Origin of the sequence: Streptomyces sp. NPDC056128, from assembly GCF_042263835.1 — a bacterium.
Taxonomy (GTDB): domain Bacteria; phylum Actinomycetota; class Actinomycetes; order Streptomycetales; family Streptomycetaceae; genus Streptomyces.
Genome location: NZ_JBHJVQ010000006.1, coordinates 1 through 56,243, shown reverse-complemented (window position 1 = coordinate 56,243; position 56,243 = coordinate 1). Strand labels below are relative to the sequence as shown.

Genomic DNA, 56,243 nt, shown 5'->3' with positions numbered 1-56,243 from the left:
CGGGCCGGTCTGACGGAGCGCACCTTCTTCCGGCACTTCACCGACAAGCGGGAGGTCCTGTTCGCCGGCTCGGGCACGCTGGAGGAGCTGTGCGTGGGCGCCGTCGCGGCGGCTCCCGACGGCGCCTCCCCGATGGACGCGACGGCCGCGGCGCTCAGCACCGCGGCACGGGTCCTCGAGGAGTCCGGCGAGCGCGTCCGGCAGCGTCGGACCGTCATCGACGCCAACGCCGAGCTGCGGGAACGGGAACTGATCAAGCTCGCGTCGCTGTCCGGCGCGCTGGCGGAGGCGCTGCGCCGCCGCGACGTGGACGACCTGACCGCGGAGCTGACGGCCGAGACCGCGGTCGCCGTACTGAAGGTGGCCGTCGGGCGCTGGATGAACGGGCCCGTGGAACGGCCGGTGGGGGAACTCGTCGACGACTGCCTCGACGTGCTGCGCGCCCTGCTCGCCGGTCGCGGCGCCGGTTAGCCCCGGGGCCCGGTGCGCCGCCGGGTGGCGTGGAGGGTGCCGAGCAGGTCGAGGGCGCGGGCGCTCGGGCCGCCGGGTTCGGCGTGGTAGATGACGAGTTGCTGGCCGGGCGCGTCGCGTACGTCGAAGGCCTGGTAGGTGAGGGCGAGGGCGCCGACCTCGGGGTGGCGGAGGTTCTTGGCGTCCTGGGTCTTGCCGCGCACGGCGTGGGCGTTCCACAGGCGGGTGAAGTCCGCGCTGTGCTCGGTGAGGGTGCCGACCAGGCGGCGCAGCCGTGGGCTGTCCGGGTCGAACCCGGCCGCCTGGCGCAGGTTGGCGACGGTGGCCTGGGCCGCCCGCTCCCAGTCTTCGTAGAAGGCCCGGCCCGCGGGGTCGAGGAACACCATGCGGGCCAGGTTGTCGGCCGGGTCGAACGGCTCGAAGAGGGCTTCGGCCAGCGCGTTGGCGGCCAGGAGGTCCAGGGTGCGGCTCAGCACGAACGCCGGGGTGTGCGGACAGCCGTCCATCAACTGGCGCAGCGCGGGGCTGACTTCCTCCGCGGCGTGGGCGGAGGGTTCCTCCCCCGGTGCGCCGCCGGCGAGGCGGAACAGGTGTGCCCGGGCGTCGGTGTCCAGGCGCAGGGCGCGGGCGAGGGCGTCGAGGACCTGGGGGGAGGGGTTGCGTTCGCGGCCCTGTTCCAGGCGGGTGTAGTAGTCGCCGTTGACTCCGGCGAGGACCGCGACCTCCTCGCGGCGCAGCCCGGCGACCCTGCGGGTGCCGTGGCTGACCATGCCGACGTCCCGCGGCCGCAGTCCGGCCCGGCGTGCGCGCAGGAACTCGCCCAGGTGGTTCTCGTCCATGGCGTCCAGGCTAGGCGGCGGTCCTGGTCCCTGCCCGGGTGTGTCGCACCCAGGCAGGGGGCGTCCTGGCACATGGCCGCTGACCTGCACAGACTCGGTGGAGCAAGGCCGGATACCGAGAGGACGCACTGTCATGACACATATCGCCAAGGTCGTACTCGTCACCGGGGCGAGCAGCGGGATCGGTGAGGCCACGGCCCACCGCCTGGCCGCCGACGGCCACCGGGTGTTCCTGGGCGCCCGCCGCACCGACCGGCTGGAGAAGCTGGCCGGGCGGATCACCGCCGAGGGCGGCACCGCCGCCTTCCGACGTCTGGACGTCACCGACGCCGCCGACGTGCGGGCGTTCGTGTCGGCGGCCACCGAGCGCTGGGGCCGGGTGGACGTGCTGGTCAACAACGCCGGGGTGATGCCGCTCTCGCCGCTCGCGGCCCTGAAGGTCGATGAGTGGGACCGGATGATCGACGTGAACGTGCGCGGGGTGCTGCACGGCGTCGCGGCCGTGCTGCCGGTCATGCGGCGGCAGGGCGGCGGACACGTCGTGAACATCGCGTCGGTCGGCGCGTACGAGGTGGTGCCCACCGCCGCCGTGTACTGCGCGACCAAGTTCGCGGTGCGGGCCCTGTCCGAGGGGCTGCGCCAGGAGTCGGACGGGAGCATCCGGGTGAGCGTCGTCTCCCCCGGCGTCACCGAGTCGGAGCTGGCCGACTCCATCTCCGACCCGCGTGCGCGCGAGGACATGAAGACCTACCGTTCGGTGGCCCTCCCCGCCTCCGCCATCGCGGACGCGATCGCGTTCGCCGTCTCCCGGCCCGCCGGGGTCGACGTCAACGAGATCGTCGTACGCCCGGCGGGCAGCGCCCAGTAGCCGGACGGGCCCGACCCCCGGCGAGTCAGGTCCAGGCCCGCCGCTCCGCGCCGCGGGGGTCGTCGACCGGCGTCCACTCCGCGTCGATGCGCATCGTCGTCCGGCGCCGGGTGTCGTAGGCGTCCCAGCCCGGGTCGCCGGTGCTCGCGAACCTGATCCAGGCCGCGTGCGTGCGGGCGGCGAGGTCCGCCGGTGGCTCGTCGGGGCCGAGCAGGCCGCCGGGTCCGCGCAGCTCCGGCAGGCCGGTGCGGTCGAAGACGAAGGGCAGCTCCATGGTGTGGGTGGCGCCGAGCCGTCCGTCCAGGGCGTGCGAGCGCCAGGCGAACTCGTAGGCGTGGGTGGAGGAGGCCGGATGCGCGGCGTGCGCGTCGGCCAGGGCGCGGCTGCCGGCGCCGAAGAGGGCGTCGCCCATGATGGCGGAGCGGAGTTCGCCGGGGGTCGCTCCGGGGCGTGCCGTGCGGTACGTCCCGACGAGCCGCGCCGGGTCCGGGTGCGCATGCGCGGCCGTGGCGTCGACGTCGTGGGCGTCGGAGGTGGTGTACCGGTCGACGGGGACCAGGTAGAGGTTGCCCTCCTCGGTGTTGGTTCCGATGAGCAGGTCGACACCGGCGCCGGCGCCCGCGGCGACGGACCTCGCGGGCTGGGTGTCGAGGACCAGGCTGAAGGGGCTGAGGCCGAGCAGGGGGTCGCGGTGGGTCGGGGTCCGCAGGTCGAGCCCGGCCAGGCCGCCGACGGCGTCGACCAGGCGGTCGTCGGGGATCTCCGCGAAGGCGTCGGCCCGGGGTGCCACGCCGAGGGCGTCGGCCGCCGCCGCGGTGACGCGGGCGGCCTGCTCGGTGGTGAACGCGCCCAGGCCGCTGCCGCTCTGGACGATCGCCCGGCGCAGGAGCCCGGCGGCCCCGGGGTCGGCGAGGACGCCGCCCACGATCGTCGCCCCGGCCGACTGGCCGAAGAGGGTGACGCGGTGCGGGTCTCCGCCGAAGGCGGCGATGTTCTCGTGCACCCACCGCAGTGCGGCGACGACGTCCAGCAGGCCGCGGTTGGCGGGCGCTCCGGGGAGGTCGAGGAATCCGGCGATGCCCAGCCGGTAGTTGAGGGTGACGAGGACGACCCCGTCGCGGGCGAACGCGGACCCGTCGTACATCGGGGCCCGGGTCGATCCGGCGACGAATCCCCCGCCGTGGACGAACACCATGACGGGCAGGGCGCCGCTCGTGATGTCCGGCGTCCACACGTTGACGGTCAGATGGTCGTCGCCGGGGATCCGGCCGGGGCCGAAGTAGGCCGACATGTCGACACGGCCGAGTCTGCGCTCGGACTGCGGTGCGGTGGGCCCCGGCCGGGTGGCGTCGCGTACGCCGTCCCAGCTCTCGTGCGGCCGGGGCGGCTCGAAGCGGCCGGCGCCCCGGGGCGGTGCGGCGTAGGGGATGTTCAGGAAGGCGGCGGTACCGTCCCTGAGGGTTCCGCGTACGGCGCCCCGGTCCGTGGTCACGACGGGGTCGTGGTGGTTCACTTCGTGCCCTTCCGGTGGTCTCGGCGCTGCTCGGTGTACGGGTCGAAGGGCGCCCAGCCCTTGATGGCGAACTTGTCCGCGTCGCGCACCACTTCGGCGGCTCCGTGGCCTGCCAGGTGTGCCGGGAACAGGAGGGCGTGGTGGTCGGCGGCCCAGCCCAGGAGCCTGCGGCGGGTGGCGCGGGCGCCGGCGGGGTCCTCGCAGAAGCAGCTGTTGTGGTCCGGTTCGAGGATCTGGACCGGGGAGTGCAGCAGGTCCCCGACGAAGAGCGCGCGGTCCGTCCCGGAATCGAGGGTGAGCACGCTGGAGCCCGGGGTGTGACCGGGGGCCGGGTCCAGCCGCAGGTTGCCGTCGATCCGGTGGCCGCCCTCCCACAGCACGGTCTGTCCGGCCCGGTGCACCGGGGCCACGCTGTCCTCGAACACGTTCTGGTTGCCGCGGCCGAGCAGCGGCCGGTGACCGTTCTCGGGGTTCCAGAATTCGAAGTCGTCGCGCGGCATCAGGTACGTGGCGTTGGGGAAAGTGGGCACCCAGTTCCGCCCGTCCAGATACGTGTTCCAGCCGACGTGGTCGATGTGGAGATGTGTGTTGATCACGACGTCCACGTCCTCCGGTTCGACGCCGGCCCGTGCGAGGTTGGCGAGAAAATCGGTGTCGAGCCGGCTCCAGACCGGCGCGTAGGGGCGTTCCTTGTGGTTGCCCACACCGGTGTCGACGAGGATGTTCTTTCCCTCGCTGCGCAGCAGCCAGGTCTGGATCGCCGAGTTCACGATGTTGGTCCGGGAATCCAGGAAATGCGGTTCGAGCCAGTCCCGGCCGCGGTCCCACACGTCTTTCGGGACTTCCGGGAAGAACGTCTCGGGTGTCATTTCCACGGGCCCGAAGTATTCCCACACCCGGGTGACACTGACATTCCCGAGTTCGATCCGTTCCATGACGCTCCTTGGTGAGGCGAAGACATTGCTGGGCCCGCCCGAAAACCTACGGACGCTCCGGCGGGCGCGGTATCCGTCACCTGACTGCACCCGCGCGTCCGCGCCGCGCCGGGCATCCGACGCCGCTTGTAGCCTTGGCGGCGTGGACGAGCGCACAGGGAAGGCGGGTGCCGCCGCGGGCCCGGGGCCGGACACCGGGGAGCCGGTCGTGGGCCGGGACGCGGAGTGGGCACGCCTCCTTCGTGCGGCGGACCCGGCGTCGCCCGAGCGGGTGCTGCTGCTCCTGGGCGAGGCGGGCACGGGCAAGAGCACGCTGCTGGACGCCGTGGCGCGGCGGGCCGCGACAAGGGGTGCGCGCGTGCTGAGGGCCACCGGGAGCGAGTCGGAGTCGGACCTCGCGTTCTCCGCGCTGCACCAACTGCTGCGGCCGGTGCGCACCGAGGCGGAGGAACTGCCGGACGGACAGCGCGCGGCGCTGTCCGACGCCCTCGGCGCGGGGCGGGACGCGGCGCCGCCCGACCTCATGCTCGTCGGCGTCGCCGTCCTGAACCTGCTCTCCGCGCTGGGCGGGCCCTCCCCCGTGCTGGTGCTCCTCGACGACGCGCCGCTGTTCGACCGCGCCTCCCTCACCGTGCTGTCCTTCGTCGCCCGGCGGCTCGCGGGCGAGCCGGTGACGATGCTGGTCGGAGCCCGTACGGGCGGGCGCCTCCCGGGCTTCGACCGGCACGCGCCGGCCCTCCTCCTCGGACCGCTGGACGACGCCTCGGCCCACCGTCTGCTGGACCGCCGGCCGGACAGTCCCGTCGGCCGGGTCCGGGCGCGGATCCTCGACCAGGCCGGCGGCAACCCGCTGGCGCTGGTGGAACTGGCGAGGTCCGCCCGGGACCCGGGCCGGGAGCCGACGCCCGCCGGACCGCTGCCGCTCACCGACCACCTGGAGCGGGTCTTCGCCGCCCGTCTCGACGGCCTCCCCTCCCCCACCGCACGGGCCCTGCTGCTCCTGGCCGCCATGGACACCGGCGACTCCGCGCTCGCCGTACCGGCCGGGCTGCCCGGCGCCGGGGACGACGCGTGGCTGCCCGCCGAGGCGGGCGGGCTGATCGGGCGGACCGGCTCCGGTGTCCGGTTCCGCCACCCGCTGGTGCGGTCCGCCGTATATCACGCGGCGCCCTCCGAGGCCCGCCGTGCGGCGCACCTGGCGCTGGCCGACCTGCTGCGTGCCGAGCCGGACCGGCGCGCCTGGCACCGTGCCGCCGCCGCCCCGCACGCGGACGCGGACGTGTCGGCGGACCTGGTGCGGACGGCCGAGCGGGCCCGCCGCCGGGGCGGGCACGCGGCGGCGGCGAAGGCGCTGCAACGGGCCGCCGAACTCGCCCCGCGCCCCGAGGACGGCGCCCGGCTGCTGGTGGCGGCCGCCCGGGCGGCGGTGCTCACCGGGGAGCTGTCCTGGGTCGAGGATCTGGTCGCGGCCGTCCGTGCGCGTACGGACGACGTGGCGCTGCGGGCCGAGGCGGCCGTGCAGGCGGGGCGGCTCGCCGTGCTGACCGCGCGTCACTCCGCGGTCTTCGCCCGGCTGACCGACACCGCCGAGGGGCTGGCCCGCTCCCGGCCCGCCGCCGCGCTGGATCTGCTGACGGACGCCGCGGTGGTCCGCTTCTATTCCGGACGCGAGACCCAACTGCACCGGCTCGACGAGGTGTTGGCGATACTGCCGGAGGACATGCCGGACCCGTGGCCGGGCGTCTGGGTCAGGGCCGTGTCCGACCCGTTCGGGAGCCGGGCGTGGCTCGTCCCCCAACTGCCCCGGATGGCCGACGAGTCCGCGGACCGCCCCGAACGGCTCACCGCGGTGGGCGTCATGGCGTGGCTCATGGACGAGACACCGCTCGCCGTCCGCGCCTTCGACGAGGCCTTCGACCACTGGGAGTCGCTCGGGGCGCTCCCCGACGGCATGGGCGGCGCGGCGGCCTGGGCCTACCTGGAGCAGGGGCGTTGGGAACGGGCCCGCGAGGCCTGCGCCCGCGTCACCGCGGTCGGCTCGGCGCTGGGCCTGGACCACGCCGTGGCGTGCGCGGCCGCGGTGGACGCCATGCTGCTCGCCCTCCAGGGGGACAGTGAGGCGGCTCGCGCCCGGGCGGCGGACGCGCTCGCCCTCGTCGACCCGCTGGAGAGCCGCTCGGTCGCGGTCTATGCCCGGCGCGCGCTCGCGGCCGCCGCGACCGCCGACGGCGCCCACGAGACGGCGTACGACCAACTGCGCGCGGTCTTCACGGCGGACGGCTCCCCCGTGCACTACCACGCCTCCTACCCCGCGCTCGCGGACCTGGCCGCGGCCGCCGTGCGCGCGGGCCGGCGCGAGGAGGCCGCCGCGATCGTCGAGCGTGCCGCGCACGCACTCGCCGGGAACGCCTCGCCCCGCCTGCGCGCCCTGACCGAGCGGGCCCGCGGTCTCCTCGCGGACCCGGAGGACGCCGAACCCCGCTTCCGGGCGGCCCTCGCCGACCCGGACTCGGCGCACCGGCCCTTCGAGCGCGCGCAGGCCCTGCTGGACCTCGCCGAGTGGCTGCGCCGCCGGCGGAGGATCACCGAGGCGCGTGCGCCGCTCGCCGAGGCCCTGGAGACCTTCCGGCGGCTGGGCGCGCGCCCCTGGGCCGAACGGGCCCTGGCCGAGTCGCGGGCCGCCGGACTCGACGTCGCCGACGCGGACCCCGGCTCGCTGGCCGGGCTCTCTCCGCAACAGCGGCAGATCATCGGGCTCGCCGCCCGCGGGCTGACCAACCGCGAGATCGGCGAGCGGCTCTTCCTCTCCCCGCGCACGGTGGGCTCCCACCTGTACCGCAGCTTCCCCAAGCTGGGCATCACGGCCCGCTCGCAGCTCCGCGACCTCGTGGAGCGTGCCGGCGGCAACCGGTCGTGAGGCCGTCCGGGCTACCGCCGACGTTCGCGGTACGGGTCGCGCGGCCGGATTTCCGCGGAGCCCCCGGTTCCGCCCGGGCCGTGGGTGAACCGGTCTACAGGGAAAGGCCGTTGCCACGTAGGTTGTGGGAAAGCACCCACGCCTCGGCTGAAAGACGGACCGCCACCATGAACGACCCTGCGACGACGCCCGGTCACTCGGCACACCAGAAGATCGACACCTCGGTGCCGCACTCGGCCCGGATCTGGAACTACTGGCTGGGCGGCAAGGACAACTACCCGGTGGACGAGGAGGCGGGCGACGCGTACACCGCCGTCTTCCCGGGCATCGTCACCATCGCCCGCAGCAGCCGGGCCTTCCTGCGCCGCAACATCACCCATCTGGTCGCCGAGGCGGGCATCCGGCAGTTCCTCGACATCGGCACCGGTCTGCCGACCGCCGACAACACCCACGAGGTCGCCCAGCGCCTCGCGCCCGAGGCGCGCGTCGTCTACGTGGACAACGACCCGATGGTCCTCGCCCACGCCCGCGCGCTGCTGTACTCCACCCCGGAGGGCGCGACCGCCTACATCGACGCCGACGTGCTCGACCCGGACACCGTCCTGGCGGCCGCCGCCAAAACCCTGGACCTCGACCGGCCGGTCGCCCTCATCCTCAGCAACATCCTGGGCCACGTCGCCGACTACGACCGGGCGCGTTCCATCGCCACCCGGCTGATGGACGCCCTGCCGTCCGGCAGCCACCTCTCGGTCAACGACGGTTCGCGGGGCACAGACCCGGAGTTCGAGCGGGCGCAGGACGCCTACAACGAGAGCGGTGCCGCGCCGTACATCCTGCGCACCGTCGACCAGATCACGGCATACTTCGACGGCCTGGAGCTGGTGGAACCGGGCGTGGTCCCGGTGACCCTCTGGCGTCCGGAGGCCGGCGGCCCCGCCCCGGAGCCCATCGGCGAGCACGGCGGTCTCGCGCGCAAGCCGTGACGCCACGCGCGGCGTCCGGCGCCGGGCGCCCGATCGAGAGGAGCACCCCCGATGTCCGCATGGCAGCTGCCCGAGTCGTACCGCAGCGGCTCGGGCACCGTCCGATGGAACCGGCTGGGCGCCCCGGACGGGCGCCCGCTGGTCCTGCTGCACGGGACGCCGTTCTCCTCGTACGTCTGGCGCGCGGTGGCCCGTTCGCTGGCGCGTGACCACCAGGTGTTCGTGTGGGACATGCCCGGCTACGGGCTGTCGGAGAAGTTCCCGGGCCAGGACGTGTCACTGGCGGCGCAGGGCGGGGTCTTCACCGAGCTGCTGGACCACTGGGGCCTGGCGGAGCCCCTGGTGGTCGCGCACGACTTCGGGGGCGCCGTCGCGCTGCGGGGCCATCTGCTGCACGACGCCCGCTACCGGGCGCTGGCCCTGGTCGATCCGGTCGCGCTGGCGCCCTGGGGGTCGCCGTTCTTCCGGCTGGTCCGCGAGCACGCCGAGGTCTTCGAGCGGCTGCCCCCGGCGCTCCACGGGGCGCTGGTGCGCGAGTACGTGGGTTCCACGGGCGGTCCCGGACTGCACCCGGCGGTGCTGGACCAGCTCGTCCGGCCCTGGCTCGGCGAGTCGGGACAGCCTGCCTTCTACCGGCAGATCGCCCAGGCGGACCAGCGGTACACCGACGAGATCCAGGACCGGTACCCCCGGATCGGCGTACCGACGCTGATCTGCTGGGGTGAGGACGACGCCTGGATTCCCGTGGCGAAGGGGCGCGAACTCGCCGCCACCGTGCCCGGCGCGCGGTGGGAGCCGATCGCCCAAGCGGGTCATCTGGTCCAGGAGGACGCGCCCGCCGAGCTGACCGCCGCACTGCTCGGCTTCCTGCGCGACGTTCCCTGACGGCATGCCACAGGGCAGGGTGCCCGGAGACGCGAGGTCTCCGGCCACCCTGCCCTGTTCGGCAGTCTGCCGGTCAGGCGGGGGTGATGTTCTCCGCCTGCGGGCCCTTCTGGCCCTGGGTGATGTCGAAGGTGACGGCCTGGCCTTCCTGGAGCTCGCGGTAGCCCTGGGCGTTGATGTTGGAGTAGTGCGCGAAGACGTCGGGACCGCCGCCGTCCTGCGCGATGAAGCCGAAGCCCTTTTCAGAGTTGAACCACTTGACAGTTCCGCTGGCCATGCCTTTTGCCTTTCAGCCGTTATCGGATCCGCACCGCGCGAACCCGGAGGTGGTCGTCCTGGTCCTCCGGCATTGCACAGCAAACCGCCCGCACTCCGGGGCGGGCGGTCTGGGCGAACCACGACATCTGCTGCTGACGCTACACGGCATGTCCGAGCCCCACCAGTGAGTAAGGGGTGTGAGCGGGAACGATGTTGCGTACGGGGGCCCGGGACGGCCGCCGCGCGGGTCCCCTCTGCGCCATCCGGGGGAGACGGAGGGGCGAGCGGACGCCCCGGTTCCGTAAGTGGTCTAGCTATGAGTAGTCCACCCACGGAGTCGGAGATCGATATGACCGTCAGGAAAGCGCTGGCCCTGGTGATCGGCGCTGTCATGTGCACCGGCGTGCTGGGGACCGGCTGCGCCCGGCAGCAAGCGGACGCCTCCTTGCGGGACGCGCCCGGCAGTTCGGCGGCCCAGCCGGTGTCCCCCCGCCCCGGCCCCCCGCGCCACTTTCCCCGCCCGCTTCCCGGGGTCGGGCCGGTCATGCGGGACCTGCTCCCGGCCGGCACGCGGCAGGCCCTGGTGGTCACCGGTGAGTCGGAGACGTCGTCGCAGGCGCGGGTGGTGCTCTACGAGCGGTATCCCGCCCAGGGCTGGCGGGCGGTCGCGGGCCCCTGGTCGGCGCACAACGGCCTGCGTGGCTGGACCGACGAACACGAGGCGGGCGACCTGCACTCACCCATCGGTGTCTTCGGGCTCAGCGACGCGGGCGGCCGGCTGCCGGACCCGGGCAGCCTGCTCCCGTACGACCAGGATCCGGAGTTCGCCGTGTCGGGCACCGGGCATCTGGGCGAGCCGCTGGAGGGGTCCTTCGACTACGTGATCGCCATCGACTACAACCGGGTGCCCGGCACCACCCCGCTGGACCTGACCCGCCCCCAGGGGGAGGACAAGGGCGGCGGCGTCTGGATCCACGTGGACCACGACGGGCCGACCAACGCCTGCGTGTCCCTGAGCGAGGAGAACATGCGCGCGTTGCTGACCGCCGTGGACCCGGAGAAGGAGCCGGTGGTCGTCATGGGCCCGCGGGAGGTCCTGGCGCGGTAGCGCACGCCGCGCGCGTCCACCCCGCGTAGACGCCCGGTACGAGAGGGCGACGGAGCACGACGTCACCGGACCGGGCCGGACGGACCGGTTAGGACGGTGCGGTCTTGACGGGACGGAGCACGGTCGGCCTACTGGAGACCCAACTGGGCGTATGCGGGGGACTGGCCCCATGCCGACCCGTGGTCAGCCCCGGACGGGACTGAGGTCAGGAGTCCGACAGTGCGGCGTCGACGGGCAGCGGCGGCAGTACTGCTGGCGTGGGCGCTGCTGTATCTCCTCACCCCCCGGCCGCCGGTGCTCGCGGAGGCGTCCGCGGACCGTGCGGCGGTCACGGCCGCCGTGGTGGCCGACACCGCGGGGGAATCCGGCCCGTGCGAGGAGGACGCCCCGCGCCGTCACGTCGCCGTCCGCTCGGCGAGGGCCGCGGGCACGGCGGGCGCCGACGACGGGGACGCCGCCCGCGCCCCGGCACGTGCCCACGCCGCCCGGCAGGACGGGGCGGCCGCCGGCCTTCCGTGTCCCGCCCGCGGGAGGGTGACCGACGGGGGCGCCCGGAGCGTAGCCGCACTGCAGACGTTTCGCTGCTGAGCGAGGCGGTACCGACCAGGCCTGCGCCGCGCGGCCCGGGTGACCACCCGCCGCGACGCGGTGTCCAGCAGGCCGTCGTGTGTCCTCAGTTCCGACGACGCAGGAGGCAGGCGCGTGTCCGGTAAGCGCATCGACGTGATCGGGCCGGGGCGGCTCGGCGCGGACGACCACAAGATCTGGCGGGAGATCAGGGCCGCCTCCCGAGCACCGGCGAACCCGTTCCTGGACCCGGCGTTCACCGCGGCCGTGGGGCTGGTCAGGCCGCGGGCCGAGGTGGCGGTGCTGCGGGAGGACGGCGTCCCGGTGGGGTACTTCCCGTACGAGCGGGGCTTCGCGGGTCAGGGGCGGGCCATCGGGCTCGGGGTGTCGGACAGCCAGGGCGCCGTGCTGCGGGACGGCATGCGTCTCGACGCCGGCGCGCTGCTGCGGGCCTGTTCGCTGTCGTCCTGGGAGTTCGACAACCTGGAGTCGGACCAGGACATGTTCCTGCCGCACACGGCCGAGGCGCTGGCCTCGCCGGTCGTCGACCTGGGTGACGGCTTCGACCGGTACGCGCGGGCCCTGCGCGCCGGGTCGCCCGGCTTCCTGAAACAGACCCTCGCCAAGGAGCGAAGACTCGCCCGGCAGCTCGGCGAAGTCCGCTTCGTGTACGACGAACCGGACCCCGGGGCTCTGCGCACGCTCATGCGCTGGAAGTCCGCGCAGTACCGGCGCACGGGCCGGCGCGACCGGTTCGCGCAGCCCTGGATCACCGGGCTGGTGGAGCTGCTCGCCCGGAGCGAGGATCCCGGGTGCCGCGGCGTGCTGTCGGTGCTGCACGCCGGTGACCGGCCCGTGGCCGCCCACTTCGGGCTGCGCTCGCCCACGGTCCTGTCCTGGTGGTTCCCGGCGTACGACCGCGCGTACGCCAAGTACTCCCCCGGGCTTCTGCTGCTGTTGCGGATGCTGGAGGCGGCGGCCGCGGACGGGATCGAGACGGTGGACCTGGGCAGCGGGCCCGCCCGCTACAAGGAGACGTTCAAGACGCGGGACCTGCGGGTGTACGAGGGTGCGGTGGTGCGCCCCGGGCCGGGCGGCGCCGTCCACCGGATGCGTCGGGATCCGGTGCGGGCCGCCCGGCGTTTCGTGCGGGACCGGCCGCGGCTGGCGCGCACCGCGGCCCGGGCGCTGGAGGAGCTGGGCCGGGTGCGCGACCGCTGACGCGGGCCGGGGGCGAGCAGGCGGGTGCTCAGCGCACGGGCGGCATGTCGGTGGGCGTCGAGTCGAGGCCGGGCCTGCGCTCGCGCCAGGCACCCCGGGTGAAGTCGGGGATCTCGACCGGGCGGCCGCCCCGGGCCAGCGAGGTGACGCTCAGCGGAACCGGCGCGCACCAGGCGGCCGAGTCGTAGACGTCGATGTCCGGCACCAGCCCCACCCGCATGAGCTGGACCAGGCGCCACTGGAGGACGTAGTCCATGCCGCCGTGGCCGCCGTTGTTCGCGGCGTCGTCGCCGACCTTCTGCCACAGCCAGTGGTCGTACTCCTTGCGGTAGGCCTCGAAGTCCCGCCAGGTGTGGCCGCTGTGGTCCGGTTCGACGTAGATCCGGGCGCCGGTCGGGGCGGATCCGGCGTAGTCCTCGACGATGCCCCGGCTGCCGGCGAGGGTGTTGATGCGGCTGTACGGCCGGGGCGAACTCACGTCGTGCTCCGCCCGGATGGTGCGGCCCCTCGCCGTTTCGATCATGCAGGTGACCAGGTCACCGTTGATGTAGTTCTCCTTCCAGGAGGGGTGGTCCCGGGGGACGAAGCGCGCCCGGTAGTCGGCCAGGCCCTTCGGCGCGGTCGAGGTGGCGGTCAGGGTGGCCATGCGGTCACCGCGGTTGACGTCCATGGCCGCCGCGATGGGGGCCAGTCCGTGCATCGGGTAGAAGGAGGCGGTGCTGCGGGTGTGCCAGAGCCGGCGCCAGGAGTCGGTGTAGTAGGTGTCGGAGAAGAGGAGTTCACGCAGGTCGTGGAGGTAGCCTCCGTGGCCGTTGGTGACGTCTCCGAACAGGCCGTCGTGGGCCGCCTTCAGCATGGCCAGCTCGTTGCGGCCGTAGCTGCAGTTCTCGGACAGGAGCAGGTGCCTGCGGGTGCGCTCGGAGGTGTCCACGAGGTCCCACAGCTGGCGCAGTTCGGTCGCGACGGGGAGTTCCACCACGGCGTGCTTGCCGCTGAGCAGCGCCGCTCTCCCCTGCTCGTAGTGGAACTCCCAGGGCGTGGCGATGTACACGAGGTCGATGTCGTCGCGCCTGAGCATCCGGGCGTAGGAGTCGGCCGAGCCGCCGTACTCGGCGGGGCGCGGGTGGCCCTTGCTCGCCAGCCGGTCGGCGGCGCTCTTCGCGCGCTCGGCGCGGATGTCGCAGACGGCGGTCACCGTGCAGCCGGGCACGGCGGCCCAGCCGGTGATCATTCCGCCGCCCCGGTTGCCGAGGCCGATGACGCCGACCCGGACGGTTCTGTGGGCCTCGAAGGGCACGCCGATCATCGGCTTCTGGCCGGGGCGGCGGCGGGGCGGCGCCGGCTCGGCCGCCGACGCGGACGGGGCGGCCGCGGTCATCCCGGCGGCGGCCGCACCGGTGGCGACGGCGGAGCCCAGCAGCAGTCGGCGTGAGACAGCGGGCTTTTCGGACATGACGGCAACACTCCTCGTGGGCGGTCGGCTGCACGGTGGGGGCGCGGACGGGCGTTGTCGAGCTCTGTCGGGGCATGACTCTGCGGTGTCAGCCCTGACATGTCAATACGTGCTCGATACAAAGCCGTTCCGAGCATCTCCGCGCACCGGAGGGGCGCTCGTCCTCGCGTCTACATGCCGTCCTGGACCACTCCGCGGGTGGAGAGCGTGACGGGGTCCTTGGTGGTGAAGTCGCCGGGCGGGATGCCCGGATGGTGCCCCTGGCCCGGGGGCGGGGCCTGGTCGCGCGGGCCCAGGGTGAGGCGGGAGACGATGCGGTAGCGGTCGCCGCGGTAGAGCGAGTGCACGTACTCGACGGGGCGGCCCAGGGTGTCGGTGGTCAGGCGCTCGAAGAGCAGCGCCGGGGAGAGTTCGGGCACGTCGAGGAGGTCGGCCTCGGCCCGGGTGACCACGGTGGGCTCGATCGACTGCACGGCCTCGCTGACCCGGACGTCGTGCCGCTCGGCCAGGTGCGCGTACAGGTCGCCCTGCTCCAGTTCCTCACTGGTCAGGTCCGAGACCAGGTCGGCCGGTACGTGCAGGTACTCGATGGCCATGGGTGCCCCGTCGACCAGCCGCAGCCTGGCCACGTAGTGGATCCGCGCCGCCGGCGACATGCGCAGCTTGCGGCCCACCCGCGCGCCCGCAGGGAGGGTGCGGACCTCCAGGAGCCTGCTGGTCCAGGCGCCCGCGGCCTGCGGGAGGCTGAAGGCGCGCCGGTCCGAGACCAGTTCCTGGGTGATCTTCTCGGCGGCGACGAACATGCCCCGGCCGTGCTCGCGCACCAGCAGTCCGGCGACCACCAGTTCGTCGACCGCGGCACGCAACGTGGGCCGGGACACGCCGAGTTCGGCGCACAGGGTGCGCTCCGAGGGGATGGCGTCCCCCGGGCGCCGTTCCTCGATGAGTTCCAGGATCGCGTCGCGGACGCGCTCGCGCTTGAGCACCGCACCGGAGGCGGCGGCGTCGATCTCCATGCAGTACTCCCGTAACTGGTCTGCTGGTCAGCCGAGCTTACCTGTCCACCTCGCTCGTGATCCAGCCACCCGTAGGGCCTCCACGGCTGAAATCCCGTACATACGCGAGGGGTTGACGCCCACATTGGTCCATGCCACCTTCGACCAACGCCGACTGGTAAGCCCTGCGCCCCTTACTGGTCAAGTGCGGGTGCGTCGTCCCTTCCAGCTCTCCCAGATTCCAGCTCCCAGAGGTGAACCGTGAAGTACCGCTCCCTCGCCCTGTTCTCCACGCTGGTGCTCGGTGCCGGGCTCGCCGCCTGTTCCTCCGGCGACTCCTCGGACGGCGCCGGGACCGGCCGGACCGCCCTCGACGTGTGGCTCATGCGCGACAGCGTCTCGGCCGGCTTCCAGAAGGAGTTCGAGACGGGCTTCGAGAAGGCCCATCCCGGCATCGACCTGAAGATCCAGATCCAGGAGTGGGAGGGTATCGGCGAGAAGGTCACGGCCGCCCTGGCCAGCAACGACGCCCCGGACGTCATCGAGGTCGGCAACACCCAGGTCGCCCAGTACGCCCAGAGCGGCGGCCTCACCGACTTCTCGGACCGGGTGGACGAACTGGGCGGCGGCGACTGGCTGAAGGGGCTCGCGGAGCCGGGGTCGTACGACGGGAAGCAGTACGGCATCCCCTACTACGCCGCCAACCGGGTCGTCATCCACCGCACCGACCTGTTCGAGAAGGCGGGGGTGGACCCCGCCTCGATCAGGACCAGGGACCAGTGGATCGCCGCCACCCGCGAGCTCGACCAGGGCGGCACCCAGGGGATCTACCTGCCGGGACAGAACTGGTACGTCCTGTCCGGCTTCGTCTGGGACGAGGGCGGCGACCTGGCCGTGAAATCGGGCGGCGGATGGAAGGGCGGCCTGGACAGCCCCGAGGCGCTGCGGGCCATGGACTTCTACCAGCGCCTCCAAGCCCTCGGCAAGGGACCCAAGGACTCCGACGAGTCCCAGCCGCCGCAGGCGGAGGTGATGGCCAAGGGGCAGGTCGCCCAGATCATCGCCGTCCCCGGCGGCGCCAAGGTCATCGAGGAGAAGAACCCCGAACTCAAGGGAAAACTCGGCTTCTTCCCGATCCCCGGCAAGACCGCGGACCGGCCCGGCGCGGTCTTCACCGGCGGTTCCGACCTGGTCGTCCCGGCCGTCGCCGCGCACCAGGAGGAGGCGTTCACCTTCATCCGGGAACTGACGGGCGACGCCTGGCAGAAGAAGCTCGCGGTCGCCATGAGCTACGTACCGAACAAGACCACGCTGGCGGACGCCGTCTCCGGCGACCCGGGCACCGCGGCCATGGCGGCCGGTGCCGCGAACGGACACGCCACCCCCAACACCCCGCAGTGGGCGGCGGTCGAGGCCAAGAACCCGGTCAAGGAGTACATGACCGCCGTCCTCACCGGCGAGGACGCCGCGTCCGAGGCCGCGAAGGCGTCCCGGACCATCACCGACACCCTCAACAGCGGCTCCTGACCGCGACCCCGACGACCCGAGGGAACAGGAGGCGCCGTGTCGACCGTCCGTGAGCGGAGCGTGCCGCGCGAGGCAGCCCGTCGCCGTCCGCCCGCCCCGTCCGGGCCCGCGCGGGGACGCGGCGGGGCGGGCCGGGGCACGCTGTGGCCGTATCTGCTGATCGCGCCCGCCGTGCTGGGCATGCTCTACCTGCTGCTCTATCCGCTGGCCCGCGCGGTGCTCATCTCCGTGCAGGACTTCCGGCTGCGTCAACTCATCCTCGGAGACGCCGAGTTCGTGGGGCTGCGCAACTACCGGACGCTGCTCGGCGACCCGGAGTTCTGGGAGGTGGTGCGCCGCACCTTCGTCTTCATGGCGGTCTGCGTGGTCTCGATCATGGTCCTGTCCATCCTGGTCGCGCTGATGACCGAGCGGCTGGGCAGGGTGGCCAGGACCGTGGTCCTCAGCTCCCTGGTGCTGGTCTGGGCGGTCCCCGTGGTCGCGGCCACCACCGTGTTCCAGTGGCTGTTCCACTCCGAGTTCGGCATCGTCAACGAGACCCTGACCGGACTCGGCCTCGACTCGTACGAGGGGTACACGTGGTTCGCGCACGGCGGCACCGCGTTCGCCATCGTGGTGGTGCTGATCGTCTGGCAGTCCGTGCCGTTCGCGGCGATCACGCTCTACTCGGCGCTGGTCACCGTGCCGGCCGAGCTGTACGAGTCGGCGCGGATGGACGGCGCGGGCGGCACCCGCGTCTTCCGCTCCGTCACCTTCCCGCTGATCCGGCCGATCTTCATGCTCGTCCTGTCGCTCGAGGTCATCTGGACGTTCAAGGCGTTCGTGCAGATCTGGGTGATGACCCGGGGCGGCCCCGGCGAGGCCACCACCATCCTGCCCGTGTACGCCGTGCAGACCGCGCTGGCCGGGCAGCGCTACGACCTGGGGTCGGCCGCCTCGATGCTCACGGTGCTGCTGATGAGCGGCGTCCTCGTCCTGTACTTCCGTCAACTCTTCCGTCAGGAGGGCGAGCAGCTGTGAGCACCCCGCGCCCCTCGCCGCGCCGTGCGCTGCGCCGCCTCCCGCTCCACGCGGCGGCCCTGATCACCGTCGTGGTCTGCCTGTTCCCCGTGTACTGGATGGTGACGACGGCCCTCAAACCGTCCACGGACATCCAGTCGTACGACCCCCGGCTGATCCCCGGCGCGTGGACGCTCGACCACTTCCGACGGGCCGTCGGCGCCGACGGGTTCGCGCTGTTCTGGCGCAACAGCATCCTGGTCACCCTCAGCGCCGTGCTCCTCGCCCTGCTGGTCGCCCTCGGCGCCGCCTACGCCGTGGCCCGGATGCGCTGGCGCGGGCGCCGGCAGTTCATGCTGGCGGTGTTCATCGCGCAGATGGCGCCCTGGGAGTCGCTGATCATCCCGATCTACATCATCTCCCGCGACACCGGCATGCTCGACCGCCTGCCGACGCTGACGCTCGTCTACTTCATGATCACGCTGCCGTTCACGGTGGTGGTGCTGCGCGGTTTCATCGCGGGCATCCCGCCCGAACTGGAGGAGGCCGCGCAGGTCGACGGCTGCACCCGGGGCGCCGCCTTCCGCAAGGTCGCGTTCCCGCTGCTGGCGCCTGGTCTGATGGCCACCTCGCTGTTCGGTTTCATCACCGCCTGGAACGAGTTCACCTACGCCAACTTCCTCATCATCAAGCAGCAGGACAGCCGGACGCTGCCGGTCTGGCTCTCCTCGTTCCAGTCGACGTTCGGCACCGACTGGGGAGCCACCATGGCGGCCTCCACCCTCTTCGCCCTCCCCGCGCTGGTCGTCTTCCTGGCCCTGCAACGCCATGTGACGGCCGGGCTGGCCTCCGGAGGCGTCAAAGGCTGACCCCGCACGGCCTTCCCACCCTCCCCCACCCGCCGCCACCGCCGACCACCGGAGCCGTCCCGTGGACCTGCCACGCCCCGAACTGGCCCTCGTACCCCGCCCCCGACGCCTCTCCACCCGTGCCGGCCGCTTCCGCCTCGACGACACGACCCGGCTGCGGGTCACCCCGGGGGCCGGACCGGCCGCCGCCCTGCTGCGCACCCTCCTCGCCCCGGCCACCGGACTGCGCCTGGAGACGGCCGCCGACGGCGCCTTCGTCCTCGCCCTCGACCCCGCCCTGACCGGCCTCGGCGACGAGGGCTACGGCCTGACCGTCAGCCCGCAGGGCGTCCTCCTGCGCGCCGCCCGCCCGGCCGGACTCCTGCGCGGCGTGCAGACGGTGCGGCAACTCCTGCCGTACGAGGCCCTGTCCGGGCGGCCGGTGCGCGGGGTGCCGTGGGAGCTGCCCGCGGTGGAGATCACCGACGTGCCCCGGCACGCCTGGCGCGGCTCCATGCTCGACGTGGCCCGGCACTTCCAGCCGGTGTCCTATCTGCGGCGCTACGTCGACCTGATGGCCCTGCACAAGCTGAACGTGTTCCATCTCCACCTCACCGACGACCAGGGCTGGCGGATGCCGGTGGCCGCGTATCCGCGGCTCACCGAGGTCGGCGGAGCGCGGGCGGAGTCGATGGCAGGGCCCGCGGGCACCGACCGCTTCGACGGCGTGCCGCACGGCGGGTCCTACACCCGGACGGAGCTGCGGGACCTGGTGGCGTACGCGGCCGAGCGCGGTGTGAGCGTGGTCCCGGAGACCGGGGTGCCCGGGCATGTGCGCGCCGCGCTGGCCGCCCATCCCGAGCTGGGCACCGATCCCGGGCGGCGCCTGGACGTGTGGACGCACTGGGGGGTGTGCGAGAACGTCCTGGGCACCGACGACCACGTCCTGGACTTCTTCCGCACCGTCCTGGACGAGGTCATGGACGTCTTCCCCGCGCCGTACGTCCACATCGGGGGCGACGAGTGCCCCACCGTCGAGTGGGAGCGCAGTGCGGCGGCGCGGGCCCGGGCCGCTCGGGAAGGGCTGCCGGGTCCCCGCGCCCTGCACCCCTGGTTCATCGCCCGCATGTCCGAGCACCTGGTCGGCGCGGGCCGCCGGCCGGTCGTGTGGGCCGAGAACGGCGTCACCCTCCCCCTGGACTGCACGGTGATGAGCTGGCGCGAACCCGGCCACGCGCACGCGGCGGCGCGGCGGGGGCACGAGGTCGTGCACGCCGACCACCGTGCGACGTACTTCGACTACCCGCGCGGCCCCGGCCCCGGCGAGCCGCCCGGCCAGCCCGGCGGGATCGTCGACCTGCGCGCGGTGTACGACGTGGACCTCACCGCGCCCGCGCCGGAGGTCGCGTCCCGGGTGCTGGGCGCCCAGGGCCAGTTGTGGACGGAGTTCGTGCCCACCGGGGCGCACATCGAGTACCTCACCTACCCGCGGCTGTGCGCGCTCGCCGAGCGGGTCTGGGACGGCACGTCCGGCTGGCGGGACTTCACGTCCCGGCTGGCCGGGCACCGGGCCCGCCTGGACGCCCTGGACGTGTCGCACTCCGACCCGCCGGCCCGGGTGCCGGCACCCCCGTCCCCGAGCTTCACACCCCCCACGCTTCCGCACCCGCGGCAGCCCTGCCGAAAGGATTCCCGATGAGCAACCGACCCACCGGCCGACCCACCGGTCGATCCACCAGCCGAACCGGCCCCGGGCGCGCCCGACTCGCGCTCGCCCTGGCGGCTCTCCTGGGCGGCGGTGCCCTGACCGCCCTCCCCGCCCAGGCCGCCCCCGCGGCGGACGGCCTCAGCGTCCAGTACCGCACCAGCGCGGGCGGAGCCACGGCGGACCAGACGGAGCCCTGGCTCAAGGTCCGCAACACCGGCTCCTCCCCCGTGCAGCTCAGCCAGGTGAAGGTCCGCTACTACTTCAAGGCCGACTCACCCAGCGACTCCTACCGCTTCGCCTGCTCCTGGGCGGTGCGCGGCTGCTCGGTCGTCACCGGCACGTTCGGCACGCTGAGCAACCCGACGGCGACCGCCGACCGCTACCTGGAGATCGGCTTCACGCAGGCGGCCGGCACGCTGGCGCCCGGCGCGGACACCGGCGACCTCCAGCTCCGGTTCCACCGGACCAACTGGCAGACGGTCCGGCAGAGCGACGACTACTCCTTCAACGGCGCCCAAACGTCGTACGCGAACTGGGACAAGGTCACCGCCCAGCTCGCCGGTGCCACCGTGTGGGGCGCGGCCCCCGAGGGCAACGACCCGACCGACCCCACCGACCCCACGGACCCGCCCGGTGACGGGCAGGCGCTGTTCGACGACTTCGACTACAGCTCGCACACCGATCCCGCGATCTCCGCGCACGGCTGGAGCGTGCGCGCCAACTCCGGCGGTCCCGGCGTCCCCGGCGCCACCTGGGACCCGTCGAAGGTCACCTTCGTGTCGTCCGGGGGCAACTCGGTGATGAACCTGGAGACCTCCACGGCGGGCACCGGCGCGTCCACGACCCACACCGAGGTCCTCACCAGGGCCACGAAGTTCCGGAACGGCACCTACGCCGCGCGCGTGAAGTTCTCCGACGCGCCGAAGTCGGGGCCCGACGGGGACCACCTGGTGCAGACGTTCTTCACCATCAACGACCTCAAGGCGCCAATGGCCGACGACTACGCCGAGTACGACTTCGAGTACCTGCCCAACGGCGGGTGGGGCGAGCCGGCGAACATCCTCTACACGACCTCCTGGGAAACCTACAACCCCGACCCCTGGCAGGCCGTCAACCAGCACTCCGAGCAGCGCCGGAGCTACGCGGGCTGGCACGACCTGGTCGTCACGATCGACGACAGCGCCATCACGTACTACGTGGACGGGCAGCACTTCGGCACCCATGACGCGCGGTACCTGCCCGAGCGGCCGATGTCGATCAACTTCAACCAGTGGCTGATCGACCTGAACGGCCAGACGTCGACGACCCCGCGCGCCTACGACCAGCAGGTCGACTACGTCCTGCACGTCAAGGACCAGGTGCTCACCCCGGCCCAGGTGGCCGCGAAGGTCGCCGGGTACCGGGACGCCGGTACGGACTTCGTGGACGAGGTGCCCGCCGCCTGACCCCTGGCGGGGACGGTCAGAACAGCCGCTCCTGGGCGGGTGCGGGCCGTCCCCGCCGGGTGCGTGGCCGGGTGCCCGGTGCGGGCGCCTCCTCCCCGAACAGGGGGGCGGTGCCGTACTCGGCCGGCACGGTGGCGGGGCCGGTGCCCACGTTGAGGACCAGCGGGGCGTCCCGGTCGAAGTCGCCCGGTGTCATCGCCACCCACTCACGGTCCTGCCGCTCTCCCACGCACCGACACCTCTCTCGCGCCGCCCGCCGCGACCACGCGACGCTACCAGCCCCGCGGCCGCCCGGTGATCACGGCTCCGACCTGGCTCCCTCCCATCGTTCCCGGCGCTCCGTCGACCGACGCCTCATGATTGATTCTGCGCTGAATGAAGGTTCTTCGATCACCTTCGTGCATCGACTCTCTCATTTCGAACCCTTGACAGGGGCTGGATCCGGTCGATTTACTCCCGATCAACGCCGATGTCATGCGATCGGCGGCAGAGGTACGCCCAGCCGGTAGCTGGCTCGACGCCAGGAGCCCGGACTGAGTCGCCAGGACTGCCATGCGCGTCCGAGGCGGGGCCGTGCCCACCACTCTCCGGAGCTCGAACCATGAGCCGCACGCAGGTGCACACCTCGAAGAAGCCGGTTCTGGCGGGCATTTGCGCCGCCGCCGTGCTCGCCACCGCCGCCGCACTCGTCCCGGGCAGCACCCCGGCCGAGGCCGCGGTACCGGCCCCGCCCCCCGCGCACGCGGACTTCGACTACCAGATCGGCGGCGCCTACACCCCGCCGGCCGGCGTAGGGGTGGTCAGCCGCGACCACACGGCCTCCCCCGCGGCGGGCCTCTACAACATCTGCTACGTCAACGCCTTCCAGGCGCAGCGCGGCGCCGAGGACGAGTGGGACGACGACCTGCTGCTGCGCGACGCGGGCGGCGACATCGTCTACGACACCGAATGGAAGGAGGCGCTGCTCGACCTGCGCACCGCCGACAAGCGCGAGCGCGTCGCCGAGAAGATCGGCACCTGGATCGACAACTGCGGCGACAAGGGATTCCAGGCGGTCGAGCCGGACAACTACGACAGCTACACCCGCTCCAAGAAACTCCTCGACGCCGCCGACGCCCAGGCGTTCATCAAGCTGCTCGCGGAGCGCGCGCACGCCGACGGGCTGGCCATCGGACAGAAGAACACCGTCGAACTCGCCGGGAACCGCGTGGCGAACGGTCTGGACTTCGCGGTCGCCGAGGAGTGCGGCGAGTGGGACGAGTGCGGCGACTACACGGCCGAGTTCGGCGACCACGTGATCGTCATCGAGTACACCGCCGAGGGCCTGTCGAAGGCCTGCTCCGGGTTCGCGGACACGCTGAGCATCGTCCGGCGCGACCTGGACGTCTCGCCCGAGGGCAGCAGCTCGTACGTCCGTGAGACCTGCTGACTTCACCCGACGGCCAGTCCTTGGAGGTACAGATGGATGTGGTCCGACGTGCCGCCGGCCCCTCCCGCAGGAGGGTGTTGCGGTCGGCCGGAGGCGCGGTGCTCGCGACGGCCGCGGGCAGTGCGATGACCGGCTGCGGAGCCGGTAAGGACGACGGCGTCGGCGCCGACGGCACGGTCACCATCGAGATGTGGCACGGCCAGGCCGACACCGCGAAGAAGGTGCTGCAGGGCCTGGTGGCCGACTTCGAGCGCGGCCACCCGCGCATCAAGGTGTCGATGGGCGGCGGGGTGCTGTCGGACGTGATGCTCCAGAAGGTGACCGCCGCCCTCGCCGCCGGGTCCTACCCCGACATCGCCTACATCTTCGGCTCGGACCTGGCGCGGGTGGCCCGCAGCCCGCAGGTCGTCGATCTGACCGAGGAGGTCGAGTCCGGCCCCGTGCCGTGGAAGAACCACTGGGCGGCGGCCCGGGAGGCCGTGACGATCAACGGGCAGGTCAGGGCAGCTCCGGCACTGCTCGACTCGCTCGCCGTGGTCTGCAACAAGAAGCTGTTCCGCGAGGCCGGCCTGCCCCTTCCGGAGGCCGGCTGGAGCTGGCAGGACTTCGTCACCTGCGCGCGGCGCCTCACCGACAGCGGCCGCGGCCGGTTCGGCACCGGCTGGCCCGGCACGGGCGACGAGGACACCGTGTGGCGCCTGTGGCCGATGATCTGGGACCTCGGCGGCGACGTCATCGACGACAGCGGCAAGGGCATCGGCTTCGCCGACTCCGGCACCCGCGCGCTGGAGGTGGTGGCCGACCTGGTCCGCGACAAGAGCGTCTACATCGACCCCAAGCCCGGCAGCGAGCAGATGTACCAGGTGTTCCTGTCCGGCCGCATGGGCATGGTGGTCACCGGTCCGTGGCAGCTGCCCGACATCGAGCACGCGAAGATCGACTACCACGTCGTTCCGCTGCCGACCTTCAGCGGGCGCCCGGTGACCATCTCGGGGCCCGACACCTGGACCGTGTTCGACAACGGCGAGGCGCGGTCCCGCGCCGCCCGCACCTTCCTGGACTGGCTCTCGCGGCCCGAGCAGGACGTGCGCTGGGACATCGAGGCCGGCAGCCTCCCGCTCAGCCGCCGCACCGAGTCCCTGCCCGCCTGGCAGGACAAGGTCGCCCGTACCGAGGGCCTGGCCGTGTTCACCAAGGCCCTGGAGACGGCGCGCGTGCGCCCCGTCCACCCGGCGTACCCGGAGGTCTCGCAGGCGCTGGGGCAGGCGATCGTCGCCGTGCTCCTGGGGCGCGGCACTCCCGAGAAGGCGTTGCGCGCCTGCGCCGACGACGCCAACGCCGCCCTGCTCATACCGCGCTGAGGAGCACACCGCCATGCCGCGCCTCCCCCAACCCATCACCCTCGCGGGTCCGCCGCCGGAGCCACGCGCCCTGCGCCGCAAGCGCCGGCGCGAGACGGGCACCGCCTGGGCCTTCGTCTCACCGGCGGTCCTCATCGTCCTGGGCCTGAGCATCGTGCCCGTGATCTGGTCGCTGCTGCTGTCCTTCCAGGCCAGTGACCTGGTGACGCCGAGCCGCTGGGTCGGCCTCGACAACTACCGTGCCCTCGCCCAGGACCCCAACTTCAGTCAGGCGGTCCGCAACACCCTGCTCTACACGGTCCTGTACGTGCCGCTGAGCATGTTCTTCGGGCTGGCCCTCGCCCTGGTGCTGAACCGGCGCATCCGCCTGGTCGGCCTCTACCGCACCCTGATCTTCGTGCCGTTCGTCCTGTCGGCGACCGCGCAGGGCGTGCTGTTCTCCTTCATCCTGGACCCGGAGTTCGGCGCCGCCAACTCGGTGCTGCACCGCCTCGGCATCTCGTCGCAGGGCTTCCTCTCCGATCCGTCCCAGGCGCTGCTGGTGCTGGTGGCGATCACCCTGTGGAGCGGCACCGGGTTCTGTGTCGTCGTCTATCTCGCCGCCCTCCAGGACGTGCCGCAGTCCCTCGTCGAGGCGGCCCGCCTCGACGGCGCCGGCCGCCGGCATCTGCTGCGCCACGTCACGCTGCCCACCCTCACCCCGGTCACCGTCTTCCTGGTGGTGTGGCAGGCCATCCAGTCCCTCCAGGTGTTCGACCTCGTGTACGTCACCACCAAGGGCGGGCCGCTCGGTTCGACCACGGTGATCGTCTACTTCATCTGGGAGCAGGCGTTCAAGAACGCCACCGCCGGATACGGGGCCTCGGCCGCGTACGTCCTGGCCGTCGCCCTCGCCCTGGTCGCCGGGTCCGTCCGCATCGTCCGGCGTCGGGGACGCCACCGTCTCGAAGGGGCCCGATCATGACGGCGACCTCCACCCGGCCCGAAACCGTCCACGCCCTCGCGGCGCAGCCCGCCGCCACCGAACGGCGCCGACGGCGGCTCCCGTTCAGTCCGTGGCACCTGCTGCTCGCGCCGCTCGCCCTCACCTTCGCCGTGCCGCTGGTCTGGCTGCTGCTGAGTTCCGTGATGAGCAACGCGGAGATCAACCGCTTCCCGCCGGCCCTGTGGCCGTCCGGGATCGATCTCGGCGGCTACCGCTATGTGCTGGGCAACGCGATGTTCCCCCGCTGGTTCGCCAACTCGCTGATCGTCTCGGCGGTCACCGTCACCGCGAACCTCGTCTTCGGCTCGCTCGCCGGGTACGCCTTCGCCCGGATGCGGTTCGCGGGGTCCCGGGTGCTGCTGGGGCTGATGCTGGCCACCATGGCGGTGCCGTTCCAGCTGACGATGATCCCGACGTTCCTGGTCATGAAGAAGCTGGGGCTGATCGACACCCTGGGCGCGCTGATCGTGCCGTCGCTGGTCACCCCGTTCGCGGTCTTCCTGCTGCGGCAGTTCTTCCTCTCGCTGCCCAGGGAGCTGGAGGAGGCCGCCTGGATCGACGGCTGCTCCCGGCTGCGGGTGCTGTTCCGCATCGTGCTCCCGCTGTCGCGCCCGGCGCTGAGCACGGTGGCCGTGCTCACCTTCCTCACCACGTGGAACGACCTGACCTGGCCGCTCATCGCGATCAACCACGACACGCAGTACACGCTGCAACTGGGCCTCACCACCTTCCAGGGACAGCACCACACCCAGTGGGCCGCGGTGATGGCCGGCAACGTCATCACCGTGCTGCCGGTGCTGCTCGCCTTCCTCGGCGCGCAGAAGACCTTCATCCAGTCGATCACCTCCAGCGGTCTCAAGGGCTGACGTCCCGCCACGTCGCGGCCCTCCCGCACCGTCGTCACCTCCGTCATCCCAGGGAAGACCCATGCCGCACACCCTCGACCTGCTCGTCGTCGGCGACGCCAATCCCGACGTCGTCCTCGGGCCGCTCGACGCCCCGCTCGCCTTCGGGCAGCGCGAACAACTCGTGGCCGACGGCGCCCTCACCCTCGGCGGCTCCGCCGCGATCATGGCGTGCGGCGCGACCCGCCTCGGTCTGCGGGTGGCGTTCGCCGGACGCGTCGGCGACGACGACGCGGGCCGCTACATGCGCGACCGCCTCCGCTCGCACGGCGTCGACACCACCGCCCTGCACACCGATCCGCACCTGCCCACGCCGCTCACCGTCGTCCTGACCAGGGCCGAGGGGGACCGCGCCATCGTGACGGCGCCGGGCACCCTGCGGTCCACGTCGGCCGCCGACGTCCCGGCCGGCCTGCTGGCCGCGGCCCGCCACGTGCACGCCGCGTCGTACTTCCTGCTGCCCGGCCTCGCCGCCGGTCTGCCCGATTTGCTGCGCACCGCGCGCTCGAACGGCGCGACGACGTCCCTCGACACGAATGACGACCCCTCGGGGCGCTGGGACCCGCCCGGTCTCGACGCCGTACTCGCCCACACCGACTACCTGCTGCCCAACGCGGCCGAGGCCCGGCGGCTCGCCGGACTGGACACCACTGACCTCGGCGAGTCCGCCGCTGCCCTCGCGAAGCGAGGACCGGTGGTCGTCGTCAAGAACGGGGCCGAGGGCGCCCTGTGCCACGACGGCCGCACCCTGCTCACCACGCCGGGCATCCCGGCGCGGCCCGTCGACACGGTGGGCGCCGGTGACAGCTTCGACGCCGGGTTCGTCGCCGCCCTCCTCGCCGGGCTCGCCCTGCCCGACGCCCTCGAACTCGCCGCCGTCTGCGGCGCGCTGTCCACCCGCGCCCACGGCGGCACGACCGCCCAACCCACCTGGGACGAAGCGTTCGCCCAGGTCACCCGCAACGGAAAGAACCCCGCATGAGCACCGCCCAGCCGACCGCCCCCAAGATCACCTTCATCGGAGCCGGCAGCGTCGTCTTCACCCAGGGCCTGCTCGCCGACCTCTTCGCGTTCGACGAGCTGAAGTCCGCGCACATCGCGCTGCACGACATCGACGCGGAGCGCCTGTCCACCGCGCGGGCCGCGGCCGAGTACATCGCCGCCGAACGCGGCGCCCGTCCGCGTGTCACCGCGCACGCCGACCGCCGCGAGGCCCTCGCCGGCGCCGACTTCGTCATCAACATCGTCCAGGTCGGCATGCGGGAGGCGACCCGCACCGACTTCGAGATACCGGCCCGGTACGGGCTGCGCCAGACCATCGGCGACACCCTCGGCGTCGGCGGCGTCTTCCGCGCCCTGCGCACTTTCCCGCTGCTCAGGGAGCTGGGGCGGGACATCGCCGAGCTGTGCCCGGACGCCTGGCTGCTCAACTACACCAACCCGATGGCGATGAACGTCCAGTACCTCGCCGAGGCGACCGGCCTGACCCGGGTGGTGGGGCTGTGCCACTCCGTCTACTGGACCATCCAGAGCCTGTGCGACCTGCTCAAGGTCCCCTACGAGGAGGTCACCTACCGGGCCGCGGGCGTCAACCACCAGGCGTGGGTGCTCCGTCTGGAGCACGGCGGCAGCGACCTGTACCCGCGGCTCGACGCCTTGATCGCCGAGGACGAGCAGTTGCGCCGGCGGGTCCGCGTCGACATGTACCGGCGCCTGGGCGCCTACCCGACCGAGACCAGCGAGCACTCCTCCGAGTACGTCCCCTGGTACCTGCACCACGACAGCGAGATCGACCGGCTGCGGCTGCCCGTCGGCGCCTACCTGGACATCGTGGACGAGAACGTCGCCGAGTACGAGCGGACCCGGGACGCGCTGGCCTGCGGTGCGCCGCTCACCGTCGAGGGCACCATGGAGTACGCCCCGCAGATCATCCACAGCATCGTGACCGGCACGCCCCGCACGATCTACGGCAACGTGCCGAACCACGGCCTAATCGACAACCTCCCCGCCCACGGCGCCGTCGAAGTACCGTGCCTGGTCGACTCCTCGGGTATCCAGCCCACCCGGATCGGCGCGCTGCCGCCGCAGCTGGCGGCCCTCAACCGCACCTACCTGAGCACCACCGACCTGGTGGTGCGGGCCGCGACGGAGGACGACCCGCGGCACATCAGGCACGCCGCGATGACCGACCCGGCGACGGCGGCGACGCTGCGGGTCGAGCAGATCTGGGAGCTGTGCGACGACATGGTCCGCGCCCACGGTGACCTGCTCCAGCCGGGACTGCGCGCCGTGCTCGGCCGCTGAGCCGACGCGACTGACGCGACTGACGCGACCGACGCAACGAACACGATGAGGGAGGCAGGACGATGCCCCGAGTGACGCTGGCGCTGGTCGGTGCCGGTCTGCGCGGGCTGACGTACGCACGCCACGCCCAGGACACCGGCGCGGGCGAGGTGGTCGCGGTGGCCGAACCGGACCCCGTGCGGCGGGCCGCGGCCGGGCGGGAGTTCGGCGTGCCGGCGCACCGCCTGTACACCGGCTGGCAGGAGCTGGCGGGTCGGGAGCGGCTGGCGGACGCGGCGGTGGTCGCCACCCAGGACCGCCTGCACACGGCGCCCGCCGTCCGGCTGGCGGGGCTCGGCTACCACCTGCTGCTGGAGAAGCCGATGGCGACCGAGGAGCGGGAGGCGACGGCCATCGCCGAGGCCGCGGAGCGGGCCGGGATCATGCTCGCGGTCTGTCACGTCCTGCGGTACACGCCCTACACGCGGGCCCTCAAGTCCCTACTGGACAGCGGCCGGATCGGCAGGCTGACGAGTGTGGAGCACCTGGAGCCGGTCGGCTGGTGGCACCAGGCGCACTCGTTCGTGCGCGGCAACTGGCGCCGAAGCGACACCTCGGCGCCGATGCTGCTCACCAAGGCGTGTCACGACGTGGACTGGCTGGTCCACCTCGTCGGCAGCGCCCCGCGGCGGGTCTCCTCGTTCGGCTCGCTCACCCATTTCCGCGCCGAAGACGCGCCCGCCGGGGCGGCCGCACGCTGCCTGGACTGCTCGGTCGAGGCGGACTGCCCGTACTCGGCCAAGCGGCTCTACCTCGGCTGTCTGGGCGACGCGGACAGCGAGTTCTGGCCGCTGTCGGCGGTGACGGACACCTTCACCGAGGAGGGCGTGCTGCGGGCGCTGCGCACCGGCCCCTACGGGCGTTGCGTGTACGCCTGCGACAACGACGTCGTGGACCACCAGGTCGTCGCCATGGAGTTCGCCGACGGCGCCACCTGCTCGTTCACCATGAGCGCCTTCACGCCGATGGGGCACCGGCGCACCCGGCTGCACGGCACGCACGGCTTCGCCGAAGGGGACGGGACGAGCATCCGGCTGGTCGACTTCCGCACGGGCGCCGAGTCGGTGGTCGATCCCGAGGTCACGGCGGGGGCTTCGGCGGCCGACGGGCACGGGGGCGGGGACGAGGCGCTGGTCGACGCGTTCCTCGACGCGGTCGCCACCGGTGACGCGAGCGCCCTGGCGTCGGACGCGGCCGCGAGTCTGGCGACCCACCGGGTCGTCTGGGCCGCGGAACGGGCCCGCCGTACCGGCGAGGTGGTCACGATCGGCTCGTGACGCGAGCGTTTGGCGCGGCCCCGCGTACGGGGGATGACACGGGGCCGCACCAGCAAGCTATCGAAGTAATCCGCGCCCGGCCAGACCCGGCGCCCCCCGCGGTTCGCCGCACTTGGCCGGCTCTGCCCGTTCGGGCAGCTCCTTCTGCCTCGGCGTCTCCTGACTCCCCGGCACCGCCGCGTTACCTTCCTCCGGTGAGCATCACGTCCCGGCGAGCGGCCAGGTGAACGACGAGCGGCTGACCGTGGCGGAGGCGACCAGCCACACGGACGAGGCACCGCCGGAGCAGGCGGAGCAGCCCCCGAAGCGGAAGCGGAAGCGCCGGGGCCCCGGACTCTTCACCCTGCTGCTGTTGCCGGCTCTGGTGACCGTCATCGGTGTGGCCACCTTCCTCGCGCTGACGGGCGGACTGCCGAACCCCTGGCCCGACGACTCGGACTCGAAACGGTCGTCGGGAGTCGATGTCGACCCCTCCTACATCCCGTGGCTGCGCAAGGCGGCCTCGGCCTGCACCGTCCTCGACCCGTCCGTGCTCGCCGCCCAGATCGACCAGCTCTCCGGCTGGAGCGACGACACGGACGAACTGTCGGGGCAGAAGGGCATCGCCGCCTTCACCGACTCCGAGTGGCGGACCTGGGGCAAGGACGACGACGGCAACGGCAAGGCCTCGCCGCGCGAACCGGCGGACGCCATCATGGCGCTGGGCCGGCGGGACTGCTCCCTGGCCGAGAAGGTGACCGAGCTGCGCACCGAGGGCCGGGTCAACGGCGACCTCGTGGACCTGACGCTGGCCGCGTACGCGACCGGAACGGACGCCGTGACGAAGGCGGGACGCGTCCCGGCGGAGGCGGAGACCTACCTTGCCGAGATCCACAAGCTCCTCCCGCGCTACGAGGCGCTCGACCGGGAGGACCCCGCCGGTGCGGGCGGGGCGGCCGGCGCCCTGCTGACCGCCCCGGTCAGCCCGCTCACCATCACCTCGCCCTACGGATCGCGCGAGCACCCGCTGACCGGCGTGACCAAGCTGCACACCGGCGTGGACTTCGCGGCGCCCCAGGGTGCGCAGGTCGTCGCCGCGCGCCGGGGGCGCGTGGTGTTCGCGGCGCCGACCAGCGCGTACGGCAACCGTGTCGTGGTCGACCACGGGACCATCCAGGGCAAGCGGCTGGAGACGACGTACAGCCACCTGTCCGCGCTGGAGACCGCGGTCGGGCAGTCGGTGGAGGCCGGGACTCCGATCGGGCGGGTCGGTTCCACCGGCCTGTCCACCGGCCCGCACCTCCACTTCGAGGTCGTCCTCGACGGCTACTACACGGACCCGCAGCCCTGGCTCGTCAGCGGCGGCTAGCGGCCGCTTGACAGGGAACTCCTTACAAGAGGGCAGGTCTGCCCGGTCCTCCCGGCGCGGTGTCACTCCCGCCGCGCGCGTTTGATCCGCCGGATACTGTCCAGGGACACAACATGACCCAGTCGAAGCACGAGACAGAACGAAAGTACGAGCCCGCCACCCGGGGCGCCGGCGGGCTGCCCGACCTCACGGGTGTCGGTCCGGTCGCCTCGGTCACCGAGGCCGCATCCGAAAAGCTGGACGCGGTGTACCACGACACCGAGGATCTGCGTCTCGTCGCGACCTCGGCCACGCTGCGCCGCCGGACGGGCGGTGCGGACGCCGGCTGGCATCTGAAGCTGCCGCTCACCGGGGACACCCGGGAGGAGGTGCGGGCTCCGCTGTCCGACGAGGTCCCCCAGGCGCTGCGCGAACTGGCCCTGTCCCGCACCCGGGGCGCTCACCTGCGCCCGGTCGTCCGGATCCGCTCCACGCGGGCCGTGCGGCACCTGCGCGACGAGGAGGGCAGGGTGCTCGCCGAGCTGAGCCTCGACGAGGTGCGCGCCGACTCACTGCTGCCGGGCGGCGGCCGTGCCCAGTGGAGCGAGCTGGAGGTCGAACTCGCCGACGGGACCGACGCCGGTCTGCTGGACCGCGTGGAGAAGAAGCTCCGCAAGAAGGGCGTCGTCCGGTCCGACAGTCCCTCCAAGCTCGCCCGCGCGCTGCGGGACACCGGCTCGGGCGCCGGGCGGGAGGTGCCGGGGCCCGCCGAGGTGGTGCCGGCGTCCCCCGGCTCGTACGTGCTCGGGTATCTGCGCGAGCAGGTCGACGCGCTGGTGGCGCTGGATCCCGCGGTCCGCCGCGACCTGCCCGACGCCGTGCACCAGATGCGCGTCACGTGCCGCCGTCTGCGCGGTTGCCTGCGCTCGTACCGGTCGGTGCTGGACCGGCGGACCACCGATCCGGTGCGCGCGGAACTCAAGTGGCTGGCGGGTGAGCTGGGAGTGGCGCGGGACCAGGAGGTACTGCGCGAACGCATCGGCACCGCGCTGGACGAGCTGCCCGACGACCTGGTGCTCGGCCCCGTCGCCGCCCGGCTGCGGGTGTGGGACGTGTCCCGCGGCGGCGACGCCCTGACGCGGACGCGGGAGGCCCTGGACACGCCCCGCTACCTGCTGCTGCTGGACGCGCTGGACACCCTGGTCCGGCAGCCGCCGCTGCGGGCCAAGGCGTCGGGGAAGCCGGCCCGGACGATGGCCGGGGCGGTACTCAAGGAGTACGGCCGCCTCGCCGGGCGCATGGAGCACGCCTTCGGGCTGTCGCCCGGCCCGGAGCGGGAGACGGCGCTGCACGAGGCGCGCAAGGCGGCCAAGAAGGTCCGCTACGCGGCCGAGGTCGCGCGTCCCGCGCTCGGCAAGCCCGTCGCGCGGCTCGGCAAGCGGGCCAAGAAGGTGCAGAAGGTGCTCGGCGAGCACCAGGACGCGGTCGTCGCCCAGGACGCCCTGCGGGCGCTCGGGGTGGCGGCCCACGGGGCGGGCGAGTCCGCGTTCACGTGGGGGCTGCTGCACGGCATGGAGCGGGCTCGCGCGGAGGCGCGCCGCCGCGAGTTGCCCGAGGTGTGGCGGGCGGCCTCGGACCCGGCGCTGCGCGCTCCGCTGGAGCACTGACCGCCGGCGGCCCTTCGGAGGCACCCGCCACCGAGGGGCCGGGCGGCCCGCTTCAGTCCGTCGCGTCCGGATGGGTCCCGGGGCCGTCGCCGTGCTCGGCCAGGGGTGTCGGCGAGAGGTCGACCGGCTCCTCGTCGGCCTCCAGCAGGGTGTCGGCGGGGCCCACGATCAGCGGGTCGGGCCGGCCCACGGCCCGGTGGTCCTTGGCGGGGTAGTCGCAGCGGTCCAGCAGGCTGCGCATCGCCTCCAGCCGGCCGCGGCGCTTGTCGTTGTTCTTGACCACCGTCCAGGGCGCGTGCTCGGTGTCGGTGGCCCGGAACATGTCGACCTTCGCCGCGGTGTAGTCGTCCCAGCGGTCCAGCGAGGCGAGGTCCGTCGGCGACAGCTTCCAGCGGCGTACCGGGTCGACCCTGCGGATCGCGAAACGGGTCCGCTGCTCGGCCTGGGAGACGGAGAACCAGAACTTCACCAGCAGGATGCCGTCATCGGTGAGCATGCGCTCGAACAGCGGCGCCTGCTGGAGGAATCCGCGGTACTCGTCCTCCGTGCAGAATCCCATCACGCGTTCGACGCCCGCCCGGTTGTACCAGGAGCGGTCGAAGAAGACGATCTCGCCGCGGGCGGGGAGATGGGCCACGTAGCGCTGGAAGTACCACTGCCCGGCCTCCTTCTCGGTCGGTTTGTCCAGGGCGACCACGCGTGCGCCGCGAGGGTTCAGACGTTCGGTGAAGCGCTGGATGGTGCCGCCCTTGCCGGCCGCGTCGCGGCCTTCGCACAGCACCACGATCCGCTGTCCGGACTCCTTGACCCAGCGCTGTATCTTGAGCAGCTCGATCTGCAGGACCCGCTTCTCCCGCTCGTAGTCGGTCCTGCGCACCTTGCGGTCGTAGGGGTGGTTCTCCCGCCAGGTGTCGATGGGGGTCCGGTCGGCGTTGAGGAGGACCGGCTTCTCCGGTCTGCGCTCGTCGATCCGCAGGCCGTCGAGGAGATCGCCCTCGGTGGAACTCCCGGCCGCGTCGTCGGCCGGGGCCTCGGACTCGCGCCGCGCCGGGTCCTCGCGCTCGGGGTTCACTGGATTTCCCGTCCTCTCATTGGCGTCGGCGCCGGACGCTCGGTCCCGGCTCACGCGGCACGCTCCCGCCGGGGCAGCGCGCGCACGGGTGCGGCCGGTGTGCGGGCGGCCCGCACGCGGTACGTCGTCCGCGCCGGGTCGGCGACGGGATCGCCGAGGGTGATCCGCCCGGCGGCGTGCAGCGCGTCGCACTCGGCGGTGGGCAGCGCGACGTAGCAGCCGCCTCTGCCGGTGGCGGAGTCCAGCGGGCGCCAGTAGCTGTACCGGCGCCGCCCTCCCTCGCGCACGGTGACGAACACGGGGGTGCGCGCGTCGGTGACGATCCGCAGGACCTCGGCCTCCCCCGCGCCGGGAGGAGTGTGGCGCGGGGTCGCACGGGAGGCGGCGGTCCGCGGCCGTACGGCGGTGAGCGGCATCGGCATTGGCCCTTCCAGGTCAGTGACTCGAGACCGCCTACCCGGTCCGGCCGGTGTTGATCTCGCTTACCCGCATTCTCGGGCACCACACTGACAATGACGTGGTCCGCGCGCCGGAACGCGCAGGTCAGTCGAGGGCGGAGGCGCTCACATGGCCGCCCGCGCGGCTCAGGGGGTGCGGATTGACCCGGGCGAAGCCCTCCTGGCGCTCGTAGGGGAAGTACGGATAGGGAGCGGCCTTGGCGCTCGCGGCGTCGAGCCGGGCCACCTGTTCCTCGGTCAGGGACCATCCCACGGCGCCGAGGTTCTGCCTGAGCTGCTCCTCGTTGCGGGCGCCGATGAGGACCGAGGAGACGGTCGGGCGCCGCAGCAGCCAGTTGATGGCGATCTGCGGGACGGTCCGGCCCGTCTCCTCCGCGATGGCGTCGAGGCAGTCCGTGACGCGGAACAGGAGGTCGTCCGCGACGGGCGGTCCGTAGTCGGCGGTCGCGTGCAGCCGGCTGCCGGGGGGAACGGGCCGGCCGCGGCCGATCCGGCCGGTGAGCCGCCCCCACCCGAGGGGGCTCCAGACGACCGCTCCGACCCCCTGGTCGACGGCCAGCGGCATCAGCTCCCACTCGTAGTCCCGTCCGACGAGGGAGTAGTAGACCTGGTGCGCCGCGTAGCGCTGGTACCCGTGGGCGTCCGCGTCGGCCAGCGACTTCATCAGCTGCCACCCGCTGAAGTTCGAGACGCCGGTGTAGCGGAGCTTCCCGGCGCGTACGAGGTCGTCGAGGGTGACCAGCACCTCGTGCACCGGGGTGCCCGCGTCGTAGGCGTGCAGTTGGAAGAGGTCGATGTAGTCCGTGCCGAGCCTGCGCAGGGCCTGGTCGACGGCCTTGATCAGACGTGCCCGCGACGTCCCGGCGTCCGCGGGGCCGTCCCCCGTCGGCAGACCGGCCTTGGTGGAGATCAGCACCTGGTCGCGGCGTCCCTTGACGGCGGCGCCGAGCACTTCCTCCGAGGCGCCCGCGGAGTAGACGTCGGCGGTGTCGAACATGGTGACCCCCGCTTCCAGGCAGATGTCGACCAGCCGGCGCGCCTCGGCCGCGTCCGTGTCGCCCCAGGCGCCGAACAGCTCGCCGCGCCCGCCGAAGGTGCCCGCGCCGAAGCTCAGTGCCGGGACCATGAGCCCGGACGCGCCCAGTCTCCTGTATTCCACAACCGCATCCCCTCGTCCGGCCGTCGCGCACGACGGCAGCTTTTAACGGGACTGTCGTGCCGTTAATATGCCGCATACGCTAGCACCAGTCACCGCATTAATGGAACAGGAGTCCCGTTATGACGTCCGAGAGCGCAGGCCACGGCACCGTTCGACCCGGCGGCCGCACCGCCCGGGTGCGGTCCGCCGTACTCCGGGCGGCCGGCGACGCGCTGGCGGAGCACGGACTGGCCGGCCTCGACCTCGCCGACGTGGCGCGCCGCGCGGAGGTCGGCAGGACGACGGTCTACCGCCGCTGGGGAACCCCGGCCAACCTGGTCGCCGACCTGCTCGTGGACATGGCCGAGCAGTCGCTGCCCCGCACCGAGTCCGGCTCACTCCTCGGCGACCTGCGGGCGAACGCCCGGCTGGTGCGGCGCACGCTCGCCGATCCCCGCCAAGGCGCCCTGTTCAAGGCGGTCCTGGCCGCCGCGACCTGCGACCCGCAGACGGCGGCCGCCCTGCACCGGTTCTACGAGGTCCGCGTCTCGGAGTGGGAGCCCTGCGCCCGGCAGGCCGTGGAGCGCGGCGAACTGCCGGCGGCCACCGACACCCGCGAGGTGATCCGGGCCGTCTCCGCCCCCCTCTACTACCGCCTGCTGACCACCGACGACCCGCTCGACGAGGCGGCGGCCGACCGCGCCGCGGAGGCCGCCGCGGCGGCGGCACGGGCCGGGGTCTTCGCCCCGCCGACGACCTGACGGGAGACCCGAACAGGGCCGTCCGGACGGAAGAGTTGCCCGAACTCTTGCCCGGACTCTTGCCCGATCGAGACCTCACTACTTAAATCACACCTTGAACTAAGCCGCCGCGTACTGCGGTTGGCGCTGGGCCACTCCTTGTCCGCACCCGCAGAAAGCCCACAGATGAGACTCAGATCCTTGGGTGTCGCGCTCGTCGCCACGGCGGCGCTCGTCACCCTTCCCGCACCCGTCACGGCCACCGCGGCCGACCCTCCCCTCTCCCAGGGCCGGACGGCCACGTCGTCGTCGGCCGAGAACGCCGGAACGCCTTCCGGCAACGCCGTCGACGGGGACACGAACACCCGTTGGTCGTCGGCCGCGAGCGACGACCAGTGGCTCCAGGTCGACCTGGGCGCCACCGCCTCCGTCACCCGGGTCGTCCTCGACTGGGAGGCGGCCTACGGCAAGGACTACAAGATCCAGCTCTCCCCGGACGGGAGCACCTGGACCGACGCGAAGACGGTGACCGGCGGCGACGGCGGCACCGACACCCTGGACGTCTCGGGCCAGGGCCGGTACGTCCGCATGCAGGGCGTCCACCGGGCCACCGACTGGGGTTACTCCCTGTGGGAGTTCCAGGTCTTCGGCACCACCGGCGGCACCGCCCCCGGCTCCTGCGACAGCGCCGACGCCGCGCGCGGCAGGCCCGCTTCGGCCTCCTCCGTCGAGAACGCCGGGACGCCCGCCGCCGCGGCCTTCGACGGCGACGCCGGCACCCGCTGGTCCAGCCAGGCCTCCGACCCTCAGTGGCTGCGGGTCGACCTGGGCGCGGTGCGCGACCTGTGCAAGGTGGACCTGCACTGGGAGGCCGCCCACGCCAAGGAGTTCCGGATCGAGGCATCCTCGGACGGGCAGAACTGGCACACGCTGAAGAGCGTCACCGGCGCCACCGGGGGCAAGGCCTCCTACGACGTCAGCGGCTCGGGCCGGTACGTCCGCGTGTACGGCACCGCGCGTGCCACGGGCTACGGCTACTCGCTCTGGGAGGTCGCCGTGCACACCGGCACGACCGGCACTCCCCCGGTCGAGGGCGGCGGCGACCTGGGCCCGAACGTCATCGTCGTCGACCCCTCGACCCCGAACCTCCAGCAGCGCTTCGACCAGGTCTTCGAGCAGCAGGAGTCGGACCAGTTCGGCAGCGGGCGCTACCAGTTCCTGCTGAAGCCGGGCACCTACAACGGCGTCAACGCCCAACTCGGCTTCTACACCTCCGTCTCCGGTCTGGGCCTCAACCCGGACGACACGCAGATCAACGGCGACATCACCGTGGACGCCGGCTGGTTCAACGGCAACGCCACGCAGAACTTCTGGCGTTCGGCCGAGAACCTCGCCATCCGGCCGGTCAACGGCACCAACCGCTGGGCGGTGGCCCAGGCGGCCCCGTTCCGCCGCATCCACGTCCAGGGCGGCCTCAACCTCGCCCCCAACGGCTACGGCTGGGCCTCGGGCGGCTACATCGCCGACTCGAAGATCGACGGCACGGTCGGACCGTACTCGCAGCAGCAGTGGTACACCCGCGACAGCTCGGTGGGCGGCTGGACCAACGGAGTCTGGAACATGACGTTCACGGGTGTCGAGGGCGCGCCCGCGAGCAACTTCGAGACCGGCCCGTACACCACGCTCGACACCACACCGGTCTCCCGTGAGAAGCCGTTCCTCTACCTGGACGGCGGCGAGTACAAGGTGCGGGTGCCCGCCAAGCGCACCAACGCCCGCGGTGTCTCCTGGCCCGCCAACGCCGGCGGCACCTCGCTGCCGCTCAGCCAGTTCTACGTGGTCAAGCCGGGCGCGACGGCCACGACCATCAACGCCGCGCTCGACCAGGGCCTCAACCTGCTCTTCACGCCCGGCGTGTACCACATCGACAAGACCATCGAGGTCGACCGCGCCAACACCGTCGTGCTCGGCCTCGGTCTGGCCACGATCATCCCGGACGGCGGCGTGGACGCCATGCACGTGGCCGACGTCGACGGTGTGCGGCTCGCGGGCTTCCTGATCGACGCGGGTCCGCAGAACTCCGACACGCTGCTGCGGATCGGGGCGCCCGGTGCGAACGCCGATCACGCGGCCAACCCCACCAGCATGCAGGACGTGTTCATCCGCATCGGCGGCGCGGGGCCCGGCCGGGCCACCGACTCCGTCGTGATCAACAGCGACGACGTCCTGATCGACCACACCTGGATCTGGCGCGCCGACCACGGTGAAGGTGTCGGCTGGGAGACCAACCGCGCCGACTACGGGCTGCGGGTCAACGGCGACGACGTCCTCGCGACCGGCCTGTTCGTCGAGCACTTCAACAAGTACGACGTGTACTGGAGCGGCGAGCGCGGCCGGACCATCTTCTTCCAGAACGAGAAGGCGTACGACGCCCCGAACGAGGCCGCCATCACCCACGACGGCATCGTCGGCTACGCGGCCTACAAGGTCGCCGACTCGGTGAACGAGCACGAGGCGGTGGCCCTGGGCAGCTACTGCAACTACACGTCCGATCCGGGCATCGTCCAGCACCACGGGTTCCAGGTGCCGGTCAAGCCGAGCGTCAGGATGCGCCACCTCCAGGTGATCTCGCTCGGTGGCATGGGCCAGTACCGCCACGTCATCAACGACACTGGTGCGCCCACGTCGGGGACGAGCACCGTGCCGTCCAAGGTCACCCAGTTCCCGTGACCGGAGGGTAGGACGCGGTGAACCCGCGCGTCCGGGGGTGGGCCCCGGCGCGCGGGTTCAGTTCACCGGCGGGTCAGGCGAGTTGCACGAGCAGGTCACCGCCCTCGACCTGCTGGATGCGGTTGATGGCGAGACGGCTCACCGTCCCGGCCTTCTGGGCGGTGATGGTGGCCTCCATCTTCATCGCCTCGATGGTGGCCACGGTGGCGCCGGCCGCCACCTCGTCGCCCTCGGCGACGGCGAGCGTCACCACACCGGCGAAGGGCGCCGCGACATGGCCCGGGTCGGTCCGGTCCGCCTTCTCCGTGACCGGGACGTCGGAGGCCGCCGAGCGGTCGCGGACCTGGATGGGCCGGATCTGCCCGTTGAGCGAGGACATCACGGTGCGCATGCCGCGTTCGTCGGCGTCGCCGACCGCCTGGAGTTCGATGAGCAGCCGGACGCCGGGGTCCAGGTCGACCGTGTACTCCTTGCCCGGGCGCAGCCCGTAGAAGAAGTCCTTGCTGTCCAGGACGCTGGTGTCGCCGAACGACGCGCGGTGGGTGTCGAACTCGCGGGCCGGCCCGGGGAACAGCAGCCGGTTGAGGGTCGCCCGGCGCTCCTTGGCCAGCCCCGTGCGGTCGTCGGCGCTCAGCTCGGGCACCGGCTTGGCCTCGGCCCGCCCCCGCAGCGCCTTGCTGCGGAACGGCTCGGGCCAGCCGCCGGGCGGGGTGCCCAGCTCGCCGCGCAGGAAGCCGATGACCGAGTCGGGGATGTCGAAGCGGTCCGGCTCCGCCTCGAAGTCGGCCGGGGAGACACCGGCGCCCACCAGGTGCAGGGCCAGGTCACCGACCACCTTGGACGAGGGCGTGACCTTCACCAGGCGGCCCAGCATCCGGTCGGCGGCCTCGTACATCGCCTCGATGTCCTCGAAGCGGTCGCCGAGACCGAGCGCGATGGCCTGGGTGCGCAGGTTGGAGAGCTGTCCGCCGGGGATCTCGTGGTCGTAGACGCGGCCGGTCGGCGAGGCCAGGCCCGCCTCGAAGGGGGCGTAGACCTTGCGGACGCTCTCCCAGTACGGCTCCAGGTCGCCGACGGCCCTGAGGTCGAGGCCGGTGGGCCGGTCGGTGTGGTCGGTGGCGGCCACGATCGCCGACAGGGACGGCTGCGAGGTGGTGCCGGCCATGGACGCCACCGCTCCGTCCACGGCGTCCGCACCGGCCTGGACGGCGGCCAGGTAGGTGGCGAGCTGGCCGCCGGTGGTGTCGTGGGTGTGCAGGTGCACCGGCAGGTCGAACTCGCGGCGCAGCGCCGACACCAGGGTCGCCCCGGCCGGGGCGCGCAGCAGGCCGGCCATGTCCTTGATCGCCAGGACGTGGGCGCCGGCGTCCACGATCTGCTCGGCGAGGCGCAGGTAGTAGTCGAGGGTGTAGAGCCGCTCGGACGGGTCGGACAGGTCGGCGGTGTAGCAGAGGGCCACTTCCGCGATGGACGTCCCCGTCTGCCGTACCGCCTCGATGGCGGGCCGCATCTGCTCGACGTCGTTGAGGGCGTCGAAGATGCGGAAGATGTCGATGCCGGTGGCGGCGGCCTCCTGCACGAAGGCGTCGGTCACCTCGGTCGGGTACGGGGTGTAGCCCACCGTGTTGCGGCCGCGCAGCAGCATCTGGAGGCAGATGTTGGGCACCGCCTCGCGCAGGGCGGCCAGCCGCTCCCACGGGTCCTCGGCGAGGAAGCGCAGCGCCACGTCGTAGGTGGCGCCGCCCCAGCACTCCAGGGACAGCAGCTCGGGGAGGGTGTGGGCGACCACCGGGGCGACGGCGAGCATGTCCTTGGTGCGCACCCGGGTGGCGAGCAGCGACTGGTGCGCGTCCCGGAAGGTGGTGTCGGTGACGCCGATGGTGGTCGACTCGCGCAGCCGGCGGGCGAAGCCCTCGGGGCCCAGCTCGGCAAGCAGTTGCCGGGATCCGGCCGGGGGCTCCCCCGCGGGCACCGCCCGCAGCTTGGTCATCGGGTCGATCAGCTCGGGGCGCTCGCCATGCGGCTTGTTCACGGTGACGTCGGCGAGGTAGGTCAGCAGCTTCGTGCCGCGGTCGGCGGAGTGCCGGGCGGTGAGCAGGTGCGGGCGCTGCTCGATGAACGAGGTGGTGACCTGGCCCGCCTGGAAGTCCGGGTCGTCCAGGACCGCCTGGAGGAACGGGATGTTGGTGGCGACGCCGCGGATGCGGAACTCGGCCACGGCGCGCCGGGCGCGGTTCACGGCGGTGGTGAAGTCCCGGCCGCGGCAGGAGAGCTTGACCAGCATCGAGTCGAAGTGGGCGCTGATCTCGGTACCGGCGTGGGTGGTGCCGCCGTCGAGGCGGATGCCCGAGCCGCCGGGCGACCGGTAGGCGCTGATCTGCCCGGTGTCGGGGCGGAAGCCGTTGGCCGGGTCCTCGGTGGTGATGCGGCACTGGAGGGCGGCGCCGCGCAGGGTGATGTTCTCCTGCGCGAGACCGAGGTCGGCCAGCGTCTCACCGGCGGCGATGCGCAGCTGGGACTGGACGAGGTCGACGTCGGTGACCTCCTCGGTCACCGTGTGCTCGACCTGGATGCGGGGGTTCATCTCGATGAAGACGTGGTTGCCGTCGCGGTCGACGAGGAACTCCACGGTGCCGGCGTTGCGGTAGCCGATCTGCCGGGCGAAGTTCACCGCGTCGGCGCAGATCCGCTCGCGCAGGGCGGGGTCGAGGTTGGGCGCGGGCGCCAGCTCGATCACCTTCTGGTGGCGGCGCTGCACCGAGCAGTCCCGCTCGAAGAGGTGGATGACGTCGCCCTGACCGTCGGCGAGGATCTGCACCTCGATGTGGCGGGGCTCCACGACCGCCTTCTCCAGGAAGACCGTGGAGTCGCCGAAGGCGGAGGCGGCCTCCCGGGAGGCCGCCTCGATGGCCTCCCGCAGCTGCTCGGGGTCCTCGACCCGGCGCATGCCGCGCCCGCCACCGCCGGCGACCGCCTTGACGAACACCGGGAAGCCGATGTCGTCGGCGGCACGGACGAGTTCGTCCACGTCGGTGGAGGGCGCGGAGGAGCCGAGCACCGGTACGCCGGCCTCGCGGGCGGCGGCCACGGCGCGGGCCTTGTTGCCGGTCAGTTCCAGGATCCTGGTGTCGGGTCCGACGAAGGTGATGCCGGCCTCTTCGCAGGCACGGGCCAGCTCGGGGTTCTCCGACAGGAAGCCGTAGCCCGGGTACACGGCGTCGGCTCCCGCGCGGAGCGCCGCGCGGACGATCTCCTGCACGGAGAGATACGCGCGCACCGGATGCCCGGGCTCCCCGATCTCGTAGGCCTCGTCGGCCTTCAGCCGGTGCAGCGAGTTGCGGTCCTCGTGCGGGAAGACGGCGACGGTGCGCGCGCCGAGCTCGTAGCCCGCCCGAAACGCGCGGATCGCGATCTCACCGCGGTTGGCGACCAGCACCTTGCGGAACATTCTTGATCCCTTCAGCCTGCCGGGTGACGAGACCATCGTGTCGGCGCCACCTCCGGTACGCCATGTGAGCCGGGCCACTCAAGGCCCGTGATTCCTGCGGGCCGGTTCACACGTCGGAGTCGATCCCGGTGACGACCGACGGTCCGAGCGGTGTGCTGTCGCGGTCCAGACCGGCGGCGCGCAGGGCGGAGTCCGCGACCTCCTGGGCCCGCCCCTCCGCGTGGGCGCGGGTGTCGGCCTCGACGGTGAGGCGCATGGTGAAGGTGCCGTCGTCGTTGACGGAGAGGGCGTCGAGGTCCTCCTCGTCCCCCAGGTGGGTGCGGTGCGGATCCGCCGGGCGCAGCGCCCGGGCCAGCTGGTCCTTCGTGACGTCCGGTACGGCGCCGGTGAACGTACCCGGAACCGAGATGACGTACGTGGTCATGACACTCCTCCTTCGGGTGTCTCTTCTCCCTACCCCGCGACCGGCTCCTCACCTCAGCGGACTTTGGCGGCTCTTTTAAGGCTTTCTGAAGATGACCTTCGAACGGCCGTTTCCCGCCGTTCGGGTCCTAGGCTCTCGGACACCCCCCACAGTCCCGGTGGGCGCGGTCGCGTCCACCGGGTACGGGCGGGGTTCCGACAGCCGACAGACAAGCCGAGGTGTCCTGCGTATGGGTTCCCGCCGAGCCGCTCGCCCGTCCCGCTCCCACGCCCGCCCCCGCGGCGGGCTCAGGACCCGCGGTACCGCGCTGGTGCTCGGCGCGGTCACCCTGACGGCGGGCGTCGGGATCACGCTGGCGGTCGCCGACGGCGACGACGGCGGGGCCTCGGACCAGGTGAGCGCGAACGCCGCCGGGCAGACGCCGGACGCCGAGGACGCGGCGGGCGGCGCGTCGCCCCTGACGTCCCCGTCGGCGAGCCCGAGCACCACGGCGAGCGGTTCACCGAGCGCGAGCGCGGAGCCGAAGAAGAAGCCGAAGAAGACGGCGAGCCCGTCCACCAGCGCCGCGAAGGCGGCCGCTCCCGCGTCCCGCACGCCCGAGAAGGCGACGGCGAAGAGCAGCGGCGACCGGTCGGCCGGGGGTGGCGACACAGGGTCGGACAGCGGGTCGGGTTCGGGGTCGGGCTCCGGCGGGTCGGGCGGGCCCGAGGCCCAGGTCCTCGCACTGGTGAACGAGGAGCGGGCCGCCGCCGGCTGCTCGCCCGTCACCGCCAACGACAAGCTGACCCGGGCCGCGGACGACTACAGCGACGTCATGGCGAGCAGCGGTGTGATGTCCCACACGGGCCCGGACGGCTCCACCATGACGACCCGCGTCGAGGCCGCCGGTTACCAGTGGTCCACGCTCGGTGAGAACATAGCCCGCGGTCAGGCGGACGCCGCGGCGGTGATGGACTCGTGGATGAACAGCGAGGGCCACCGCGCGAACATACTCAACTGCTCCTTCAAGGAGCTGGGCGTCGGCGTCCACGTCGGCGACGGCGGCCCCTGGTGGACCCAGAACTTCGGCGCGAGCCGCTGACCCGCGTCACCGCTGAGCGCCCTCGCGGGCGCCGGCCAGCACGAACGACACCCGCACCCGCGCGCCGCCCATCGGCGCGCGGGTGATCGTCAGTTCACCGTCCGCCGCGCGGGCCGCCCGGGCCACGATGTCGAGGCCGAGCCCGGTGGAGCCGCCGACGCTGACACCCCGGGTGAGCGCCGCCTCGGGATCCGCCACGCCGGGCCCGGCGTCGTCGACGGTGAGGAAGACGTACCGCTCCTGCCGCTCCACGAGGACCGTGAAGGCGGTGCCCTGCGGGGTGTGCCGGAAGACGTTGCCGATCAGCGCGTCGACGACGGCCGCGAGGTCGTCCTCGGGGAACGCGACTGGTGCCGGGCGCGGAGTCAGGGAGCGCTGGTACGCCCGGCCCTGCTGGCCCGCGAGGACGGACCAGAACTCCAGGCGCATCGCGACCACCTCGGCGACGTCGCACGGTTTCCCCGTGCCCGCCGCCACCCCGCCGAGCTGCGCCGCGGCCAGGGGCGTACGCGCCGCCGCGATGATCGCGTCCAGCTCGCTCTCCAGCTGCCCGGCCGCTTCCGTGACCCGCCGGGCGCTCGGGGTCGCGCCCATCCGGTCGGCCTCCAGGTAGAGGGCGGTCAGCGGGGTGCGCAGCCGGTGGGAGAGGTCGGCGACCAGCTCGCGTTCGACCGCGAGCAGGTCCACGACCCGGTCGGCCATGCTGTTGAACGCCACTCCGGCCTCCTGCAGTTCGGGCGGCCCGTCCGGTTCCACCCGTACGTCGAGGTCGCCGGAGCCGAGGGCGAGCGAGGCGCGCTTGAGGCCGCGCGAGGAGCGGACGACGCGGGCGCCGAGCCGGTCGGCGACCAGCACCGAGCCACCGACCAGGCCGAGGGCGAGCAGGGCCATGACGCCCCACGAGGCGGCGACGCCCCGGGTGAGGTCGGCGGCGGGGACGTAGGCCTCGACGACCGCGACCCGGTCGCCCCGCAGGACGACGGGCTGGAGGTAGACCCAGCCGTCGTCGGTGTCGACGGCGAGCGTCTCGCGCCCCCGTACGGCCCGGTCGAGGGCGCTCTCGGGGGCGTGCGGGGTGCCGACGAAGCCGCCGTCGGGGAGCCGGACCACGAGCTGGTCGGACGAGCCCAGCTCGGCGACGGCCTGCTGCACGTCGGCGCGCCGGGTGGTGAGGGCGAGCACCGGCGACAGGGCGGAGGCGCGCTGCTCGGCGGCGGTGGTGACCCGGTCGCGGGCCTGTTCGCGCACGAGCAGGGCGAGCGGGATGAGGAACGACAGCGCCACCATCGAGGTGACGGCCAGGGCGATCCCGGCGAGGGCACGTCTCATGGCGAGCTGACCAGTTTGATTCCGATGCCGCGCACGGTGTGGAGATAGCGGGGCTTTCGCGCCTTCTCCCCCAGTTTGCGGCGGAGTGCGGAGAGGTGGACGTCCACCGTCTGGTCCTCCACGTACGGCTGCTGCCACACCTCGGCGAGTATCCGCTGCCGGGATATGACCTGGTCGGCGTTGGCGGCGAGGTAGGCGAGCAGGTCGAACTCGCGGCGGGTGAGGGGCAGTTCGCGGCCGGCGAGGTGCGCGGTGCGGGCGGTGGCGTCGATGCGCAGGTCGGCGACCTGGAGGACGGGCTGTCGCGCCGCCCGGACGTCGGCGGGCACCGAGCGGCGCAGCACGGCGGCGAGCCGGGCGGCGAGCTGGCCGCCGGAGAAGGGCTTGACCATGTAGTCGTCGGCGCCCGCGTTGAGCAGCCGGATGACCTCGGTGTCGTCGTCGCGGGCGGTGGCGACCAGCACCGGGACGCGGGAGATGCCCCGGATCATCCGCAGCACGTCGAGCCCGTCGAGGTCGGGCAGCCCGAGGTCGAGCACGACGATGTCCGGCGGGCTCTGGGTGATCTCGCGCAACGCCTCGAAACCCTGGTGCGCGGTCTTCACGGCGTAGCCGTGCCCGGTCAGGACCTCGATCAGCGCGGCCCGGATCACGGGGTCGTCCTCGACGACAAGTACGGAGGCCATGGGCAGGCACGTTAGCCGGTCCGTCACTATGGTGTCGTGTCCCGCCTTCTGCGCTACCTGATCATCTGGCTGTCGTGCACGGCGGCCAGTGTCACGGCTGTCATCATCACGATCCACTTCGTGGTGGGCTCGACCCGGCCGACGGCACCGGTCGCGCAGTCGGCGCCGAACGAGCTCCCGGCCTCCCCCGCGCCCAGGCCGTCCAAGACCGCGAAGCCCTCCCCCAGCGCCTCGCCCACCAGCCGGAAGCCCAGCCCGACGCCGTCCCGTACGAGCGCGAAGCCGCCGAGTCCGACCCCGACACCCACGCCGACCGCCCCCACCACCTCCCCGCGACCGCCGGGCGGCGGAGGCGACCCGGGGTGCGAGGAGGGCGGCGCGGGCGTGTACACCGTGCCTTCGGAGGGCGGCAAGGCGACGGTTCGGTTCGGCGGTTCCGGGGTGTGTCTGATCTCGGCGGTGCCGAACCAGGGCTTCACGGTGAGCACCGAGCAGAGCGAGCCGGAGAACCTGACGGTGACGTTCTCGGCGAGCCGCCACCGCTCGGAGATCACCGCGACGACGCGGCCGCAGAGCCAGGCCAACGTCCGTGAGGTGTCGTGGTGACGTCGGTCACGCCCTGGCGCAGTCGGACCCGTTCAGGCGGAACACGGCCGGGACGGTGTTGGCGGCGCCCTTCTTGGCCGTGAAGCCGAGGGTGACCGTGCCGCCGGCCGGGATGGTGGCGGTGTAGGAGGCGGGGGCGACGCTCACCGCGCCGGCGTTCTGGGTGGCGGTGCCTCCCCACATGGTGGTGATGGTCTGGCCGTCCGCGAAGGCGAAGGCCAGCGTCCAAGGGGTGATGGCGGCGGTGCCGGTGTTGCGGACGGCGATCTCGCCCTGGAAGCCGCCCGGCCACTCGCCTCCGACGGAGCAGGCCGCGCCCGGAGTGCCGCCCTCGTCGGTGGTGACGCCGACGGTGGCCGAGCGGGCGGAGCGGTTGCCCGCCGCGTCCCGGGCGTAGACGGCGAACGTGTAGGCCGTGCCCGCGGTGAGGCCGGTCACCGTGGCGGTGGTGCTCGTGGACGCGGCGACCCCGGTCTCGGCGCCGTCGGCGACGCGGACGACGTCGTAGCCGGTCACGCCGGTGTCGTCGGTGGCCGCGGACCAGCCGAGCGTGACCGACGTGTCCGTGACCGCGGTGGCGGCGGGCGCGCCGGGTGCCGTCGGGGCCTCGGTGTCGCCCGGGGTGCCGCCGCCGTAGACGGTGGCCTCCTCGGCGGTCCGGGCGATGCCGTTGACGCCGTGGAAGATGCGCTCGCCCCAGGAGCTGAGCCGGCTGGGGTCGAAGTCGAGGGCGAGGTCGAGGACCGGGTCGGTGTTGCCGCTCCAGGACCAGGCCAGGTAGCCGAGGCCGAGCTGCTCGGCGGTGGCCATCATGGTGTCCTCGTCCGGGTCGCCCCACTGGTCGGCGGGGCCGCCGAACTCGCCGATGAGGATGGGCAGTCCGGCGTCGACGAAGGCGTTCAGGTAGTCGGTGATCTCCTGGGCCGTGTCGTAGACGCTGTACATGTGGATCGAGAAGATCAGGTTGCCGGTGGGGTCGGCGTCGTACACGGAGCGCGCGTTGGCCCGCATGACGCCCTGCCAGTCCTGGCCCCAGTTGGGCGCGTCCACCATGATCGTGTGCTGGAAGCCCGCGTCGCGCAGCTTCTCGACCGCCGCGACGGTCGGCTGGGTCCAGCCGGCGGGGTCGGTGTTGCCCCAGGGCTCGTTGCCGATGTTGACGACGACGTAGTCCTCCTGACCGGCGAGCACGTCCTTGAGGCCGATCCAGTAGTCGGCCGCGTGGTCGAGGGTCCCGGCCGCGGCGTCCTCGCCGTAGCCGGTGGTGTCGTGCACCTCCAGCACGCAGATCAGCCGGTTGGCCTTGCACTGTCCGATGACGGCGGCGACGTCCTCGGGGCTGTTCTCGCTCCAGCGGTGCCCGTCGGACAGGACGACGCGGACGGTGTTGGCGCCCAGCGCCTTCACGTCCGCGAGGGACTGCGTCTCGCCGGGGTACCAGGTGTGGGCGTGGTTGACCCCGCGCATGACGAAGTCGTTGCCGTTGCCCTCCAGTAACCGGCCGTCGCTGATGTGCAGACCGGTCGCCTGCGCACCGACCGCGGACCGGGCCACTGCCATGGAGGGGCAGAAGGCGCCGAAGAGGACCAGCCCGATCAGGGCGGCCAGCCCTGTCATGAGCCGGGCCAGGGGGCTCTTCGGCGTGTCTCGTCTTGCTGTGCGCACGGCGACTCCAGGAGTAGTGCGGACACGGGAAGGTGTTTGCTGTGGGAGCGCTCCCACAGCACACACCATCCACTCACTGTGCCGCGTACACGTCAAGACGTCGCACAGAAAACGCTTGCCCCACCGTCCGGTTCGGGTGGCATCCGGACGGTGGGGCGGGTCGGGGCTGCGGCCGCGTCCGTGGGGTCAGCCCTCTTCGCGCAGGCCCCAGGGGGACCCGTACTCGGTGAGGAGGTCGAGGAAGGGGCGCGGCGGGAACGCCTCGGGACCGAGGACCCCGGTGCCCTGCCAGGCGCCGGTGGCGAGGAGTTCGAGGGCGACGACCGGGTTGACGGCGGTCTGCCAGACGACGGCCTGGGAACCGTACTCGCGCATCGACCACTCGTTGTCGACGACGTGGTAGAGGTACACCTCGCGCGCCGCGCCGTCCCGGGTGCCCTTGACCCAGGTGCCGGCGCAGGTCTTGCCGGTCATCCGGTCGCCCAGGGTGGCCGGGTCGGGCAGGCAGGCGGCGACCACGTCGCGCGGGGACACGCCGGCCGGCCCGTCCGCGCCGGGCACGGTCACCTCGGCGGTGGAGTCCAGGCCGAGTTCGTGGAGGGTCCTCAGCTTGGCGATGAAGTCCTCACCGAGGCCGTACTTGAACGTCACGCGCCGGGTGTCCACCCAGCGCGGGATGAGCAGGACCTCCTCGTGCTCGACGTTCACGCACTCCACGGGGCCGATGCCCTCGGGGAAGTCGAAGGTCTCGGGCTCGCTGAACGGCGCGGTGGTGAACCAACCGCGGTCCTTCTCGAAGACGACCGGCGGGTTGAGGCACTCCTCGATGGTGGTCCAGATGTTGAAGGACGGCGCGAAGTCGTAGCCCTCGACGGTCAGGTTCGCGCCGTCGCGGACCCCGATCTCCTCGATGTCGTCGAAGAGTTCGTCGGCGGCGTACCGGGCGAAGACGTCGGACAGGCCGGGCTCCACGCCCATGCCGACCAGGGCGACCCGGCCGGACTCGTCCCAGCGGCCGGTCAGGGCGAACTGGTCGTCGCCGAGCTTCACACCGCACTCCTCGTGCGGGCGGGAGGGGTGCGGGACGGACAGCGACATCGCCATGTCCAGGTAGTGGGTCCCGGCCGCCAGCGCCGCCTCGAACAGGGGCATCACGAAGCGCGGGTCCGTCGCGTTGAGCAGGACGTCGCAGCGCTGCTCGGCGAGCATCCGGCGTACGGCCCCGCCGTCCGAGGCGTCCAGCCGCCGGGCGCTGAAACGGTCACCGTCCTCGCCGAGCGCGGCGACCGCGGCCTCGGCACGGGCGAGGTCGTAGTCGGCCACGACCATGTGGGTCAGGAACCGCCTGCGGGCCGCGATCCTGGTGACGGCGGTACCGACACCGCCCGCGCCGACGAGAAGTACACGCATGTCGGACACCTTTCTGGCTCGTCACGGAAGACGGGCGCCTCCCGGGTACCCCCGATGGAACGGGAGCCCGAACGGTAAGGTCAACCGTGTTGGCATAAGGCCGATGCGGTGGCGGTGACGAGGAGGAGTGCGATGCCGAAGCCGGTGGTACGGGACGAGGCGCGGCGCAGGCGGCGGCCGACCCGGCAGGGCACGGTGCTGTCCGAGACGCTGATCGTGGACACCGCGCTGCGGCTGCTGCGCGAGCACGGCGGCAGCGGGCTGACCGCCCGGCGCCTGGGTCTCGCGCTGGGCGCGGATCCGAGCACCCTCTACCGGTACTTCGCGGGGATGGACGACCTCACGCGGGCCATCGGCGACGAGCTGATGGGCCGGGCCCTGGAGAGCTGGACGGCGACCGGTCGGTGGCGTGCCGACCTGCGGGCCCTGGGCCTCGCCATCCACTCGGCCTACCTGGCCCACCCGCAGGCCGCCGTGCTCACCGCGAGCCGGGTCACCGGGCGCCCCCGGGAGATCGCGGTGGACGAGACCATCCTCGGCATCCTGCGCGGCGCCGGTCTGCCGGACGAGGACGCCGCCCGGATCTACCACACCTTCATCGACCAGAGCCTGGCCTTCGCGGCGCTCGACGCCGGTGCGCTCGCGCTGACGGAGGAGAGCCGGACGGCGGACGAGGACATGTGGGCCACCACGTACGCACGCCTGCCGGCGACGTCGCACCCCCACATCGCCGCCACGGCCCCACTCCTGGCCCGTCGGATGCCGCACAGCGCCTACCCGGTCGCGCTGGAGATGCTGCTGGACCACATGGCGGCGCGCCTGGGGTCGTGAGGGACGCGCCCTCACTGCGGGAGGACGGCTCGGCCCCGCTCAGTCCACCGTCACCACCACGGAGTGCCAGCCGCTCGCGCCGTCCGGCACGGTCTTGGTGCGCTTCTCGGTCTGGACCTCGCCGGTGCGGTCGGTGGCTCGGACGGTCAGGGTGTGGCCGCCCTTCGTGGCCTTCCAGGCGTAGGACCACTGGCGCCAGGTGTCGCGGGAGTCCTCGGCCGCGAGGGTGGCCTCCTGCCAGGGGCCGTCGTCGACGCGGATCTCGACCTTGTCGATGCCGCGGTGCTGGGCCCAGGCGACGCCCGCGACCATCACCGTGCCCGCCTCGGGCCGGCCGAAGGGCTTCGGCGTGTCGATCCGGGACTGGGTCTTGATCGGGGCCTCGCGGGCCCAGTCGCGCTTGACCCAGTACGAGTCGTAGTCGTCGAACGTCGTCAGCTCGATGTCCTTGATCCACTTGCAGGCCGAGACATAGCCGTAGAGGCCGGGCACGAGCATGCGGACCGGGAACCCGTGGTCGAAGGGCAGGGGTTGGCCGTTCATTCCGACGACGAGCATCGCGTCGCGGCCGTCCATGATGTCGTCGACCGGGCTGCCGATGGTCATGCCGTCCGTGGAGCGGGCGACGAGCTGATCGGCGGGGCCGCCCGCCGACGGCGGCCTTACGCCGCACTCCTCCAGGAGGTCGGCCAGCCGGACGCCGATCCAGCGGGCGTTGCCCACGTACGGGCCGCCGACCTCGTTGGACACACAGGTGAGGGTGATGTCGCGTTCGATCAGCTCGCGCCGCAGCAGGTCGTCGAAGGTCAGGGTCTTCTCCCGGGTGACTCCCTTGCCGTGGATGCGCAGCTTCCAGGTCGTCGCGTCCACCTTGGGGACCACCAGGGCGGTGTCGACCCGGTAGAAGTCGCTGTTGGGGGTGAAGAAGGAGCTGACCCCGTCCACCCGTACCTGGGCGCGGCGGGGCACCGCGGGGGCGCCCGAGGCGGGCCGCGGGAGGGTGATGTTGTCGCGGGACGCGACGGCTTCGCGGCCGCCCGCGCCGGTCAGGGCCCGGCCCAGTACACCGGCCCCGGCCGAGGCGGCGGCAGCGGCGGTCGCCGCGATCACGAAGCGCCGCCGGTCCCAGTCCTCGCCCTGTCCCTCCGGGACGTCCCGGCCCGGTGCGGGCAGGCGGCCGACGAGGAAGTACAGGAGCAGCGCGCCGGCGACCGCGCCCAGCACGGAGGGCAAGGCGTCCGTGACGCCCGCGGAGTCGGGCCGGCCGAGGGCCGCGGCGGCGCCGACGACGCCGAAGACCAGGACTCCCGCGGCGCCGGTCCGCCGGTGGCGGAGGGCCAGCACGCCGAGGGCCAGGGCGAACAGCGTCAGGACGGCGAGGATGCCGAGCTGGAGGACCAGCTTGTCGTTGGTGCCGAAGGAGCGGATCGCCCAGTCCTTGACGGCGGCCGGCGTCCGGTCGATGGCGGCCCCGCCGACCGCGACGACCGGACCGGCCTGCGGTCGCACGGCCACCGCCACCAACTCGGCGACGGCGAGCGCCGCGCCGCCCGCCAGCAGACCGCTCAGCGCCCCCAGTCCGAGGCGCGTCCATGCTGGGGCCGGCTGATTCCGCGGGGTCCTGCCGTCGTCACTCACGTCGGTAATCCGGGGCCGGACGGCGGGCGGATTGGTCCCCGCGCGTGTCCGGCCCGAAGGCGAGGCGCAGGACCGCACGCATGGCGTGCCGTATCGCCGCGCGCGCCTCGTCGGTCCGGTCGATGGTCTCGAAGCCGTGGTGGCCGTTGGGCACGTCGACCACCTCCACGTCCGCGCCGTGGTCCTTCGCCGCCGCCAGGAACTCCTCGACGGTGGCGGCGATCTCGGGCATCTCCCGTCCCACCCGGGTCAGTACGACGGGCAGCGCGCCTGCGTTCGCCACCGCCCGCGCCGGGTGGAAGCGGGTGCCGGACAGCCCCCAGTTGGGCAGCGGGGCGAGGACCGGGTAGGTGGCGGCGAGGCAGCGCAGCCACGCCGGGGGCGCGGCCAGCCAGTCGGCCGTGATCAGACCGCCGCCGGAGAAGAACCACAGCGCGATCCGGTCGGCGTCCACCCTCGGGTCGCCCCGGACCAGTTCGACGGCGGCGGCCACGTCGGCGGCGGCCCGCTCGTAGTCGCCGAGGTCGTGCAGCCGGTGGTCGAGGAGCACGCCCACCGCCCCTTCCCCGGCCGCGTACCGGGCGTACCCGGTCAGTCCCGGCCAGTCGCGCGGGGTCGGGGTCGCGTCGACGGGTACCGGGCCGCCGTGCACGAACACCACGGCGGGGCGCGGCTCCTCGGCGTCGGGCAGGTACAGGTCAACGTTGCCGTGCCGTTCCCGGGGGACTTCGGGGACGTCCAGCAGGAACGGCCGCAGGTGCGCGGGCGGTTCGGCGGCGTCGACGGGCGTCAGCCGGTGTCCCTCGCCGGCCGCCGCCCGCAGCAGTACGTCGCTGAGTTCGGCCGGGCGGGAGAGCATCGGCCAGTGTCCGGTGGGGAGTTCGAAGAACGTCACGCGGGGGTCGGTCAGGGTGCGCAGCGCGGGGTCGCCGAGGCCCACCAGCATCTGGATCAGCTCGATGCTGGTGCCGTTGCCGGTGCAGAGCACTCCGGTGGAGGGCACCGTGTCGACGGCGCCGGTCAGCCGCAGCGGCTGGAGCAGGGTGCCGAGCGGCTGCGGGGCGGCGAGCGCGGTGAGCCGGTCCAGGGCCGCGGCGGGGACGCCCTCGGTGCTGCCCCAGCGCTGCCATGCGTCGTGGGCCGGGGGCGGCAGCAGTCCGTCGTGGCTGTCCTCCCCGCTCACCCGCTCGCGCAGGGACTGGTCGGGCACGGCGGCCAGCGCCGGGACGCCGTCCCGCGGCAGGCCCGAGTCGACGTGGACGATCCGGGCGACGCGGTCCGCGCGCCGGTCGGCGGCGCCGACGGCCGGGTGGATGCCGTAGTCGTGGCCGACCAGGACGACCTTCCGGTCCGGCCCGGTCTCCACCGAGTCGATCACCGCGAGTACGTCCGCGATGTGGGTCTCCAGGTCGACGCCGGTGCCCGGCGCGGCGCGCGGCCCGTCGAGCCCGGTGAGGGCGACGGTGTGCGCCCCCGCGCCGGCGGCGGTCAGGCGCGCGGCGGTGTCCTGCCAGATGTGGGTGCCGGTGAACATGCCCGACACCAGGATGAACGTGGTCATGGTCGCTCCCTCGTCACGGAGTCCGGTACGGCGTCGTCGCGACGCCGCACGTCCGCGGACCGGGCCGATCACCGGTCCGCGTTCGCCGGTACGGTAGGAACTCCCCTTGAGGGAGGTTCAAGTGGTCACGTCGTACGACGGTCTGTGCGGCATCGGCGAACTCGCCGAGCGGGCGGGTGTCACCGTGAAGACCGTCCGCTTCTACTCGGATCGCGATCTGCTGCCGGAGGCCTCCCGCAGCGCGGGCGGGCACCGGCGGTACGGCCCCGAGGCGCTCGACCGGCTGCGGTTGATCCGGTCGCTGCGCGCGCTGGGTCTGTCCGTGCCCGAGGTGCGCCGGGTTCTCGACGAGGAGGACGAGACCGGCGGACGGGGCGGCGAGGGCGGGACGCTGGAGGCCGCGGTCGCCGGGCGGCTGCGCGAACTCGGCTCGGAGCTGCGGGCGATGCGCTGGCGGGAGGCGGCGCTGCGGCTGGTGCAGGAGTGCCCGCCCGGGGAACGGGCCGGCCGGCTGCGGCTGATCGGCGCCGTGTCCCTGCCGCCCAGCACGGCGCCGCTGGTCCGGTTCTGGCGCGGCTGGCTGCCGGCCCGGATGCCGGCCCCGGCGGCCGGTGCGTTCCTGGACGTGGCGGTTCCGCAGCCGCCCGACGACCCGGCCCCGGACCAGCTCCTGGCCTTCGCCCGTCTCAACGCCCTCACGCTCGCCCCGTGCCCGGGCACCGCGCAGCCGCAGCCCGAGGCGCACCGGGTCTCCGGGGCCCGGGGTGCGGCCGTGCTGTACGCGGGGCTGGCGGAGGCGTACGAGCTGGCCGGTGTGCATCTGCGCCGGAACCGGGAGCCGCGGCCCGGCGAGGCGCTGGACGGTTTCGTCGCCGCGTACACGAGCGCGTACGGGGTCCGGGACACGCCGGGCTTCCGGCACCGGCTGGCCGGGCAACTCGCCGCCGACCCGCGGCTCGACACCTACTGGGAACTGGTCTCCGAGGTGCGTACCCCGCCGGGCGGCAGGCCGGAGCCGACCCCCGGGGCCGCGCACGACTGGCTGCTCGCGGCGCTGGCCGCGGAGACGGGGGCGTTCGCGGAGAGCAGCGGGTTCGTGGGTCAGGGCACGTCGCCGCGCCAGTCGAAGCGGCGTGGGTCCTCGGGCCTGGGCGCGTACGCGGAGCGGCCGCCCGCGCCGTAGTGGCCGATCTCGGTGGCCAGGGACACGCCCCGGCCGCGCTCCTGGTCGGTGAGGTCCGTGACGTCCAGCAGCAGGCCGTCCAGGGGACCGCCCACCAGGTGCGCGTAGACGCGTCCGGCGCGTGGTCCGGGGCTGTCGTGGTCGGCGCCGTAGACCCTGCCCCGCATGAACTCCACTTCATCCATGACGAGCAGCCTCGCATCCGCCACTGACAACGGCCGGGTTCCGGGCGCGAGGCGCGGCTACAGGGGTGGGTCGTCGAGCAGTTCCAGGAGGCAGCGGGCGCCCGCCTCGGCGGTGGCGGCGCCGGTGGCGCCGGACGCGGTGGGGAACAGCCTGCCGTAGGCGGCCGCGCGGCCGAGTGCGCTGAGCCGCCAGGCGAGGCTCACCGCCCGTCGCAGGTCCGCCGTGGTCCGGCCGGCGCCGGTCCAGGGCTCCAGGTAGGCGTCGCGCAGGCGGGGCAGTACCCGCGGCCCGTGCTCCTCGCGGGCCCGGCGGGCGGGGACGGCCAGGCTCGCGAAGGGGTGCGAGACGATGGCGTCGCCCCAGTCGAAGAACGTGAACCTGCCGGGCCCGGGGCGGAACACCTGGCCGTCGTGCAGGTCGGCGTGGTCGAGGGAGTCCGGGATGCCGAGGGCCGTGAGCTCCGCGCACCAGTCCGGCAGGCGGGGGCGCAGCTGCCGCAGGCTCTCGCGTTCGTGCGGCGGCAGCGGGGTGTCGTCGATCCGGTCGAAGACGCCGGGCAGCGCGGTGACGGGAACGCCGGGGACGCCCAGCCGCGTGATCCCCGGGGCGTGCGGGGTGAGGGCGTGCTGCACGGCCGCGTACTGGCGCACCAGTTCTTCCCACGCGCCGGGGCCGGTCGTCCCCCGTGCGAGCACGTCCCGGAAGAGCGGTCCTCCGTCGGGGAGCAGCGACCAGCCGCGGCGGGCGTCCACGGCCAGCGGCTCCAGTACCCGCCCGGGCACCCAGCGAGCCAGTGCCTCGGTCAGCGCGCCTTCGAAGGCACTGGCCGGCGGATTGGCCTTGAACCAGACCGGGTCACGGCCCTCGACGGGCACGCGTACCAGGACGGACCACGGGCGCAGCCGCACCCGCCACTCCCCCGCCGGTCGCAGGCCCCGTCCGGCCAGCGCGCCCGCCGTCCAGGCGAGGGCGTCGGTCCGCCAGGACCGTTCCTCCCAGGGGGTCACGGCATCCTGGTACCGCCCCCGGTCCACCACCACCGGCACATCACCGAGCATCACGCCATCCCAGCACCGTGTGGAGCGGGCGGCCACCGCTTTTCGCACCCGTCCGGGCCGGCCGGTGGTGACCGGCCGGCCCCCACGCCCGTGGCTAAGGCCAGGTCGAAGCGGTCCCGGTTCAAGACCAGTCGATTATAAACAACAGACGCAGACCAACAACTA

The 56,243-nt window shown here is 73.0% G+C and carries 49 protein-coding genes (1 of these 49 running past the window's edge); 28 read left to right on the top strand and 21 right to left on the bottom strand.

Annotated features, from left to right (window positions below; translation table 11 throughout):
- On the top strand, window positions 1-471 hold the 3' portion of the coding sequence (locus tag ACFC1X_RS15000; protein ID WP_376353188.1) for a TetR/AcrR family transcriptional regulator. 105 nt of this gene lie to the left of the window's left edge; only the last 471 of its 576 coding nucleotides appear in the window; the start codon falls outside the window, past its left edge; it ends in the stop codon at window positions 469-471.
- Here ACFC1X_RS15000 and ACFC1X_RS14995 read toward each other — a convergent pair.
- Entirely contained in the window at window positions 468-1,310 is an 843-nt protein-coding gene (locus ACFC1X_RS14995; protein ID WP_376353187.1) for a helix-turn-helix transcriptional regulator, read from the bottom strand. The two genes, ACFC1X_RS15000 and ACFC1X_RS14995, sit on opposite strands and share 4 nt — an antisense overlap.
- Window positions 1,311-1,443: 133 nt before the next feature.
- Between ACFC1X_RS14995 and ACFC1X_RS14990 the strand changes: the two genes are divergently transcribed.
- Window positions 1,444-2,178: an SDR family oxidoreductase gene (locus ACFC1X_RS14990; RefSeq protein WP_376353185.1), complete on the top strand. Its 735-nt coding sequence runs from the start codon at window positions 1,444-1,446 to the stop codon at window positions 2,176-2,178.
- Between the two features lie 25 nt (window positions 2,179-2,203).
- On the opposite strand, the gene ACFC1X_RS14985 is transcribed toward ACFC1X_RS14990, so the two are convergent.
- Both ACFC1X_RS14985 and ACFC1X_RS14980 read right to left on the bottom strand, forming a co-directional pair.
- A complete protein-coding gene (locus tag ACFC1X_RS14985) occupies window positions 2,204-3,691 on the bottom strand; it encodes a carboxylesterase/lipase family protein (protein ID WP_376353183.1) in 1,488 nt (495 codons plus the stop codon).
- On the bottom strand, window positions 3,688-4,626 hold the full coding sequence (locus ACFC1X_RS14980; RefSeq protein WP_376353180.1) for an MBL fold metallo-hydrolase: 939 nt from the start codon (window positions 4,624-4,626) through the stop codon (window positions 3,688-3,690). Before ACFC1X_RS14980 ends, ACFC1X_RS14985 begins: the two co-directional genes overlap by 4 nt.
- A 142-nt stretch (window positions 4,627-4,768) precedes the next feature.
- Here ACFC1X_RS14980 and ACFC1X_RS14975 point away from each other — a divergent pair, with 142 nt between their 5' ends.
- The 3 genes from ACFC1X_RS14975 (at window position 4,769) to ACFC1X_RS14965 (ending at window position 9,411) form a co-directional block, all read left to right on the top strand.
- On the top strand, window positions 4,769-7,543 hold the full coding sequence (locus tag ACFC1X_RS14975; protein WP_376353177.1) for an AAA family ATPase: 2,775 nt from the start codon (window positions 4,769-4,771) through the stop codon (window positions 7,541-7,543).
- Window positions 7,544-7,710: 167 nt separating this feature from the next.
- Window positions 7,711-8,526 carry an SAM-dependent methyltransferase gene (locus tag ACFC1X_RS14970; protein WP_376353174.1) on the top strand — a complete coding sequence of 272 codons (816 nt, stop codon included), beginning with the start codon at window positions 7,711-7,713 and terminating at the stop codon, window positions 8,524-8,526.
- 51 nt (window positions 8,527-8,577) lie between these two features.
- Window positions 8,578-9,411, top strand: coding sequence for an alpha/beta fold hydrolase (locus tag ACFC1X_RS14965; protein WP_376353171.1), 834 nt, complete (start codon window positions 8,578-8,580; stop codon window positions 9,409-9,411).
- 73 nt (window positions 9,412-9,484) lie between these two features.
- On the opposite strand, the gene ACFC1X_RS14960 is transcribed toward ACFC1X_RS14965, so the two are convergent.
- Window positions 9,485-9,688, bottom strand: a complete 204-nt coding sequence (locus ACFC1X_RS14960) for a cold-shock protein (RefSeq protein ID WP_003978336.1) — start codon at window positions 9,686-9,688, stop codon at window positions 9,485-9,487.
- A 330-nt stretch (window positions 9,689-10,018) separates the two neighbouring features.
- Between ACFC1X_RS14960 and ACFC1X_RS14955 the strand changes: the two genes are divergently transcribed.
- The 3 genes from ACFC1X_RS14955 (at window position 10,019) to ACFC1X_RS14945 (ending at window position 12,565) form a co-directional block, all read left to right on the top strand.
- A complete protein-coding gene (locus ACFC1X_RS14955; protein WP_376353168.1) occupies window positions 10,019-10,777 on the top strand; it encodes a hypothetical protein in 759 nt (252 codons plus the stop codon).
- Between the two features lie 219 nt (window positions 10,778-10,996).
- On the top strand, window positions 10,997-11,365 hold the full coding sequence (locus ACFC1X_RS14950; protein ID WP_376353165.1) for a hypothetical protein: 369 nt from the start codon (window positions 10,997-10,999) through the stop codon (window positions 11,363-11,365).
- 114 nt (window positions 11,366-11,479) lie between these two features.
- Window positions 11,480-12,565, top strand: coding sequence for a GNAT family N-acetyltransferase (locus ACFC1X_RS14945; protein WP_376353163.1), 1,086 nt, complete (start codon window positions 11,480-11,482; stop codon window positions 12,563-12,565).
- A gap of 28 nt (window positions 12,566-12,593) precedes the next feature.
- Here ACFC1X_RS14945 and ACFC1X_RS14940 read toward each other — a convergent pair whose 3' ends face one another.
- On the bottom strand, window positions 12,594-14,018 hold the full coding sequence (locus ACFC1X_RS14940) for a Gfo/Idh/MocA family protein (RefSeq protein ID WP_376353161.1): 1,425 nt from the start codon (window positions 14,016-14,018) through the stop codon (window positions 12,594-12,596).
- A gap of 170 nt (window positions 14,019-14,188) precedes the next feature.
- The gene (locus ACFC1X_RS14935) at window positions 14,189-15,034 is read right to left on the bottom strand and encodes a GntR family transcriptional regulator (protein ID WP_376353158.1); all 846 of its coding nucleotides are present in this window, start codon (window positions 15,032-15,034) and stop codon (window positions 14,189-14,191) included.
- 240 nt (window positions 15,035-15,274) lie between these two features.
- On the opposite strand from ACFC1X_RS14935, the gene ACFC1X_RS14930 reads away from it, so the two are divergent.
- The 5 genes from ACFC1X_RS14930 (at window position 15,275) to ACFC1X_RS14910 (ending at window position 21,540) form a co-directional block, all read left to right on the top strand.
- Window positions 15,275-16,540: an extracellular solute-binding protein gene (locus ACFC1X_RS14930; protein WP_376353155.1), complete on the top strand. Its 1,266-nt coding sequence runs from the start codon at window positions 15,275-15,277 to the stop codon at window positions 16,538-16,540.
- A gap of 36 nt (window positions 16,541-16,576) precedes the next feature.
- A complete protein-coding gene (locus ACFC1X_RS14925) occupies window positions 16,577-17,560 on the top strand; it encodes a carbohydrate ABC transporter permease (protein ID WP_376353152.1) in 984 nt (327 codons plus the stop codon).
- The gene (locus ACFC1X_RS14920) at window positions 17,557-18,408 is read left to right on the top strand and encodes a carbohydrate ABC transporter permease (protein ID WP_376353150.1); all 852 of its coding nucleotides are present in this window, start codon (window positions 17,557-17,559) and stop codon (window positions 18,406-18,408) included. The genes ACFC1X_RS14925 and ACFC1X_RS14920 overlap by 4 nt, the downstream gene beginning before the upstream one ends.
- A gap of 61 nt (window positions 18,409-18,469) precedes the next feature.
- The gene (locus ACFC1X_RS14915) at window positions 18,470-20,086 is read left to right on the top strand and encodes a beta-N-acetylhexosaminidase (RefSeq protein ID WP_376353147.1); all 1,617 of its coding nucleotides are present in this window, start codon (window positions 18,470-18,472) and stop codon (window positions 20,084-20,086) included.
- Entirely contained in the window at window positions 20,083-21,540 is a 1,458-nt protein-coding gene (locus ACFC1X_RS14910) for a cellulose binding domain-containing protein (protein ID WP_376353145.1), read from the top strand. Before ACFC1X_RS14915 ends, ACFC1X_RS14910 begins: the two co-directional genes overlap by 4 nt.
- Window positions 21,541-21,556: 16 nt before the next feature.
- Here the strand turns inward: ACFC1X_RS14910 and ACFC1X_RS14905 are convergent, their stop codons facing one another.
- On the bottom strand, window positions 21,557-21,769 hold the full coding sequence (locus ACFC1X_RS14905) for a hypothetical protein (RefSeq protein WP_376353143.1): 213 nt from the start codon (window positions 21,767-21,769) through the stop codon (window positions 21,557-21,559).
- A 372-nt stretch (window positions 21,770-22,141) separates the two neighbouring features.
- Between ACFC1X_RS14905 and ACFC1X_RS14900 the strand changes: the two genes are divergently transcribed.
- From ACFC1X_RS14900 to ACFC1X_RS14860, 9 genes are all read left to right on the top strand, one after another.
- Window positions 22,142-22,969 (top strand): endo alpha-1,4 polygalactosaminidase, encoded by an 828-nt coding sequence (locus ACFC1X_RS14900; protein ID WP_376353141.1) that lies wholly within the window; start codon window positions 22,142-22,144, stop codon window positions 22,967-22,969.
- 32 nt (window positions 22,970-23,001) lie between these two features.
- On the top strand, window positions 23,002-24,330 hold the full coding sequence (locus tag ACFC1X_RS14895) for an ABC transporter substrate-binding protein (protein ID WP_376353138.1): 1,329 nt from the start codon (window positions 23,002-23,004) through the stop codon (window positions 24,328-24,330).
- 13 nt (window positions 24,331-24,343) lie between these two features.
- Entirely contained in the window at window positions 24,344-25,294 is a 951-nt protein-coding gene (locus tag ACFC1X_RS14890) for a sugar ABC transporter permease (protein ID WP_360893414.1), read from the top strand.
- Complete coding sequence (locus ACFC1X_RS14885; RefSeq protein ID WP_376353136.1) at window positions 25,291-26,181, top strand: carbohydrate ABC transporter permease; 891 nt, start codon at window positions 25,291-25,293, stop codon at window positions 26,179-26,181. The genes ACFC1X_RS14890 and ACFC1X_RS14885 overlap by 4 nt, the downstream gene beginning before the upstream one ends.
- A 61-nt stretch (window positions 26,182-26,242) precedes the next feature.
- Window positions 26,243-27,202: a carbohydrate kinase family protein gene (locus ACFC1X_RS14880; protein ID WP_376353133.1), complete on the top strand. Its 960-nt coding sequence runs from the start codon at window positions 26,243-26,245 to the stop codon at window positions 27,200-27,202.
- The gene (locus tag ACFC1X_RS14875; RefSeq protein ID WP_376353131.1) at window positions 27,199-28,524 is read left to right on the top strand and encodes an alpha-glucosidase/alpha-galactosidase; all 1,326 of its coding nucleotides are present in this window, start codon (window positions 27,199-27,201) and stop codon (window positions 28,522-28,524) included. Before ACFC1X_RS14880 ends, ACFC1X_RS14875 begins: the two co-directional genes overlap by 4 nt.
- 62 nt (window positions 28,525-28,586) lie before the next feature.
- Entirely contained in the window at window positions 28,587-29,840 is a 1,254-nt protein-coding gene (locus tag ACFC1X_RS14870; protein ID WP_376353128.1) for a Gfo/Idh/MocA family protein, read from the top strand.
- A gap of 223 nt (window positions 29,841-30,063) precedes the next feature.
- Window positions 30,064-31,188 (top strand): M23 family metallopeptidase, encoded by a 1,125-nt coding sequence (locus ACFC1X_RS14865; protein ID WP_376353125.1) that lies wholly within the window; start codon window positions 30,064-30,066, stop codon window positions 31,186-31,188.
- A gap of 113 nt (window positions 31,189-31,301) precedes the next feature.
- Window positions 31,302-32,834: a CHAD domain-containing protein gene (locus tag ACFC1X_RS14860; protein ID WP_376353123.1), complete on the top strand. Its 1,533-nt coding sequence runs from the start codon at window positions 31,302-31,304 to the stop codon at window positions 32,832-32,834.
- 52 nt (window positions 32,835-32,886) lie between these two features.
- Here ACFC1X_RS14860 and ppk2 read toward each other — a convergent pair whose 3' ends face one another.
- From ppk2 to ACFC1X_RS14845, 3 genes are all read right to left on the bottom strand, one after another.
- Entirely contained in the window at window positions 32,887-33,960 is a 1,074-nt protein-coding gene (gene ppk2 / locus ACFC1X_RS14855) for a polyphosphate kinase 2 (RefSeq protein WP_376353120.1), read from the bottom strand.
- The gene (locus ACFC1X_RS14850; protein WP_376353774.1) at window positions 33,957-34,322 is read right to left on the bottom strand and encodes a hypothetical protein; all 366 of its coding nucleotides are present in this window, start codon (window positions 34,320-34,322) and stop codon (window positions 33,957-33,959) included. Before ACFC1X_RS14850 ends, ppk2 begins: the two co-directional genes overlap by 4 nt.
- A 127-nt stretch (window positions 34,323-34,449) precedes the next feature.
- Complete coding sequence (locus ACFC1X_RS14845) at window positions 34,450-35,523, bottom strand: aldo/keto reductase (RefSeq protein ID WP_376353117.1); 1,074 nt, start codon at window positions 35,521-35,523, stop codon at window positions 34,450-34,452.
- A 119-nt stretch (window positions 35,524-35,642) separates the two neighbouring features.
- On the opposite strand from ACFC1X_RS14845, the gene ACFC1X_RS14840 reads away from it, so the two are divergent.
- Window positions 35,643-36,263, top strand: coding sequence for a TetR/AcrR family transcriptional regulator C-terminal ligand-binding domain-containing protein (locus ACFC1X_RS14840; protein ID WP_376353115.1), 621 nt, complete (start codon window positions 35,643-35,645; stop codon window positions 36,261-36,263).
- Between the two features lie 165 nt (window positions 36,264-36,428).
- Window positions 36,429-38,972, top strand: a complete 2,544-nt coding sequence (locus tag ACFC1X_RS14835; RefSeq protein ID WP_376353113.1) for a discoidin domain-containing protein — start codon at window positions 36,429-36,431, stop codon at window positions 38,970-38,972.
- 73 nt (window positions 38,973-39,045) lie between these two features.
- On the opposite strand, the gene ACFC1X_RS14830 is transcribed toward ACFC1X_RS14835, so the two are convergent.
- Together ACFC1X_RS14830 and ACFC1X_RS14825 are read right to left on the bottom strand one after the other, a co-directional pair.
- The gene (locus ACFC1X_RS14830; protein WP_376353110.1) at window positions 39,046-42,420 is read right to left on the bottom strand and encodes a pyruvate carboxylase; all 3,375 of its coding nucleotides are present in this window, start codon (window positions 42,418-42,420) and stop codon (window positions 39,046-39,048) included.
- Window positions 42,421-42,526: 106 nt separating this feature from the next.
- Window positions 42,527-42,844 carry a hypothetical protein gene (locus ACFC1X_RS14825; RefSeq protein WP_376353108.1) on the bottom strand — a complete coding sequence of 106 codons (318 nt, stop codon included), beginning with the start codon at window positions 42,842-42,844 and terminating at the stop codon, window positions 42,527-42,529.
- A 229-nt stretch (window positions 42,845-43,073) separates the two neighbouring features.
- Between ACFC1X_RS14825 and ACFC1X_RS14820 the strand changes: the two genes are divergently transcribed.
- Complete coding sequence (locus ACFC1X_RS14820; protein ID WP_376353105.1) at window positions 43,074-43,925, top strand: CAP domain-containing protein; 852 nt, start codon at window positions 43,074-43,076, stop codon at window positions 43,923-43,925.
- Window positions 43,926-43,931: 6 nt separating this feature from the next.
- Here the strand turns inward: ACFC1X_RS14820 and ACFC1X_RS14815 are convergent, their stop codons facing one another.
- From ACFC1X_RS14815 to ACFC1X_RS14805, 3 genes are read right to left on the bottom strand one after another with little or no spacing between them, the layout of a single operon-like run.
- Complete coding sequence (locus ACFC1X_RS14815; protein ID WP_376353102.1) at window positions 43,932-45,254, bottom strand: ATP-binding protein; 1,323 nt, start codon at window positions 45,252-45,254, stop codon at window positions 43,932-43,934.
- Window positions 45,251-45,940 carry a response regulator transcription factor gene (locus ACFC1X_RS14810; protein ID WP_376353099.1) on the bottom strand — a complete coding sequence of 230 codons (690 nt, stop codon included), beginning with the start codon at window positions 45,938-45,940 and terminating at the stop codon, window positions 45,251-45,253. Before ACFC1X_RS14810 ends, ACFC1X_RS14815 begins: the two co-directional genes overlap by 4 nt.
- A 53-nt stretch (window positions 45,941-45,993) precedes the next feature.
- Window positions 45,994-46,248, bottom strand: coding sequence for a hypothetical protein (locus ACFC1X_RS14805; RefSeq protein ID WP_376353097.1), 255 nt, complete (start codon window positions 46,246-46,248; stop codon window positions 45,994-45,996).
- A 76-nt stretch (window positions 46,249-46,324) separates the two neighbouring features.
- Here ACFC1X_RS14805 and ACFC1X_RS14800 point away from each other — a divergent pair, with 76 nt between their 5' ends.
- Window positions 46,325-46,546 (top strand): hypothetical protein, encoded by a 222-nt coding sequence (locus ACFC1X_RS14800; protein ID WP_376353094.1) that lies wholly within the window; start codon window positions 46,325-46,327, stop codon window positions 46,544-46,546.
- Window positions 46,547-46,552: 6 nt separating this feature from the next.
- Here the strand turns inward: ACFC1X_RS14800 and ACFC1X_RS14795 are convergent, their stop codons facing one another.
- Window positions 46,553-48,163, bottom strand: a complete 1,611-nt coding sequence (locus ACFC1X_RS14795) for a cellulase family glycosylhydrolase (protein WP_376353771.1) — start codon at window positions 48,161-48,163, stop codon at window positions 46,553-46,555.
- Window positions 48,164-48,397: 234 nt separating this feature from the next.
- Window positions 48,398-49,621, bottom strand: coding sequence for a saccharopine dehydrogenase family protein (locus tag ACFC1X_RS14790; protein WP_376353091.1), 1,224 nt, complete (start codon window positions 49,619-49,621; stop codon window positions 48,398-48,400).
- Window positions 49,622-49,753: 132 nt separating this feature from the next.
- Between ACFC1X_RS14790 and ACFC1X_RS14785 the strand changes: the two genes are divergently transcribed.
- Window positions 49,754-50,452: a TetR/AcrR family transcriptional regulator gene (locus tag ACFC1X_RS14785; RefSeq protein WP_234957911.1), complete on the top strand. Its 699-nt coding sequence runs from the start codon at window positions 49,754-49,756 to the stop codon at window positions 50,450-50,452.
- 39 nt (window positions 50,453-50,491) lie between these two features.
- On the opposite strand, the gene ACFC1X_RS14780 is transcribed toward ACFC1X_RS14785, so the two are convergent.
- Both ACFC1X_RS14780 and ACFC1X_RS14775 read right to left on the bottom strand, forming a co-directional pair.
- Entirely contained in the window at window positions 50,492-52,090 is a 1,599-nt protein-coding gene (locus ACFC1X_RS14780; protein WP_376353088.1) for a molybdopterin-dependent oxidoreductase, read from the bottom strand.
- Complete coding sequence (locus ACFC1X_RS14775) at window positions 52,083-53,651, bottom strand: alpha/beta hydrolase (RefSeq protein WP_376353085.1); 1,569 nt, start codon at window positions 53,649-53,651, stop codon at window positions 52,083-52,085. Before ACFC1X_RS14775 ends, ACFC1X_RS14780 begins: the two co-directional genes overlap by 8 nt.
- Window positions 53,652-53,772: 121 nt before the next feature.
- Between ACFC1X_RS14775 and ACFC1X_RS14770 the strand changes: the two genes are divergently transcribed.
- Window positions 53,773-54,834 (top strand): MerR family transcriptional regulator, encoded by a 1,062-nt coding sequence (locus tag ACFC1X_RS14770; RefSeq protein ID WP_376353768.1) that lies wholly within the window; start codon window positions 53,773-53,775, stop codon window positions 54,832-54,834.
- On the opposite strand, the gene ACFC1X_RS14765 is transcribed toward ACFC1X_RS14770, so the two are convergent.
- Window positions 54,753-55,019 carry a hypothetical protein gene (locus ACFC1X_RS14765; RefSeq protein WP_376353082.1) on the bottom strand — a complete coding sequence of 89 codons (267 nt, stop codon included), beginning with the start codon at window positions 55,017-55,019 and terminating at the stop codon, window positions 54,753-54,755. The two genes, ACFC1X_RS14770 and ACFC1X_RS14765, sit on opposite strands and share 82 nt — an antisense overlap.
- Before the next feature lie 57 nt (window positions 55,020-55,076).
- Window positions 55,077-56,078, bottom strand: a complete 1,002-nt coding sequence (locus ACFC1X_RS14760; RefSeq protein WP_376353765.1) for an aminoglycoside phosphotransferase family protein — start codon at window positions 56,076-56,078, stop codon at window positions 55,077-55,079.
- Window positions 56,079-56,243: the final 165 nt, after the last annotated feature.

Excerpts from the sequence above, each read along its gene's own strand:
- ACFC1X_RS14995 (WP_376353187.1), bottom strand. The coding sequence starts at position 1,310 with ATGGACGAGAACCACCTGGGCGAGTTCCTGCGCGCACGCCGGGCCGGA.
- ACFC1X_RS14990 (WP_376353185.1), top strand. The coding sequence starts at position 1,444 with ATGACACATATCGCCAAGGTCGTACTCGTCACCGGGGCGAGCAGCGGG.
- ACFC1X_RS14980 (WP_376353180.1), bottom strand. The coding sequence starts at position 4,626 with ATGGAACGGATCGAACTCGGGAATGTCAGTGTCACCCGGGTGTGGGAA.
- ACFC1X_RS14970 (WP_376353174.1), top strand. The coding sequence starts at position 7,711 with ATGAACGACCCTGCGACGACGCCCGGTCACTCGGCACACCAGAAGATC.
- ACFC1X_RS14965 (WP_376353171.1), top strand. The coding sequence starts at position 8,578 with ATGTCCGCATGGCAGCTGCCCGAGTCGTACCGCAGCGGCTCGGGCACC.
- ACFC1X_RS14960 (WP_003978336.1), bottom strand. The coding sequence starts at position 9,688 with ATGGCCAGCGGAACTGTCAAGTGGTTCAACTCTGAAAAGGGCTTCGGC.
- ACFC1X_RS14955 (WP_376353168.1), top strand. The coding sequence starts at position 10,019 with ATGACCGTCAGGAAAGCGCTGGCCCTGGTGATCGGCGCTGTCATGTGC.
- ACFC1X_RS14940 (WP_376353161.1), bottom strand. The coding sequence starts at position 14,018 with ATGTCCGAAAAGCCCGCTGTCTCACGCCGACTGCTGCTGGGCTCCGCC.
- ACFC1X_RS14935 (WP_376353158.1), bottom strand. The coding sequence starts at position 15,034 with ATGGAGATCGACGCCGCCGCCTCCGGTGCGGTGCTCAAGCGCGAGCGC.
- ACFC1X_RS14910 (WP_376353145.1), top strand. The coding sequence starts at position 20,083 with ATGAGCAACCGACCCACCGGCCGACCCACCGGTCGATCCACCAGCCGA.
- ACFC1X_RS14900 (WP_376353141.1), top strand. The coding sequence starts at position 22,142 with ATGAGCCGCACGCAGGTGCACACCTCGAAGAAGCCGGTTCTGGCGGGC.
- ACFC1X_RS14895 (WP_376353138.1), top strand. The coding sequence starts at position 23,002 with ATGGATGTGGTCCGACGTGCCGCCGGCCCCTCCCGCAGGAGGGTGTTG.
- ACFC1X_RS14890 (WP_360893414.1), top strand. The coding sequence starts at position 24,344 with ATGCCGCGCCTCCCCCAACCCATCACCCTCGCGGGTCCGCCGCCGGAG.
- ACFC1X_RS14885 (WP_376353136.1), top strand. The coding sequence starts at position 25,291 with ATGACGGCGACCTCCACCCGGCCCGAAACCGTCCACGCCCTCGCGGCG.
- ACFC1X_RS14880 (WP_376353133.1), top strand. The coding sequence starts at position 26,243 with ATGCCGCACACCCTCGACCTGCTCGTCGTCGGCGACGCCAATCCCGAC.
- ACFC1X_RS14875 (WP_376353131.1), top strand. The coding sequence starts at position 27,199 with ATGAGCACCGCCCAGCCGACCGCCCCCAAGATCACCTTCATCGGAGCC.
- ACFC1X_RS14870 (WP_376353128.1), top strand. The coding sequence starts at position 28,587 with ATGCCCCGAGTGACGCTGGCGCTGGTCGGTGCCGGTCTGCGCGGGCTG.
- ACFC1X_RS14860 (WP_376353123.1), top strand. The coding sequence starts at position 31,302 with ATGACCCAGTCGAAGCACGAGACAGAACGAAAGTACGAGCCCGCCACC.
- ACFC1X_RS14850 (WP_376353774.1), bottom strand. The coding sequence starts at position 34,322 with ATGCCGCTCACCGCCGTACGGCCGCGGACCGCCGCCTCCCGTGCGACC.
- ACFC1X_RS14840 (WP_376353115.1), top strand. The coding sequence starts at position 35,643 with ATGACGTCCGAGAGCGCAGGCCACGGCACCGTTCGACCCGGCGGCCGC.
- ACFC1X_RS14835 (WP_376353113.1), top strand. The coding sequence starts at position 36,429 with ATGAGACTCAGATCCTTGGGTGTCGCGCTCGTCGCCACGGCGGCGCTC.
- ACFC1X_RS14830 (WP_376353110.1), bottom strand. The coding sequence starts at position 42,420 with ATGTTCCGCAAGGTGCTGGTCGCCAACCGCGGTGAGATCGCGATCCGC.
- ACFC1X_RS14825 (WP_376353108.1), bottom strand. The coding sequence starts at position 42,844 with ATGACCACGTACGTCATCTCGGTTCCGGGTACGTTCACCGGCGCCGTA.
- ACFC1X_RS14820 (WP_376353105.1), top strand. The coding sequence starts at position 43,074 with ATGGGTTCCCGCCGAGCCGCTCGCCCGTCCCGCTCCCACGCCCGCCCC.
- ACFC1X_RS14815 (WP_376353102.1), bottom strand. The coding sequence starts at position 45,254 with ATGAGACGTGCCCTCGCCGGGATCGCCCTGGCCGTCACCTCGATGGTG.
- ACFC1X_RS14810 (WP_376353099.1), bottom strand. The coding sequence starts at position 45,940 with ATGGCCTCCGTACTTGTCGTCGAGGACGACCCCGTGATCCGGGCCGCG.
- ACFC1X_RS14795 (WP_376353771.1), bottom strand. The coding sequence starts at position 48,163 with ATGACAGGGCTGGCCGCCCTGATCGGGCTGGTCCTCTTCGGCGCCTTC.
- ACFC1X_RS14790 (WP_376353091.1), bottom strand. The coding sequence starts at position 49,621 with ATGCGTGTACTTCTCGTCGGCGCGGGCGGTGTCGGTACCGCCGTCACC.
- ACFC1X_RS14785 (WP_234957911.1), top strand. The coding sequence starts at position 49,754 with ATGCCGAAGCCGGTGGTACGGGACGAGGCGCGGCGCAGGCGGCGGCCG.
- ACFC1X_RS14775 (WP_376353085.1), bottom strand. The coding sequence starts at position 53,651 with ATGACCACGTTCATCCTGGTGTCGGGCATGTTCACCGGCACCCACATC.
- ACFC1X_RS14765 (WP_376353082.1), bottom strand. The coding sequence starts at position 55,019 with ATGGATGAAGTGGAGTTCATGCGGGGCAGGGTCTACGGCGCCGACCAC.
- ACFC1X_RS14760 (WP_376353765.1), bottom strand. The coding sequence starts at position 56,078 with ATGCTCGGTGATGTGCCGGTGGTGGTGGACCGGGGGCGGTACCAGGAT.